The 56,693-nt window shown below is 56.4% G+C and carries 54 protein-coding genes (2 of these 54 cut by a window edge); 19 read left to right on the top strand and 35 right to left on the bottom strand.

What is annotated here, in order from left to right; all coding sequences use genetic code 11:
- From dinF to ACFQW4_RS22135, 3 genes are all read right to left on the bottom strand, one after another.
- Positions 1-891, bottom strand: the 5' portion of a protein-coding gene (gene dinF / locus ACFQW4_RS22125) for an MATE family efflux transporter DinF (protein ID WP_377727635.1). The gene continues 432 nt to the left of window position 1, outside the view; the window shows 891 of its 1,323 coding nt (coding positions 1-891); the start codon lies at positions 889-891; its stop codon lies off the left edge, out of view.
- A 136-nt stretch (positions 892-1,027) separates the two neighbouring features.
- Positions 1,028-1,642 carry a transcriptional repressor LexA gene (gene lexA, locus ACFQW4_RS22130; protein WP_008109941.1) on the bottom strand — a complete coding sequence of 205 codons (615 nt, stop codon included), beginning with the start codon at positions 1,640-1,642 and terminating at the stop codon, positions 1,028-1,030.
- A 105-nt stretch (positions 1,643-1,747) separates the two neighbouring features.
- Positions 1,748-2,116 (bottom strand): diacylglycerol kinase, encoded by a 369-nt coding sequence (locus tag ACFQW4_RS22135; protein WP_101763070.1) that lies wholly within the window; start codon positions 2,114-2,116, stop codon positions 1,748-1,750.
- A 127-nt stretch (positions 2,117-2,243) separates the two neighbouring features.
- Between ACFQW4_RS22135 and plsB the strand changes: the two genes are divergently transcribed.
- Positions 2,244-4,667: a glycerol-3-phosphate 1-O-acyltransferase PlsB gene (gene plsB / locus ACFQW4_RS22140; RefSeq protein ID WP_110868147.1), complete on the top strand. Its 2,424-nt coding sequence runs from the start codon at positions 2,244-2,246 to the stop codon at positions 4,665-4,667.
- A 48-nt stretch (positions 4,668-4,715) separates the two neighbouring features.
- Here the strand turns inward: plsB and ubiA are convergent, their stop codons facing one another.
- From ubiA to ACFQW4_RS22160, 4 genes are all read right to left on the bottom strand, one after another.
- Positions 4,716-5,600, bottom strand: coding sequence for a 4-hydroxybenzoate octaprenyltransferase (ubiA, locus tag ACFQW4_RS22145; protein WP_110868146.1), 885 nt, complete (start codon positions 5,598-5,600; stop codon positions 4,716-4,718).
- A 7-nt stretch (positions 5,601-5,607) separates the two neighbouring features.
- Positions 5,608-6,126, bottom strand: a complete 519-nt coding sequence (gene ubiC, locus ACFQW4_RS22150; protein ID WP_137384959.1) for a chorismate lyase — start codon at positions 6,124-6,126, stop codon at positions 5,608-5,610.
- Positions 6,127-6,208: 82 nt separating this feature from the next.
- Entirely contained in the window at positions 6,209-6,619 is a 411-nt protein-coding gene (gene psiE / locus ACFQW4_RS22155; RefSeq protein WP_061718383.1) for a phosphate-starvation-inducible protein PsiE, read from the bottom strand.
- Positions 6,620-6,687: 68 nt separating this feature from the next.
- Positions 6,688-7,386 carry a UTRA domain-containing protein gene (locus tag ACFQW4_RS22160; RefSeq protein WP_101763074.1) on the bottom strand — a complete coding sequence of 233 codons (699 nt, stop codon included), beginning with the start codon at positions 7,384-7,386 and terminating at the stop codon, positions 6,688-6,690.
- Between the two features lie 224 nt (positions 7,387-7,610).
- Here ACFQW4_RS22160 and ACFQW4_RS22165 point away from each other — a divergent pair, with 224 nt between their 5' ends.
- From ACFQW4_RS22165 to ACFQW4_RS22190, 6 genes are all read left to right on the top strand, one after another.
- Positions 7,611-8,672 carry an ABC transporter substrate-binding protein gene (locus tag ACFQW4_RS22165; protein ID WP_101763075.1) on the top strand — a complete coding sequence of 354 codons (1,062 nt, stop codon included), beginning with the start codon at positions 7,611-7,613 and terminating at the stop codon, positions 8,670-8,672.
- Between the two features lie 10 nt (positions 8,673-8,682).
- The gene (locus tag ACFQW4_RS22170) at positions 8,683-9,492 is read left to right on the top strand and encodes an alkaline phosphatase family protein (RefSeq protein WP_192412697.1); all 810 of its coding nucleotides are present in this window, start codon (positions 8,683-8,685) and stop codon (positions 9,490-9,492) included.
- Positions 9,492-10,337 carry an ABC transporter permease subunit gene (locus tag ACFQW4_RS22175; protein WP_101763077.1) on the top strand — a complete coding sequence of 282 codons (846 nt, stop codon included), beginning with the start codon at positions 9,492-9,494 and terminating at the stop codon, positions 10,335-10,337. The genes ACFQW4_RS22170 and ACFQW4_RS22175 overlap by 1 nt, the downstream gene beginning before the upstream one ends.
- 10 nt (positions 10,338-10,347) lie before the next feature.
- Positions 10,348-11,133 carry an ABC transporter permease gene (locus ACFQW4_RS22180; RefSeq protein ID WP_101763078.1) on the top strand — a complete coding sequence of 262 codons (786 nt, stop codon included), beginning with the start codon at positions 10,348-10,350 and terminating at the stop codon, positions 11,131-11,133.
- A 2-nt stretch (positions 11,134-11,135) separates the two neighbouring features.
- Positions 11,136-12,128, top strand: a complete 993-nt coding sequence (locus ACFQW4_RS22185; RefSeq protein WP_377727646.1) for an ABC transporter ATP-binding protein — start codon at positions 11,136-11,138, stop codon at positions 12,126-12,128.
- A 108-nt stretch (positions 12,129-12,236) separates the two neighbouring features.
- Positions 12,237-13,862, top strand: a complete 1,626-nt coding sequence (locus ACFQW4_RS22190) for a Na/Pi cotransporter family protein (RefSeq protein ID WP_101763080.1) — start codon at positions 12,237-12,239, stop codon at positions 13,860-13,862.
- 85 nt (positions 13,863-13,947) lie between these two features.
- Here ACFQW4_RS22190 and gntU read toward each other — a convergent pair whose 3' ends face one another.
- The 4 genes from gntU to ACFQW4_RS22210 form a co-directional block, all read right to left on the bottom strand.
- Complete coding sequence (gene gntU, locus ACFQW4_RS22195; protein WP_110868139.1) at positions 13,948-15,288, bottom strand: gluconate transporter; 1,341 nt, start codon at positions 15,286-15,288, stop codon at positions 13,948-13,950.
- Between the two features lie 2 nt (positions 15,289-15,290).
- Positions 15,291-15,827: a gluconokinase gene (gene gntK, locus ACFQW4_RS22200; RefSeq protein WP_036621490.1), complete on the bottom strand. Its 537-nt coding sequence runs from the start codon at positions 15,825-15,827 to the stop codon at positions 15,291-15,293.
- A 142-nt stretch (positions 15,828-15,969) separates the two neighbouring features.
- Positions 15,970-16,965, bottom strand: coding sequence for a gluconate operon transcriptional repressor GntR (gntR, locus tag ACFQW4_RS22205; RefSeq protein ID WP_101763082.1), 996 nt, complete (start codon positions 16,963-16,965; stop codon positions 15,970-15,972).
- Between the two features lie 138 nt (positions 16,966-17,103).
- Positions 17,104-17,799 (bottom strand): pirin family protein, encoded by a 696-nt coding sequence (locus ACFQW4_RS22210; RefSeq protein ID WP_110868138.1) that lies wholly within the window; start codon positions 17,797-17,799, stop codon positions 17,104-17,106.
- A gap of 217 nt (positions 17,800-18,016) precedes the next feature.
- Here ACFQW4_RS22210 and ACFQW4_RS22215 point away from each other — a divergent pair, with 217 nt between their 5' ends.
- Together ACFQW4_RS22215 and ACFQW4_RS22220 are read left to right on the top strand one after the other, a co-directional pair.
- Positions 18,017-19,588 carry an AbgT family transporter gene (locus ACFQW4_RS22215; RefSeq protein ID WP_377727653.1) on the top strand — a complete coding sequence of 524 codons (1,572 nt, stop codon included), beginning with the start codon at positions 18,017-18,019 and terminating at the stop codon, positions 19,586-19,588.
- Positions 19,589-19,815: 227 nt separating this feature from the next.
- Positions 19,816-20,307 carry a GNAT family N-acetyltransferase gene (locus ACFQW4_RS22220; RefSeq protein ID WP_137384955.1) on the top strand — a complete coding sequence of 164 codons (492 nt, stop codon included), beginning with the start codon at positions 19,816-19,818 and terminating at the stop codon, positions 20,305-20,307.
- 68 nt (positions 20,308-20,375) lie between these two features.
- On the opposite strand, the gene ggt is transcribed toward ACFQW4_RS22220, so the two are convergent.
- Positions 20,376-22,127, bottom strand: a complete 1,752-nt coding sequence (ggt, locus tag ACFQW4_RS22225) for a gamma-glutamyltransferase (protein WP_377727657.1) — start codon at positions 22,125-22,127, stop codon at positions 20,376-20,378.
- Between the two features lie 329 nt (positions 22,128-22,456).
- Between ggt and ACFQW4_RS22230 the strand changes: the two genes are divergently transcribed.
- Positions 22,457-22,735: a DUF2756 domain-containing protein gene (locus ACFQW4_RS22230; protein ID WP_101763088.1), complete on the top strand. Its 279-nt coding sequence runs from the start codon at positions 22,457-22,459 to the stop codon at positions 22,733-22,735.
- Here ACFQW4_RS22230 and ugpQ read toward each other — a convergent pair.
- From ugpQ to ACFQW4_RS22280, 10 genes are all read right to left on the bottom strand, one after another.
- Positions 22,732-23,475: a glycerophosphodiester phosphodiesterase gene (ugpQ, locus tag ACFQW4_RS22235; RefSeq protein WP_110868135.1), complete on the bottom strand. Its 744-nt coding sequence runs from the start codon at positions 23,473-23,475 to the stop codon at positions 22,732-22,734. The genes ACFQW4_RS22230 and ugpQ overlap by 4 nt on opposite strands.
- Positions 23,472-24,545 (bottom strand): sn-glycerol-3-phosphate import ATP-binding protein UgpC, encoded by a 1,074-nt coding sequence (locus tag ACFQW4_RS22240; RefSeq protein WP_222234581.1) that lies wholly within the window; start codon positions 24,543-24,545, stop codon positions 23,472-23,474. Before ACFQW4_RS22240 ends, ugpQ begins: the two co-directional genes overlap by 4 nt.
- Positions 24,546-25,391: a sn-glycerol-3-phosphate ABC transporter permease UgpE gene (ugpE, locus tag ACFQW4_RS22245; RefSeq protein WP_101763091.1), complete on the bottom strand. Its 846-nt coding sequence runs from the start codon at positions 25,389-25,391 to the stop codon at positions 24,546-24,548.
- Positions 25,388-26,275 (bottom strand): sn-glycerol-3-phosphate ABC transporter permease UgpA, encoded by an 888-nt coding sequence (gene ugpA, locus ACFQW4_RS22250; RefSeq protein WP_377727661.1) that lies wholly within the window; start codon positions 26,273-26,275, stop codon positions 25,388-25,390. Before ugpA ends, ugpE begins: the two co-directional genes overlap by 4 nt.
- Positions 26,276-26,338: 63 nt before the next feature.
- On the bottom strand, positions 26,339-27,655 hold the full coding sequence (ugpB, locus tag ACFQW4_RS22255) for a sn-glycerol-3-phosphate ABC transporter substrate-binding protein UgpB (RefSeq protein ID WP_377727664.1): 1,317 nt from the start codon (positions 27,653-27,655) through the stop codon (positions 26,339-26,341).
- Between the two features lie 291 nt (positions 27,656-27,946).
- Positions 27,947-28,660 (bottom strand): high-affinity branched-chain amino acid ABC transporter ATP-binding protein LivF, encoded by a 714-nt coding sequence (gene livF / locus ACFQW4_RS22260; protein WP_101763094.1) that lies wholly within the window; start codon positions 28,658-28,660, stop codon positions 27,947-27,949.
- A 1-nt stretch (position 28,661) separates the two neighbouring features.
- Positions 28,662-29,429, bottom strand: a complete 768-nt coding sequence (gene livG, locus ACFQW4_RS22265; RefSeq protein ID WP_110868131.1) for a high-affinity branched-chain amino acid ABC transporter ATP-binding protein LivG — start codon at positions 29,427-29,429, stop codon at positions 28,662-28,664.
- Positions 29,426-30,697 carry a high-affinity branched-chain amino acid ABC transporter permease LivM gene (locus ACFQW4_RS22270; protein WP_377727669.1) on the bottom strand — a complete coding sequence of 424 codons (1,272 nt, stop codon included), beginning with the start codon at positions 30,695-30,697 and terminating at the stop codon, positions 29,426-29,428. The genes livG and ACFQW4_RS22270 overlap by 4 nt, the downstream gene beginning before the upstream one ends.
- Positions 30,694-31,620, bottom strand: coding sequence for a high-affinity branched-chain amino acid ABC transporter permease LivH (gene livH / locus ACFQW4_RS22275; protein WP_377727672.1), 927 nt, complete (start codon positions 31,618-31,620; stop codon positions 30,694-30,696). The genes ACFQW4_RS22270 and livH overlap by 4 nt, the downstream gene beginning before the upstream one ends.
- 66 nt (positions 31,621-31,686) lie before the next feature.
- Positions 31,687-32,814, bottom strand: a complete 1,128-nt coding sequence (locus ACFQW4_RS22280; protein ID WP_061718403.1) for a branched-chain amino acid ABC transporter substrate-binding protein — start codon at positions 32,812-32,814, stop codon at positions 31,687-31,689.
- Between the two features lie 191 nt (positions 32,815-33,005).
- On the opposite strand from ACFQW4_RS22280, the gene ACFQW4_RS22285 reads away from it, so the two are divergent.
- Entirely contained in the window at positions 33,006-33,131 is a 126-nt protein-coding gene (locus ACFQW4_RS22285) for a hypothetical protein (RefSeq protein WP_377727676.1), read from the top strand.
- Positions 33,132-33,216: 85 nt separating this feature from the next.
- Complete coding sequence (gene panM / locus ACFQW4_RS22290; protein WP_192236041.1) at positions 33,217-33,603, top strand: aspartate 1-decarboxylase autocleavage activator PanM; 387 nt, start codon at positions 33,217-33,219, stop codon at positions 33,601-33,603.
- Between the two features lie 95 nt (positions 33,604-33,698).
- Here the strand turns inward: panM and rpoH are convergent, their stop codons facing one another.
- The 4 genes from rpoH to ftsY form a co-directional block, all read right to left on the bottom strand.
- The gene (rpoH, locus tag ACFQW4_RS22295; protein ID WP_064737937.1) at positions 33,699-34,556 is read right to left on the bottom strand and encodes an RNA polymerase sigma factor RpoH; all 858 of its coding nucleotides are present in this window, start codon (positions 34,554-34,556) and stop codon (positions 33,699-33,701) included.
- 239 nt (positions 34,557-34,795) lie between these two features.
- Positions 34,796-35,779 (bottom strand): permease-like cell division protein FtsX, encoded by a 984-nt coding sequence (gene ftsX / locus ACFQW4_RS22300; protein ID WP_101763100.1) that lies wholly within the window; start codon positions 35,777-35,779, stop codon positions 34,796-34,798.
- The gene (ftsE, locus tag ACFQW4_RS22305) at positions 35,769-36,437 is read right to left on the bottom strand and encodes a cell division ATP-binding protein FtsE (RefSeq protein WP_377727682.1); all 669 of its coding nucleotides are present in this window, start codon (positions 36,435-36,437) and stop codon (positions 35,769-35,771) included. Before ftsE ends, ftsX begins: the two co-directional genes overlap by 11 nt.
- 5 nt (positions 36,438-36,442) lie before the next feature.
- A complete protein-coding gene (ftsY, locus tag ACFQW4_RS22310; protein WP_377727685.1) occupies positions 36,443-37,888 on the bottom strand; it encodes a signal recognition particle-docking protein FtsY in 1,446 nt (481 codons plus the stop codon).
- Between the two features lie 232 nt (positions 37,889-38,120).
- On the opposite strand from ftsY, the gene rsmD reads away from it, so the two are divergent.
- Complete coding sequence (gene rsmD, locus ACFQW4_RS22315) at positions 38,121-38,720, top strand: 16S rRNA (guanine(966)-N(2))-methyltransferase (protein WP_377727688.1); 600 nt, start codon at positions 38,121-38,123, stop codon at positions 38,718-38,720.
- Positions 38,710-38,979 carry a DUF1145 family protein gene (locus tag ACFQW4_RS22320; protein ID WP_008109883.1) on the top strand — a complete coding sequence of 90 codons (270 nt, stop codon included), beginning with the start codon at positions 38,710-38,712 and terminating at the stop codon, positions 38,977-38,979. Before rsmD ends, ACFQW4_RS22320 begins: the two co-directional genes overlap by 11 nt.
- A gap of 40 nt (positions 38,980-39,019) precedes the next feature.
- Here the strand turns inward: ACFQW4_RS22320 and ACFQW4_RS22325 are convergent, their stop codons facing one another.
- A complete protein-coding gene (locus ACFQW4_RS22325; RefSeq protein WP_377727690.1) occupies positions 39,020-39,376 on the bottom strand; it encodes a DUF2500 domain-containing protein in 357 nt (118 codons plus the stop codon).
- Positions 39,377-39,540: 164 nt separating this feature from the next.
- Between ACFQW4_RS22325 and ACFQW4_RS22330 the strand changes: the two genes are divergently transcribed.
- Positions 39,541-40,170: a lysoplasmalogenase gene (locus ACFQW4_RS22330; RefSeq protein WP_101763104.1), complete on the top strand. Its 630-nt coding sequence runs from the start codon at positions 39,541-39,543 to the stop codon at positions 40,168-40,170.
- Between the two features lie 92 nt (positions 40,171-40,262).
- Entirely contained in the window at positions 40,263-42,539 is a 2,277-nt protein-coding gene (locus ACFQW4_RS22335; protein ID WP_377727694.1) for a zinc/cadmium/mercury/lead-transporting ATPase, read from the top strand.
- On the opposite strand, the gene tusA is transcribed toward ACFQW4_RS22335, so the two are convergent.
- Positions 42,536-42,781 (bottom strand): sulfurtransferase TusA, encoded by a 246-nt coding sequence (gene tusA / locus ACFQW4_RS22340; RefSeq protein WP_036649974.1) that lies wholly within the window; start codon positions 42,779-42,781, stop codon positions 42,536-42,538. The two genes, ACFQW4_RS22335 and tusA, sit on opposite strands and share 4 nt — an antisense overlap.
- Before the next feature lie 193 nt (positions 42,782-42,974).
- Here tusA and ACFQW4_RS22345 point away from each other — a divergent pair, with 193 nt between their 5' ends.
- Both ACFQW4_RS22345 and ACFQW4_RS22350 read left to right on the top strand, forming a co-directional pair.
- Entirely contained in the window at positions 42,975-43,640 is a 666-nt protein-coding gene (locus tag ACFQW4_RS22345) for a 7-cyano-7-deazaguanine/7-aminomethyl-7-deazaguanine transporter (protein WP_137384947.1), read from the top strand.
- Positions 43,641-43,756: 116 nt separating this feature from the next.
- Positions 43,757-44,314: a DcrB family lipoprotein gene (locus ACFQW4_RS22350; protein ID WP_137384946.1), complete on the top strand. Its 558-nt coding sequence runs from the start codon at positions 43,757-43,759 to the stop codon at positions 44,312-44,314.
- A 183-nt stretch (positions 44,315-44,497) separates the two neighbouring features.
- On the opposite strand, the gene glgP is transcribed toward ACFQW4_RS22350, so the two are convergent.
- From glgP to asd, 6 genes are all read right to left on the bottom strand, one after another.
- On the bottom strand, positions 44,498-46,945 hold the full coding sequence (glgP, locus tag ACFQW4_RS22355; protein WP_101763107.1) for a glycogen phosphorylase: 2,448 nt from the start codon (positions 46,943-46,945) through the stop codon (positions 44,498-44,500).
- 21 nt (positions 46,946-46,966) lie between these two features.
- Positions 46,967-48,400: a glycogen synthase GlgA gene (gene glgA, locus ACFQW4_RS22360; protein ID WP_101763108.1), complete on the bottom strand. Its 1,434-nt coding sequence runs from the start codon at positions 48,398-48,400 to the stop codon at positions 46,967-46,969.
- A gap of 63 nt (positions 48,401-48,463) precedes the next feature.
- Positions 48,464-49,756 carry a glucose-1-phosphate adenylyltransferase gene (glgC, locus tag ACFQW4_RS22365; RefSeq protein ID WP_377727700.1) on the bottom strand — a complete coding sequence of 431 codons (1,293 nt, stop codon included), beginning with the start codon at positions 49,754-49,756 and terminating at the stop codon, positions 48,464-48,466.
- 10 nt (positions 49,757-49,766) lie between these two features.
- Positions 49,767-51,746 (bottom strand): glycogen debranching protein GlgX, encoded by a 1,980-nt coding sequence (gene glgX, locus ACFQW4_RS22370; protein WP_377727703.1) that lies wholly within the window; start codon positions 51,744-51,746, stop codon positions 49,767-49,769.
- The gene (gene glgB / locus ACFQW4_RS22375) at positions 51,746-53,932 is read right to left on the bottom strand and encodes a 1,4-alpha-glucan branching enzyme (RefSeq protein ID WP_377727706.1); all 2,187 of its coding nucleotides are present in this window, start codon (positions 53,930-53,932) and stop codon (positions 51,746-51,748) included. Before glgB ends, glgX begins: the two co-directional genes overlap by 1 nt.
- A 356-nt stretch (positions 53,933-54,288) precedes the next feature.
- Positions 54,289-55,398: an aspartate-semialdehyde dehydrogenase gene (asd, locus tag ACFQW4_RS22380; RefSeq protein ID WP_101763112.1), complete on the bottom strand. Its 1,110-nt coding sequence runs from the start codon at positions 55,396-55,398 to the stop codon at positions 54,289-54,291.
- 195 nt (positions 55,399-55,593) lie between these two features.
- On the opposite strand from asd, the gene ACFQW4_RS22385 reads away from it, so the two are divergent.
- Positions 55,594-56,187, top strand: coding sequence for a YhgN family NAAT transporter (locus ACFQW4_RS22385; RefSeq protein WP_110868123.1), 594 nt, complete (start codon positions 55,594-55,596; stop codon positions 56,185-56,187).
- 87 nt (positions 56,188-56,274) lie between these two features.
- Here the strand turns inward: ACFQW4_RS22385 and panS are convergent, their stop codons facing one another.
- Positions 56,275-56,693, bottom strand: partial view of a ketopantoate/pantoate/pantothenate transporter PanS gene (gene panS / locus ACFQW4_RS22390; protein WP_101763113.1) — the end only. The gene runs 505 nt beyond the window's last position; 419 of the gene's 924 nt are visible here — the last part of the coding sequence; its start codon lies beyond the right edge, outside the window; its stop codon occupies positions 56,275-56,277.

Genomic DNA, 56,693 nt, shown 5'->3' on the forward strand with positions numbered 1-56,693 from the left:
TTCACCCGAACAGGCTTCAACCGCGTAGGCAAATCCATCAAGCGCGTATGCGGTGAAAGTGAGGAACATCAGCAGCACCGCATTGACTGCCACTACATCCGGCCCAATGCGTGCGCCAAGGATGGTGAGCGACGCGAAGCATATTTGCAGCATCAAAGACCGCAGCATAATGTCGCGATTGAGGCGGAATAGCCGCGCCGCATCGCCGCGCCAGCTGCTTTTGAGTAAAGCAAAATGGATACCGCGCATCTTTAGCACCCGCGCCACCATCCACAAACCCACGCCCAGCGTGACATATTCTGCCAGCGCGGTAGCCGCCGCCGCTCCGGCGACACCCCAATGCAGTTTGAGCACGAACAGCAGATCCAGCAGGATATTCACCAGGTTGCCGATGATTAGCAGCACCATCGGTGCCCGCGCATACTGCACGCCCAGCAGCCAGCCAAGAATCACCAAATTGGCCAAGGTTGCGGGCGCACTTAGCCAGCGAATCTCAATAAATATTTTCGCCTGTTGCTGCACTTCCGGGCTGCCACCCATTAACGCTGCCGCCAGGCTGCTGACCGGCGTTCGCAGCACCATAAACAGCGCACCAAAAACCAGCGCAATCAGTAGCGGCTGTGTTAAGGCGCGCGCCAGCGCCGTTTTGTCATTGGCGCCAAATGCCTGAGCGGTGAGTCCGGTGGTGCTCATGCGCAGGAAAAGCAGGAGCATAAAGATGAAGCTGGTGGCGGTTGTGCCCACGGCGACGCCACCGAGGTAGATCGGGCTATCGAGATGACCAATAACGGCGGTATCCACTACACCCAGTAATGGGACGGTGATATTTGACAGGATCATCGGCAGCGCTAGCCGCCAGAGCGTTTTATCTGAAGAGGAAAACAGCTGCATTAGCCCATTCCGTTGTGTGCGGTAATCAGCGTAATGGCGCCAGAATGAGCCGCAGAAAGAGTCACAGAGAAGTAAAACAGCAGACTGCGGTCAGCGCAAACACGCACCGCCGCAGTTAAAGTGGATCAGAAACTGATCAGAGCCACTCGCCGTTGCGCACAATCCCGACAGCTAAACCTTCAACGGTTAGCGACTGCTCACGGGTATCCACGACAATCGGCTGAAAATCGGTGTTTTCCGGCAGCAGATGGACAATCGCACCCTGCTTTTTCCAGCGTTTCACTGTGACTTCATCATCAATGCGCGCCACGACAACCTGGCCGTTACGCACTTCCTGCGTTTTGTGTACCGCTAACAGATCGCCATCCATAATGCCGATGTCTTTCATCGACATACCGCTCACGCGCAGCAGGAAATCGGCGCTCGGTTTAAAGAGGTTAGCATCCACCTGATAGTGGGCTTCGATGTGTTCTTGAGCCAGCAAAGGTTCACCGGCAGCGACGCGGCCAATCAGAGGCAGCCCTTCGCTCGGTTCTTCTTCCATCAGCAAACGAATTCCGCGCGATGCGCCGGAAACAATTTCAATTACGCCTTTACGCGCCAGCGCTTTCAGATGCTCTTCGGCAGCATTGGGCGAGCGGAAACCCAGTTGCGCAGCAATTTCCGCACGCGTTGGCGGCATGCCCGTCTGGTTAATATGGTCGCGAATCAGGTCATAGACCTGTTGCTGCCGTGCAGTTAACGCTTTCATCCCGCCCCCTGGTTGTTTATACAGTCGCTGTGAGTATATACAGGTATTCGCGAAATGAAAACCGTAACAGAGGGAAAAATCAGCGGTTTGATGAATCTGGAATCCCTATCTCAAATGCGTCCAGAGCAGCGCGATCCAGACGAACAGAGCCAGTAAGATAGTCAGCAATACGGCAGCCGATCCCATATCTTTGGCGCGGCCCGCGAGCGGATGTTGCTCCTGCCCGATGCGGTCGACCACCGCTTCGATAGCGCTATTAAGGATCTCAACGATGATAACCAGCACTACCGAGCCAATCATCAGGATGCGGGAAAGGGTATCTACATCCAGCCAGCAAGCCACGAGAATGGCCACCAGCGCGGCAATGGCTTCCTGCCGAAAAGCGGCTTCGTGCTGCCATGCGGCACGCAGGCCCTGCCAGGAATAACCGGCGGCTTTCACTATTCTTACTAAACCGGTGACGTTATTTGCCATGTCTATGGAACCCTTGAACTATTTTGACGTCAATGTGTGGGCAGTATGAGGCGGCAGAGCCACAGACCTTCGCTGCGCTTTCTGGTATGCTTGCCGCGCTTTGCTAACAAGAGGCTTAAAGTTGTCTATGTCAGGTTGGCGTAAACTCTATTACAAATTATTGAATTTACCACTCTCTATTTTGGTAAAAAGTAAGGTCATTCCGACCGATCCTATCTCTGAACATGGGATCGATCCGACACGTCCGGTGATGTATGTTTTGCCTTATGATTCAAAGGCTGACCTGCTCACACTGCGTGCTCAATGCCTGAAACATGATCTGCCCGATCCGCTAGCTCCGCTGGAGATCGATGGCACCCTGCTGCCGCGCCACGTGTTTATTCACGATGGCCCACGCGTAATTCCCTATTTCGTGGCCAATCCCGAATCGGTAAAGCTGTTCCACGATTATCTGGATTTGCACCGCAGCAACCCGCAACTCGATGTGCAAATGCTGCCGGTCGCGGTGATGTTTGGTCGTGCGCCGGGACGTGAAACCTCCGGTGAATCCACGCCGCATCTGCGCGTGCTCAATGGCGTGCAGAAGTTCTTCGCCATTTTGTGGCACGGCCGCGACAGTTTTGTACGCTTCTCGCAAACCGTTTCGTTGCGCCAGATGGCGACCGAGCACGGCACCGATAAGTCGATTGCCCAAAAGCTGGCTCGCGTGGCGCGCATTCATTTTGCCCGCCAACGTCTGGCCGCGGTCGGCCCGCGTCTGCCTGCACGTCAGGATCTCTTCAACAAGCTGTTACAATCCAAAGCGATCGAAAAAGCAGTAGAAGATGAAGCGCGCAGCAAAAAGATTTCGCATGAGAAAGCCCAGCAGAACGCCATCGAAATGATGGAAGAAGTGGCGGCGGACTTCTCTTATGAAGCGATTAAAGTCACTGACCGCGTGATGGGCTGGCTGTGGAGCCGCCTGTATCAGGGCATCAACGTGCATGGCGGTGAGCGCGTGCGTCAGCTGGCGCAGGATGGTCATGAGATTGTCTATGTGCCCTGCCACCGCAGCCACATGGATTACCTGCTGCTCTCCTACGTGCTTTATCATCAAGGCCTGGTGCCGCCGCACATTGCTGCCGGTATTAACCTGAACTTCTGGCCAGCCGGCCCGATTTTCCGTCGTCTGGGCGCCTTCTTTATTCGTCGTACCTTTAAGGGCAACAAACTCTATTCCACCGTGTTCCGTGAATATCTTGGCGAGCTGTTTAGCCGGGGTTACTCCGTTGAATACTTTGTGGAGGGCGGACGTTCACGTACCGGTCGTTTGCTGGATCCAAAAACCGGCACCCTATCAATGACGCTGCAGGCGATGCTGCGCGGCGGCAGTCGTCCAATCACCTTCGTGCCGATTTACATCGGCTACGAGCATGTGATGGAAGTGGGCACGTACGCCAAAGAGCTGCGGGGTGCGGCCAAAGAGAAAGAGAGTTTCCTGCAGATGGTGCGCGGTTTACGTAAGCTGCGCAATCTCGGCCAGGGCTACGTTAACTTCGGTGAACCCCTGCCGTTGATGAACTATCTGAACAAAAACGTGCCCGAATGGCGAGATGCGATTGATCCTATCGAACCGCAACGCCCAGCCTGGATGACGCCCGCCGTGAATGACATTGCGGCGAAGCTGATGGTGCGCATCAATGAAGCCGGTGCAGCCAACGCCATGAACCTGTGCGTCACCGCCCTACTGGCGTCACGTCAGCGTTCACTGACCCGCGAACAGCTGATTGAGCAGTTAGAGTGCTACACCCAGCTGCTGCGCAATGTGCCCTATTCGCCAGAAGCCACGGTGCCTGACATGAGCGCCGAAGCGCTGCTTGATCACGCCATGGGCATGAACAAGTTCGAGACCGAGCAAGACAGCATTGGCGACATCATCATCCTGCCGCGCGAGCAGGCGGTGCTGATGACCTACTATCGCAACAACATTCATCACATGTTGGTGATGCCATCGTTGATTGCCGCCATCGTGCAACAACATCGGGAAATCAGCGAAGCAGAGCTGCTGCGTCAGGTTAGCCTGGTATATCCGATGCTAAAGAGCGAGTTGTTCTTGCGCTGGGACAAGGCGGAGTTGCCTGCGCTACTTAACGCACTCTGTGCAGAGATGGCGCGTCAGGGCCTGATCACCTTGCAGGATGGTCAACTAAGAATGACGCCGGCACGTCACCGTTCGCTGCAACTGCTGGCGGCGGGTATTCGTGAGACGCTGCAGCGCTTCGCGATTACCTTCGCTATCCTCAGCGCGAAACCGGCCATCAACCGTGGCACGCTGGAAAAAGAGAGCCGCACGCTGGCTCAACGCCTGTCTGTGCTGCACGGTATCAACGCACCAGAGTTCTTTGATAAAGCAGTGTTTACTGCGCTGGTCCTCACGCTGCGTGATGAAGGATATATCAGTGACAAAGGCGATGCCGATGCCGAACGCAGTCATATGATGTGGCAGATGCTGGCGGAACTGGTGACCAGCGACGTGCGTCTGACGATTGAAAGCGCGGTCACCCACGATTAACGCGGCGACAAGCTAATAAAAAGGCGCACTTCAGTGCGCCTTTTTTGTTTATAACAGATCCGCGAACGGCACGGTGCTGAGCAGAATGCCGAGAAACAGCACCATGCCCACATAGTTGTTATTCAGAAACGCCTGGAAGCAGGGATCGCGCTCGCGCTGGGCAATTAGCTTCTGCTGATGCACAAACAAGCCTGCTGCCAGCAGCAGCGACCAGTAAAACGCCCCATTCAGATGAAGCATCATGCCCACCAGCGCCATCAAACCGAGCGTTGCCAGCTGCAGTAAACCGATAATCAGTTTGTCGTAACGGCCAAACAGAATCGCCGTCGATTTTACGCCAATCTTCAAATCGTCATCGCGATCGACCATCGCGTACTGCGTGTCATAGGCCACCGTCCAGCAGATGTTCGCCAGGAAAACCAGCCAGCAGACTAAAGGTAAGGACTCACTAACTGCTGCCCATCCCATCGGAATCGCCCAACCAAACGCTGCGCCGAGCACCACCTGCGGCAGATGCGTGTAGCGCTTCATAAACGGATAAACCCACGCCAGCGCCAGGCCACCAAACGACAGCAAAATGGTCATGGTGTTCATGGTCAACACCAGCATAAACGCCAGCAAACCGAGACCGGCAAACAGCAACTTCGCCTCTTTCCCGGACACCGCGCCGCTGGCCAGCGGACGTGACGCCGTGCGCTTGACGTGACCATCGATTTTGCGGTCTGCGTAATCGTTGATCACGCAGCCAGCAGCACGCATCACGATAACGCCGAGCACAAACACCAGCAGCACCGGCAGCGGTGGAATCGCCATGCCGGAGAGCCACAGTGCCCACAGAGTTGGCCACAGCAGTAACACAGTGCCGATGGGTTTATCGATACGCATCAGGCGGCAGTAAGCCTGCCATTTGGTCATGGGTAAGGTGTTTTGCACAGTGGTTTTATCCTTGATCCAGCGCGCGATAGAGCGGCGACGCCGGTAAAAACAGTTCAGTTAACAGCAGCGGCTTGCCCGACAAACGCAGGCGGGAACGGCGTCCCCATAAATCGCCAACCTGACCGGGATCGATAAAATCGCGGCTCAGGGTAGATGAAGAGAACAGATAGCGGCCAAGCGGGCGCGTACCGAGCTGTTGCAGCATCTGCTCGGGGCCGTTCAGCGTGCTTTCTGGCACCACGGTGCGGCCAATCAGCCAAGGCTCGCCATCACCGCACAGCACAATTTCACGTAACCAGAAGCGCGGGTCGGCGGGCAAAAATTCCGCTTCCTCCGAGATCTCTTCAGCGCCAATAAACGCTTCGCGGATCAGTTTTACGGTCACTTGCTGGCAATGCTGCTCGAAGCGACGCGTCATGGAGTCTTCTTCCATTAACCAGTCAAGTAGCGGGGCAGAAAGCTGCGGTGAAGAGGCTGGCAGCCAGTGCAGTGCGCGTAACTGGCGCAGCGCGTCATGCGACATCAGGACATCTCCGGGAAAAAAGTTGCCCTAGTTTAGCGCAGAGGAGAATGCGTGGCACGGCTCGTTGTGCCACGCGATATTATTACTCGCGTTTCAGGCGGTTACTGTTCGCTAGCCACAGCGTCACCACCAGAATCAAAATCGCCGCCGAGTAGTAGAGCGTATCGAACGGATTTTTATGGTCGACGATGATCAGGCGGATAATCGCCGTGATGCCAATGTAGATGAAGTAGCGCAGCGGGAAGTGATAGCCAGACTGAAAGTACTTCACAATCAACGCGATAAATTCGAAGTAGAGGAAATAGATAACGATGCCTTCAATTAGCAGATAGGAAGACGTCTGCTCACCGGTGCTCAACAGCACGTTGGCCAGATGAATGGTTTCTTTACCGAGGAACACCACCAGAATAATGGCCAGAATGATCAGACCAATATTCAGCACCCACTGCAATGCTAAAGAGATGTACTGCCCAACCCCTGTTTTTATTGTCATTTTTGCGCCTCACGCTCTCAATTACTTACTGGCGCTATCATGCTGTAGTGTGATCAAAATCACAATATTTATACTTCGACATCCACGCACAGCGCGTCATAGCGCCAGAACTCGCAGTCGCAATCAATCACGCGCTTGTGCTGATCGCGATTGATGCGGGTAATCAACAATCCGGGCGTGCCGCTCGCCACGTTGAGCGCGGGCGCAGCGCGCACCGGCAGCGGTCCCGGCAAAATGGTAAAACGCGCGCCGCCGTAGCGAATGCCATAGCGCTGGTCATACAGATCGGTGAGTGAACGCGTCAGGTCTTCATCCAGCAATCCCGGAAAGAAGGCGGGATTGAGGTAATGCTCGACATACAACACGGCGCGGCCATCAATACGGCGCAAACGGCGAATGCGGTAAACCCGATCGCCCTCCAGCAGTTGCAGATGACGCGCGATGGCTAATTGCGCTGGCACTTCGCGCGCCTCCAGCACTTCAGTGCTGGCAATACGGCCTTGCTCAGCGGCCATGGCGTGAAAATGGCTATGATGAGAGGGGTTGTAGACCAGCCGAGGCGGTGCGAGAAACCAGCCACGACGCAATTCACGATAGATGATGCCCTGCGCTTCCAGCAAACCCAGCGCCTCACGCAGCGTAATGCGCGTGGTGGAATAGTGTTCGCTTAAGCTACGTTCGGCGGGCAAACGACCACCGGCAAATTCACCGCTTTCAATGCGTTCCCGCAGCCCTGCTGCAATCACATCCGCCGTTTTCGACATCATTTTTCAGCCTCATTTTGGGGCAAATCTGCACTATGACAGTTCGATGACTACAATGTGACAGAGAACAACCCACGCTTTAGCGCGCTGTAACCGCATGTGGATCGTCGCGCCACACCCCGTTTCACCACCATGGTCATAAAACCTTCATCTATTCGGGCTACATTGGCTCGGTTCTTGCTGGACTAGACCAAGAAGTCCCACAACATATACCGGGAGCAATCGAGATGAAAGCGTTTATCGCCTCTGTAGTAGCCAGTGCCGTACTGCTTGCGCTGCCCGCCGCGCAAGCCGCAGATAATGACCTCGCCGCGTTAGAAAAAGCTGCGCGCGCCGAAGGTCAGGTCAACAGCGTCGGCATGCCAGATAGCTGGGCCAACTGGAAAGATACCTGGAGTGACCTCAACAGCAAATATGGCCTGAAGCACAGCGACACCGACATGTCTTCGGCGCAGGAACTGGCAAAATTTGCTGCAGAGAAAGAGAACGCCAGCGCCGATATCGGTGATGTGGGCGCTGCTTTCGGTCCGATTGCCGTCGCTAAAGGCGTGGCGCAACCGTATAAGCCAACGCATTGGGAGCAAATCCCGAGCTGGGCAAAAGATCAGGATGGCAACTGGATGCTGGCGTATACCGGCACCATCGCGTTCCTGGTGGATAAGCAGCAGGTCAAAGATGTGCCGCACAGCTGGGCCGATCTGAAGAAAGGTAAGTATGTGGTCACTATCGGTGACGTCGGCACTGCGGCTCAGGCAGCGAACGGCGTGTTGGCGGCCAGCTATGCATTAGGCGGTGACGAGAAGAATGTGAAACCGGCGTTGAGCTTCTTCGGCGATCTGGCGAAAGAAGGCCGTCTTGGCGTGACCGATCCGGTGATTGCCAACATTGAAAAAGGCGAAATTCAGGTGGCGGTGGTGTGGGACTTTAACGGTCTGAACTACCGCGATCAGATCGACAAAAACCGCTACGAAGTGGTGATCCCTTCCGACGGTTCCGTCACTTCTGGCTACAGCACCATCATCAATAAATACGCCAAACATCCGAACGCCGCCAAGCTGGCGCGTGAATACATCTTGTCTGATGAAGGCCAGATCAACCTGGCGAAAGGCTATGCGCGCCCGATTCGTGCCGAGCATTTAACTCTGCCCGCCGACGTGCAGGCCAAGCTGCTGCCGCAGTCTGAGTATAAGAATGCCCGTCCAATCAAAGACCAGGCCGCGTGGGATAAAACCTCGAAAATGCTGCCGCGTCTGTGGCAAGAGAACGTCATCATTAATATGAAGCAGTAAGGAGCGAGGGATGAAAACGATCCTGGTGGTGTTGGATGGGCTGAGTAATCAGGTAGCGCAGCACGCAATGGGCTATCTGTTTGCTGAATGCGCGCAGGGCAACGGCCAATATTATACGCTGACTTGCGAACTGCCTTCGCTGTCGCGCCCGCTGTACGAATGCATTCTCACCGGCATTCCACCCGTGCGCAGCGGCATTATTCATAACGGCGTCAGCCGCTTAAGTAATCAGCGCAGCATCTTCCATTACGCGCGTGCCGCCGGTCTCACCACTGCAGCGGCCGCCTACCACTGGGTGAGTGAGCTCTACAATCAATCCCCGTTCAACGCGGCGCGCGACCGCCACACGGTCGCGCCCGATCTGCCGATTCAGTATGGGCATTTTTACTGGGACGACGGTTATCCGGATTCCCACCTGTTTGAAGACGCAGAAAGCCTGCGTTTGCGGCACGATCCCGACTTCCTGCTGATCCACCCGATGAACATTGACGATGCCGGACACAAGCACAGCCTGTCATCGCCGCAGTATCGCAACCGCGCGCGCATGGCCGATGGTTATCTGTCGCAGTGGATGCCGGACTGGCTGGCGGCTGGTTATCAGGTGATTGTCACCGCCGATCACGGCATGAACGATGACCGCTCGCACGGCGGCATTTTGCCAGAGGAGACGCAGGTGCCGCTGTTCGTGTTTGGCAAAGGTTTCTCGCTGCAGCCGGATCTCCAGCCGCAGCAGACCGAACTGTGCGGCATCGTGTGCACCTTGCTCGGCGTCGAACATGACAAACCGCTATGTCGCGCGTTACTGGCGGAGCCGCAGTAATGAAAGGCAAAACGCTCGCCGCGCTATTGCTGCTGCCGTTTGCGCTGTTCTGGGTGGCATTCCAGCTCGCGCCGCTGCTGTGGATTGCCATCAACAGCTTCTGGAGCGACATCAATGAGCGTTGGGGCTTCGACAACTACAGCGATATCCTCACCTCGCCGTTCTATTTGCAGGCGTTTCGCCTGTCGCTCGACATCTCCATCTGGTCGAGCATTTACGGCCTGCTGATCTCACTGGTTGCCGGATATTCGCTGCATCAGCTCGGCAGCGGCCGCTTTCAGCGCTTTTTGATGTCATTTACCAACATGACCAGCAACTTCGCCGGTGTACCGCTGGCGTTTGCCTTTGTCATTCTGCTCGGTCTGAACGGTTGTCTGACGCTGCTGCTGCGCCATTACGGCGTGCTGGAAGGCTTCAAACTGTTCTCGCGTGACGGCATGGTGCTGGTGTACACCTGGTTCCAAATCCCGCTCGGCATTTTGCTGCTCTATCCGGCGTTTGATGGCTTGCGACAGGATTGGCAAGAGTCCGCCGCGCTGCTGGGTGCAGGCCGCTGGCGCTATTGGTGGCACATCGGTTTGCCGATTCTGTTCCCGGCGCTGCTCGGTACTTTCGTGATTTTGCTGGCGAACGCGCTCGGCGCTTACGCCACCATTTACGCGCTCACTACCGGCAACTTTAACGTGGTGCCGGTACGCATTGCCGCGCTGGTCTCTGGCGATATCTCGCTTGATCCCAACACCGGCGGCGCGCTGGCGATGTTGCTGGTGCTGATTATGGCGCTGATTACCGTGGTGCAGCAGTATCTGGTGCGCCGCAGCTATCTCAACGCCAAACCTTCCTGAGGAGCTACACGTGTCGCGCGCGGAAAAATTTTATCATCGCCTGATTGTCTGGCTGCTGCTGGCCATTTTAGCCGCGCCGCTGCTGGCGACGTTACTGTACGGCATTTCCACCAGCTGGAGCGACACCATCCTGCCGCAGGGCTTTACGCTGAAGTGGCTCAGCGCGCTGTGGAGCGATGCGCGTTTCCTGACCGCGCTCGGTCATTCGCTACTGGTTTGCTGCGGTGCGCTGCTGTTCTCGCTGGTGCTGGTACTGCCTGCCATGTTTGTGATCGCTTACTACTATCCGAAACTGGATGCGGTGATGAACGTGCTGATCCTGATGCCCTTCGCCGTACCGCCGGTGGTGTCGTCGGTCGGGCTGCTGCAACTCTATTCGTCGTCGCCGCTGATGCTGACCGGCACGCCGTGGATTTTGATCGGCTGCTACTTCACCATCGCCTTGCCGTTTATCTATCGCGCCATCTCCAACAATATGCAGGCCATCAACCTGAAAGAGCTGATTGATGCCGCGCAGCTGCTCGGTGCCAGCACCTGGCAGGCGGCGCTGTTTGTGGTGTTGCCGAACCTGCGCAAAGGGGTATTTATCGCGGTGCTGCTCTCCTTCTCCTTCCTGATTGGTGAGTTTGTCTTCGCCAATATGCTGGTCGGCACCCGTTATGAAACCTTGCAGGTTTATCTGTTTAACATGCGCAACGGCAGCGGCCACTTCACCAGCGCGCTGGTGATCTCCTATTTTGCCGTCGTCCTGCTGGTTACCTGGCTGGCGAATGCCCTCAATCCTGAACGAGGCTGACCATGAGTTATCTGAGCGTCACCCAGCTGAACAAAAGCTACGGTCCGACCACCATTTTTGAAAACATCGATTTCAGTGCCGAAGAAGGCGAGTTTGTTACGCTGCTCGGTCCCAGCGGGTGCGGCAAATCGACGCTGCTGCGCTGTATCGCCGGATTGACCGAAGTGGATAGCGGCAACGTGTTGCTGCAAGGACAGGATATCGTGCCGCTGCCGCCGCAAAAGCGCACCATCGGCATGGTGTTTCAGAGCTACGCGCTGTTCCCCAATATGACGGTGGAGAAGAACGTGGCGTTTGGCCTGAAGATGCAGAAACTGGCCAGCGGTGAGATTCAGAAACGCGTGATGGAGGTACTGGCGCTGGTGGAACTCACCGACTTCGCGCGGCGTTATCCGCATCAACTCTCTGGCGGACAGTGTCAGCGCGTGGCGCTGGCGCGTTCGCTGGTGACGCGTCCACGCTTGCTGTTGCTGGATGAACCGCTGTCGGCGCTGGATGCGCGCATTCGTCGCCATCTGCGTGAACAGATCCGCAATATTCAGCGCGAGCTGAAACTCACTACCTTGTTTGTTACCCACGATCAGGAAGAGGCGCTGACCATGTCCGATCGCATCGTGTTGATGAACCGGGGCAAGATCGTGCAGAACGGCAACGCGGAAATGCTCTATACCCAACCGGCCGATCTGTTTGCCGCCGGCTTTATCGGCAACTACAACCTGCTGAGCGCCGAACAGGCAACGCAGCTGACCGGACAGGCGTTTAGCGGTCAGGTAGCGATTCGCCCGGAGTCGATCCAGCTGTGCGCGCCGCAGGCGGGCATTCCCGCCACCATCCTCAGCCACAGCTTGCTTGGCAACGTGATTCGCTATCGGGTGCGCGCGCAAAACGTGGAGCTTTCGATTGATTTACTCAACCGCAGCGTGGCAGATTTGCATCCCGCTGGTATGCAGATTGGGCTACAGTTAGAGATGTCGACGTTGCGCCAGGTTGCTTAATTTAAACGAAAAAAGGCGACACAACGCGGCGAAGGTTTTACCGGTTGTGCTCACCGTCAGGCTGGCAATCGGTGTGGTTTGAGCCTGACGGATGAGGAGCCTCTATACGTGTTAACTCTGCTTAATCTACTCTCTGCCGTTGCGCTGCTGGTGTGGGGCACACACATTGTGCGCACCGGCATCATGCGCGTTTACGGTGCCGATCTGCGTCGCGTACTCAGCCGCAGCGTCGAAAAAAAACCGATGGCGTTTCTTGCCGGTATTGGCGTCACGGCGCTGGTGCAGAGCAGTAACGCCACCACGCTGCTGGTTACCTCCTTTGTTGCACAGAATCTGGTGAGCCTGACGCCTGCGCTGGTGGTGGTGCTGGGCGCGGATGTCGGGACCGCGATCATGGCGCGCATCCTGACTTTTGATTTGTCGTGGCTGTCGCCGCTGTTTATCTTCTTTGGCGTGGTGTTCTTTCTCAGCCGCAAGCAAACGCGCATTGGGCAGTTAGGCCGCGCCAGTATTGGACTTGGCCTGATTCTGCTGGCGCTGCAGCTGATTGTAGCGGCCGCCAAACCGATCACCCAGGCGGCGGGCGTTCAGGTGCTGTTCTCGACGCTGACCGGCGATGTGATGCTCGATGCACTGATTGGTGCGGTGTTCGCCATCATCAGTTACTCCAGCCTCGCGGCGGTCCTGATTACCGCCACGCTGACCGCTACCGGTGTCATCTCCTTCAAGGTGGCACTCTGTCTGGTGATTGGTGCCAACCTCGGCAGCGGCCTGCTGGCGATGATCAACGCCAGCGGCTCCAATGCAGCGGGCAAACGCGTCGCGCTCGGCAGCCTGCTGTTTAAGCTGATTGGCAGCATCGCCATTTTGCCGTTCGTCAATGTGGTCGCCGATGTGCTGGATAAGCTGCCGGTCAATGACGAAGAGCTGGTGATCTTCTTCCACGTCTTCTACAACCTGATTCGCTGCTTAGTCATGGTGCCGTTTGCCGATCCAATGGCGCGCCTGTGCCGCCGTATGATTGCCGATGATCCCGAAAACGAAGCCCATCTCAAACCCAAACACCTCGACAGCAGCGCGCTGGATACGCCGGCGTTAGCGCTGGCTAACGCCTCACGCGAAACACTGCGCATCGGCGATGTGGTCGAGCAGATGATTGAGTCATTCAATAAGGTGGTGCACGGCGACCTGCGCGAAGAGCGCGCGGTGCGGCGGCTGGATGATGATGTTGATGTGCTTTACACCGCGATCAAACTCTATCTGGCGCGTATGCCGAAAGAGGATTTGCCGGAGGATGATTCGCGCCGCTGGGCGGAGATCATTGAGATGGCGCTCAACCTGGAGCAGGCGGGCGACATTATCGAACGCATGTGCGCCGACGTAGCGGATAAGTCACTGACCGCGCGCCGCGCCTTCTCTGCCGAAGGGCTGGAGGAGCTGCAAACCTTGCAGGAACAGGTGCTGTATAACCTGCGTCTGAGTTTGTCGGTGTTTTTGTCGCACGATGTCACCAGCGCCAAACGCCTGCGCCGATCCAAGCACCGCTTCCGCATCCTGATTCGCCGTTTCTCCCACGCGCACGTCGAGCGCTTGCATCTGCAGAATGTGCAGAGCATTGAGACGAGCTCGCTGCACCTTGGCTTACTGGGCGATATGAAGCGTTTGAATTCGCTGTTCTGCGCCGTGGCGTACACGGTTTTGGATCAGCCGGATGATGAGCGGGAAGAGGATTAAGAAGGTCAGAATCGCGCGATAAATCGCGCCGCTACAAATCCGCGTAATGGTCCGTAGCGGCGCAATGTATTGCGCTGGTTTTACATCACGACAGCAAACTGAACGCAATCATGCCAACAATCGCGCCGGTGGTGCCCAAAATGGTTTCCATCAGCGTCCATGTCTTCAGCGTTTCGGCTTCGGTGGCGCCGGTGAAGCGGCCAAACAGCCAGAAACCCGCATCATTCACATGACTGATAATGATCGAGCCGCCGCCGATACAGATCGACAGCGCGGCCAGCTGCGCGCCGCTGTAGTGCAGCGGTTCAATCACCGGCATCACTAAACCAACGGTGGTTAAACAGGCCACGGTGGCCGAACCCTGAATCACGCGAATCGCGCCAGAAAGGATGAAACACGCCAGCGCAATCGGCATACCTGCGCCGGTCAACGCATGCCCTAAAACCGGGCCAACGCCCGAATCCACCAGCACCTGCTTAAACACGCCGCCCGCACCAATCACCAGCAGAATAATGCCCGCCGGTTGCAGCGCGCTGCCGCACACCTGCATCACCTTCTCTTTATCCATGCCCTGACGATAAGCCAGGCCATAAATCGCCACCAAACAGGCCAGCAGAATCGCGGTGAACGGATGGCCGATAAACTCCAGCCACTCATACAGATGGGAACCCGGCGTAGTGAAGCGTGCGCCAATGGTTTTCAGGCCAACCAGCAGCAGCGGGAACAGAATCAGCGCCAGACTAAAGCCAAACGACGGCAGTTTGCCCTCTTCCACTTCCGGCTGATGATCTTCCGGCGGTGCACTAAAGCTGACGTGCTGCGCAATAACGCTGCCAAACAGCGGGCCCGCAATCAGCATGCCCGGAATCGCGGCGCACAGGCCCAGCAGAATCATCCAGCCAAAATCAGCGTGCATCTGCGCGGCCAGCAGCATCGGCGCGGGTCCCGGCAGCAGAAACGCGGCGGACGCCGCAACACCGGCAAACAGCGGGATCACCAGCTTAACTAAATTGCCTTGGGTGCGACGCGCCACGGCGAACGCAATGCTGATCAGCAACACCACCGCCACTTCAAAGAACAGCGGCAACGCACAGATCAAGCCAGCGACGCCCATCGCATAGTGCGCGCGGCTTTCCCCAAAGGTTTTCAACATGCGAATGGCGATCTGATCGACGGCGCCGGTTTCATGCAGAATCTTGCCGAACATCGCGCCCAACGCCACCACAATGGCGAGAAAGCCGAGCGTTCCGCCCATGCCTTTTTCCATGGTTTGTGCGATTTTATCGAGCGGCATGCCGGAGAACAGACCGGCACCAATGGAGACTAACATCAGGGCAACAAAGGCGTGCATACGCGCTTTCATCACCAAAAACAGCAGCAGCAGGACAGAGCCTGCTGCGGTTAACACTAGCGTTGCGGTACTCATGACTAACCCTTGTTGATTGCACCCTCAATGGTCGCAACCGTGGCCGCAACTACCTCATCCAGTGAATGATTGATATCAACCACCAGTACATCGGGCTCATCCGCGCCGGGTTCCTGCAGCGTGGCGAACTGCGTCACCAGCATCTGCGGTTTGAAGAAGTGACCTTTACGCGCTTTCAGGCGGGATTCGATGGTTTCGAAATCGCCCTGCAGATAGATAAATTTCAGGTTCTCGTTGCCCTGACGCAGGATGTCGCGATAGGACTTTTTCAGTGCCGAACAGACGATGATGGAGATCTCCTGCGTGCGCTGCATGGCAAATGCCGCATCATTCAGCGCCTGCAGCCACGGCTGGCGATCGTTGTCGTCCAGCGGATGGCCATCCGCCATTTTCATGATGTTGCTGCGCGGATGGAGGAAATCTCCATCGAGGAACGCAGTGTTTAACTGATGAGAGACCTGATTGGCGACGGCAGATTTTCCGCTGCCGGAAACGCCCATCAGGATAAAGACGTGGTGCGATGGAGATGGCGTTGTCATTGTTTTGCGCTCCGGCAGTGAATTCTGCCCAATGTTACCGATAACAAATTGAGCTGCCATTGTCAGAGCCTACTGAAAGGCTGGCAACCCTTCTCAGGTGGAAAAGCACGAAAGTGTGAACTGACTCAAATAATCGCCAAAATCAGATGCTGTCACCTTCGGAGATTTCAAAGCCAACATCCAGCGGTTGCGTTAGTGTGCGATCGCCGCCAATTCGCGCCAGCAGCATCGCTGCCGATTCCCGTCCCATACGCTCGCGCGGCGTTAACACCGTGGCGAGGCGCGGATTCACCACTTGCGTAATGTCGTGGCCGTGGAAACCGGCAATCGCCATCTGCTGCGGCACGCGTAATCCCTGACGCTGGCACTCAAACATCGCGCCTACCGCGAGGTCATCGTTGGTACAAAACAGGCTGTCAGTTTCCGGATAACGCTTTTGCGCCTCGCACAGTAGTTGCGCGCCGGCGCTGAAAGAGGAGGCATCTTCCATCATCACGCTGTGTGGCGTGAGCCCCGCTTCGCGCATCGCTTTTTCGTAGCCCTGTTGCTTCTGCAAGGTACGTTCATCAAGTCGCGCGCCGAGATAAACCGTATGGCGATGCCCTTTTTTCAGAATAGCATGCGTCATCTGCCGCGCGGCTTCGACGTTATCAAAGCCCACCGCCATATCGAGGCACGGCGTGACCGAATCCATCATCTCAATCACCGGGATGCCCGCCACTTCCAGCATGCGCAGCGTGCCCGGCGTATGGGTACGCTCGGTGAGGATCACGCCGTCGATGTTCCAGCCGAGCAGCGATCGCAGCTGTAACTCCTCTTTCTGCGCGTTGTAGCCAAAATGCGCCACCAGCGTTTGGTAACCCGCTTCGTCGGTGACGGCCTCAATGCCGCGCAATACGTCGGCGAAAACCTGGTTGGTTAAGGAAGGCAGCAGCACGCCGATAGCGCGGCTGGTGGCGTTGGAGAGCATATCGGGGGCGCGATTGGGGATGTAACCGAGTTCGTCCAGCGCCACGGCGATCTTATCGCGCAGCGCCGCAGAAACCTGATCGGGATTGCGCAGGTAGCGACTGACGGTCATTTTTGTGATGCCGACGCGATCGGCAACGTCCTGTAATACCGGTCTTTTCTTCTTCATCGTATGCGCCTGAAATCAGAGATACGACGAGTTTATCATTTTTTTGTCATGCACTGCCTTTGAGGAAAACCTGCGCGATCAATCGCGCCGCTACAAATACGTGCAGATATTGCAGCGGCGCCATTCATTGCGCGACCTTTAAACCGGTGGCAAATCAAACAGCAGAATCTCTGCATCGCTGTCAGCTTTGATGCTCAGCGCGCTTTCATCCCAAATCGCCAGCGCATCGCTGCTGCCAACCTGTTCGCCATTCACGCTCACCAGCCCTTTCACCACCTGAATCCACACGCGACGACCGGCTTCAACTGTCACTTCATCGCTTTCGCCCTCCGCAAAGACCCAGCGCGACAACGTCATGTCCTGAAACACCTTGAGCGATCCGTCACGTTCATCCGGCGTCAGCACAAACTGGCGGCCTTTAACATCATCGAAACGGCGCTGCGCGTAACGCGGCTCAATGCCTTTGCGCTCTGGAATAATCCAGATCTGATACAGGTGCAGCGGATCGGTGGCGCTGGCGTTGTACTCCGAATGTCGCACGCCGGTACCGGCGCTCATGATTTGGAACTCACCGCTCGGAATCTGCTCTTTGTTGCCCATGCTGTCCTGATGTTCAACGGTGCCAGACAGCACATAGGTCAGGATTTCCATGTCTTTATGCGGATGGGTGCCGAAGCCCTGACCACCATCGATAACATCTTCGTTAATCACGCGCAGTGCCGAGAAGCCCATAAAGTTGGCATCGTGATAATCGGCGAAAGAAAAGGTGTGCCAGCTATCCAGCCAACCGTGATTAGCGTGACCGCGTTCTTCAGCTTTGCGTACATAAATCATGTTCAATTCTCCTCAATGTTTTTTACAGTTTGGTACTGCGAAGGATTGATTGATAGCTGAAAAACTTCATCCCTCTGTTCAAAAAAAGTGAATGAAAACGAAAAAACGACCCAGGTTTTACTGATGAGGAAGTGCGAACGAGATTGGTCTTGTAGATAACCCACTACATAACAATGAGCATCACGGACCCTGCAAGCAGGAATAACAAGGAAAAATTATGTCAGAACACATCACTCCACCCGCTAAGCGCCCGATTGAGCGCTTTTTGAATACCGTTGAATGGCTGGGTAATTTATTACCGCATCCGATTACTCTATTTGCCCTGTTTTCACTATTTATCATTGTTGCGTCTGCCGTTGCCGCAGCGTTTGGCGTCAACGTGATCGATCCCCGCCCAGTTGGCGCGGCAGGACGCGCACCAGACGGTGTGATTCACGTGGTTAGCCTGATGAGTGCCGAAGGTTTGCAACGCATCGTCAGCCATCTGGTCACCAACTTTACCGGCTTTGCGCCGCTCGGCACCGTGTTGGTTGCGCTGCTCGGTGTGGGGATTGCCGAACATTCAGGGCTGCTCTCGGCGGCGATGCGCGCGCTGGTGTTTAACGCACCGAAAAAGCTCATCACCTTCACCATCGTCTTCGCTGGCATTATCTCCAACACCGCTTCTGAGCTGGGCTATGTGGTGCTGATTCCGCTGGCCGCGATGATTTTCCACTCATTGGGCCGTCATCCCCTGGCGGGCCTGGCCGCGGCGTTTGCCGGGGTTTCTGGCGGCTACAGCGCCAACCTATTGCTTGGCACCATCGATCCGCTGCTCTCGGGCATTACCCAAAGCGCCGCGCAGATCATCGATCCTGACTACCATGTTGGCCAGGAAGTGAACTGGTACTTTATGTTTGTCAGTACCTTCGTGATTGCCATTCTTGGCACCTGGATCACCAACAGCATCGTCGAACCTAAACTGGGCAAATATCACGACAGCGAAGGTGATGCGGTGCGAGGCGATATGGGCGCGCTGACGACGCAAGAACGTCGGGCGTTGAAAGGCGCGGGCTGGGCGGTTCTTGGCGTTACGCTGCTGCTGATCCTGACCGTGATTCCGGGCTACGGCGTGTTACTCAACCCGAAAACCGGCACGCTGGCGGGTTCACCGTTCCTGAAGGGCATCGTGGTGTTTATCTTTGTCTTCTTCGCTATTCCCGGCATGGTATATGGCCGCCTGATCGGCAATATGCGCAACGATCGCGACGTCATTAACGCCATGTCCGCCAGTATGAGCAGCATGGGCATGTATATCGTGCTGGTGTTCTTTGCTGCGCAGTTCGTGGCGTTTTTTAACTGGAGCAATTTCGGCACCGTGGTGGCAGTGAAAGGCGCTAATCTGCTGGCATCAATCGATATGGGCGCGCCGCTGCTGTTTGTCTGCTTCATCATGATCTGCGGCTTTATCAACCTGATGATCGGCTCCGCCTCGGCGCAATGGGCGGTGACCGCACCGATCTTTGTCCCGATGCTGATGCTGGTCGGCTTTGCGCCCGAAGTGATTCAGGCGGCATATCGCATCGGTGATTCGGTGACCAACGTGATTACACCCATGATGAGTTACTTTGGCCTGATTATGGCGGTGGCGGCGCGTTATCGACGCGACATGGGCATCGGTACGCTGGTGGCGATGATGTTGCCGTATTCGGTGGTGTTTATGATTGGCTGGACGCTGCTGTTTGTGCTTTGGGTGTTTGTCTTCAATCTGCCGGTCGGGCCCGGTGCGGCAACCTGGTACACGCTGTAAAGGCAAAAAAAAAGCCAGCACCCGAGCTGGCTAAATAATACCTGGAAGCAATGTGAGCAATGTCGTGCTTACCCGGTTGTCAGGAGACGTTTCCGAGCTCGCATGGCAATAGTAATCATTATCATTCGCGTCTGTAAAGCCCTTTTGCGAATTATTTTGCATTGACGAAGAGCGAGAATTCCTTGATGTTAAAGGGGATTTTATCCATTTTGCACAAGGAGTCGCTCATGAGTCAGATCGTTGTTCGTCACGCTATTCCCGAAGATGCTGCTGCTTTAACGCGCATGTACAGTCAGCCTGAACCGCAGGCCAACACGCTGCATCTGCCGTATCAATCGCCGACGCTGTGGCAGGACCGCCTCAGTAATCTGCGTCCGGGTGTGCATATGCTAGTGGCGTGCATTGACGATCAGATTGCCGGGCAACTCACGGTGGAAGTGCTGTCGGTGGCGCGCCGTCGCCATACCGCGACCTTTGGCATGGGCGTCGATTCTGCTTTTCATCGGCGCGGCGTCGGTAAAGCGCTGATGTCAGCGATGATTGATTTGTGCGACAACTGGCTGCAGGTGACGCGCATTGAGCTGACGGTGTTCGCCGATAATCATAAAGCGCTTGGCCTGTATCAGCAGTTTGGCTTTGAGATCGAAGGCACCGCACGTCGCCACGCCATGCGCGACGGCGAAATGGTGGATACGCACTATATGGCGCGCTTGAAATAACCTTTGAAATCGCGCCGCTACAAAGACGTGCACATATCGTAGCGGCGCAATTTATTGCGCATTAGCGATCAATAACCTGCGCTTAAATCATCCACTGAACGCGGATCCGATGCGCCATAACGCGTGCCGTCCGGCCCAATCATAATGCTCTGCGTGCTGCCCATCGCGGGCATCACTTTCACATGCTGGCCTTTGGCTTCCAGCAGGCGCAACGTATCCGGGCTGAAGCCTTTTTCCACGCGCAGCTGATCGGGCAACCATTGATGATGGAAGCGCGGTGCGTTGGTCGCTTCCGCTACGTTCATGCCGAAATCGATGCTGTTCACCACCATTTGCAGCACGGTGGTGATAATACGGCTGCCGCCTGGGCTACCGGTAACCAGCCAGGTTTTACCGTCTTTTGCCACAATAGTAGGCGACATTGATGACAGCGGACGTTTAGCCGGTTGCACCGCATTCGCCTCGCCACCGACTAAGCCGTAGACGTTTGGCGTACCCGGTTTGGCCGAGAAATCATCCATTTCATTGTTCATCAAGATGCCGCTTTGTCCGGCGACAATGCCGCTGCCGAAGTAAGTATTCAGCGTGTAAGTCACCGCGACCGCGTTGCCATCTTTATCCACCACAGAGAAGTGCGTGGTTTGATTGCTTTCATACGGCGCCAGTTTACCGGGTTTGATCTCGCTGGATGGACGCGCTTTATTGACGTCAATCTGCTGCGCCAGGGTTTTGGCGTAGGCTTTGCTGGTCAGCGCCTGCTGCGGCACTTTGACGAAATCAGGATCGCCAAGGTATTCGGAACGGTCGGCGTAAGCGTATTTTTCCGCTTCCGCCATCACCTGCATCGCATCCGCGCTACCAAAGCCGAATTTTGCCAGGTCGAAGTTTTCCAGGATATTGAGGATCTGCACGATGTGAATCCCGCCGGACGATGGCGGCGGCATGGAGAACACTTCGTAGCCGCGATAGGTGCCGCTCACCGGTTTACGTTCCACCGCGCGATAGGCCGCCAGATCCGGCTTGCCGATCAATCCGCCGTGCTGCGCCATTTCACCGGCAATTTCATCGGCGATTTTGCCTTTATAGAACGCATCCGGCCCTTGCTGGGCGATCAGCTGCAGGCTGCGCGCGAGGTTTTTCTGCACCAGACGTTCGCCCTTCTGATACGGCTTACCGTCGGCTTTGTAGAAAATCGCGCGGCTGTTGTCGTGGTTGATCAGCGTCTCTTTGCCGTAGGTGGCGAGATCGTCGGCCAGCGCATCGTTCACTACGATACCGTCACGCGCCAGTTTGATAGCAGGCGCCAGTAATGTGCTCAGCGGCAAGGTGCCGTATTTCTGCGCCGCCAGCGAAAAACCGGCCACGGTGCCCGGCGTACCTGAGGCTAAATGAGAAGTGAGTGACAACTTACTATCAGCGTTGCCCTGCTTATCAAGGAACATATCGCGTGACGCGCGCGCCGGTGCCATTTCGCGGAAGTCGATGGCGGTGGTGCGTCCGGATGCAGTACGTAGCAGCATAAAGCCCCCGCCGCCGAGATTACCGGCCTGCGGATGCGTCACCGCCAGCGCGAAACCCACCGCAACCGCCGCATCCACCGCGTTACCGCCCTGCTTAAGAATATCGACGCCGACTTCTGTCGCCATCGCATCCACCGATGCCACCATGCCATGTTTGGCTTTTACCGGGTGAAAGGTATCACTATCAACGCCATACGAAACTGGCGGCGCGTTGGCGGGCGCAGCGTGTGCGCCCTGCACCACGGTAAAACTCATCAATAATGCCCAGCCGAACTGACGCACGTTGCCCTGTATCCTCATCCTGCCACCACCCTTTTAAAGTTATTTATACCCTTCATACTTCAAGGTGCAGATGCGTTGGCTGCTCTCGTTCACCCGAATCACTTACTTGTGTAAGCTCATCGGGACTCTCTCGTTTGCCGCCTTCCTGCGCCTTGAATTATTTTGGGTATCCATTTGTTATTTATTGATGCAAGTGTTTGCAAACACGGTAAAAAGCGTAGCAGTAAGCTAAATTCGGCGCACTCCTGGATCATAGGTTTGTGATATCGCATAAACTTATGACTGCAGCGCGTGTTGCCACCTTGGCAGCATCAGCACACAGCAGGCTGCATGAATGGAGGAAGACCATGAACAAATGGCTAATTGTGATCGCAGCATTGCTGCCGTTAAGCAGCATGGCAAATACGTTGAACAGCACCAACGACCCGAACAAACCCGGCTTCAACCCGAGCCAGCAGCGGATGCAGTCGCAGATGCAGAATCAGCAGCAACAGCAGAAGCTCAGGTTGCAGCAGAATCAGCAGCAGCAAAGTCAGGATGTCCAGCGCAAGGTGCAGGAACAGCGGGATAGCGCCCAGCAGCGGGTGATTCAGTCGCAGCCGGGCCAGAAACAGCAGCAGAACTAGCGGAAGTCGGGACCGATAATATCGATGCGGTCGGTGCAGATAGCATCGACGCCCCAACTCAACAGCTCGCGCGCCCGCGCGGGCTGATTCACGGTATACACCAGAATATGCAGACCGGCCGCTTTCAGCTGCGCGGTGCGTTTGGCGTCGAGTAATTTGTGGTTGAGATGGATCGACACGCAATCCAGACGCGCGGTCAGCGCCTGCCAATCGTCGTGCCACTCATCCAGCAGCAACCCGCGCGGCAGTTCAGGTGCTGCCTCCATCGCAGCCTCCAGCGCTGCGTAAGAGAAGGAGGAGAGCAGCGGTGCGGTTTGTCCTTGCCACAGTTCGCGTGCGGCCAGCGCCACATTGCGGCCAGTTTCCACCTCCTGCCCGGTGGTGGGTTTGATCTCGATGTTCGCCATCATCTGATGCTGGCGACAACGCTCGGCCACTTCGCTCAGCAGCGCCAGCGGTTCGCCTTCGTAATCGCGGCTAAACCAGCCGCCGGCATCCAGCTGTGACAACTTATGCCACGACAGCGCGCCCGCCACGCCCCAACCGTTGCTGGTGCGATCCAGCGTATCGTCGTGCAGCAGGAAAATTTGCTTATCTTGCGACAGCTTGGCATCAAACTCGATCATGGTGTGACCGTGCTGCGCGCCGACATCAATTGCCGCGAGGGTATTTTCCGGGGCCAGTTTGCCGCCGCCGCGATGCGCGACAATGTGCGGATAAGGCCAGTTGTGTTGACTCATTCCAGACGCTTTCCATAGGTTGAATCGAAGAAGTGTAACGCATCTGACGGCAGATGCAGCCACAAGGTGCTGCCCGCCAGCGGGCGCTCGCTGTGTGGCAAACGGACCACCATGCGTGCGTTACCGATGCGGCCGTGCGCCAGATTGTCCGCGCCGAGCATCTCCAGCGTTTCAACCACCAGCGGAATGCCGCCCGCATCGCGGCTGCTGAGTTTAATGTGTTCGGGACGAATGCCGAGCGTCAGCAGGCGATTGGCCCATTTGGCTCTGCTCTCGCCCAGCAGCAAGCTGTTAAGCGCATCCAGCGTGAAACGCGTGCCGTCGCTGCTGATTTGCCCTGGCAGCAAATTCATGGCGGGCGCGCCGATAAACGAGGCAACAAACTGGCTGGCCGGACGCTCGTAGACTTCCACCGGCGTGCCCACCTGCTCCACCACGCCTTTGTTCATGACCATCACGCGTTGCGCCAGCGTCATCGCTTCTACCTGGTCGTGCGTCACGTAGATGCTGGTGGTTTTCAGGCGGCGATGCAGCTGTTGCAGCTCAAGACGCATCTGCACGCGCAGGCGCGCATCCAGATTCGACAGCGGCTCATCAAACAGGAAAACCGCCGGTTCACGCACGATAGCGCGCCCCATCGCCACGCGCTGACGCTGCCCGCCCGACAGCTCACGCGGGCGGCGATGCAGCAGATGATCCAGTTCGAGGCTGCGCGCGGCTTCCATCACGCGCTGATCAATCTGCACTTTGCCCATGCCGCGAATTTTCAGGCCATACGCCATGTTTTCGCCCACCGTCATGTGCGGATAGAGCGCGTAGTTCTGGAACACCATGGCGATGCCGCGATCTTTCGGCTCCATGTGGGTGACGCGTTTGTCGTCGATGTAGATGTCGCCCGACGATACGCGCTCAAGGCCCGCCACCATGCGCAGCAGCGTCGATTTACCGCAGCCGGAAGGGCCGACCATCACCATAAATTCGCCATCGTTAATGGTGATATTCAGGGGCTGAATGATCTGATTTTTTCCGTCGTACGATTTGGTAACGGTCTGAAGGGTTACGCCTGCCATTTATTTATCACTCTCTACCAGGCCACGCACAAACGCACGTTGCATCACGAGTACCACCACCACCGGTGGAATCAGGGTTAATAACATTGCCGCCATCACTTCATTCCACTGCGTCGGCCCGCCGCTGCTGTTGATCATGCTTTTCACTCCGGCGACGGCGGTGCTGAGGCTGGCATCGTTGATGATCAGCAGCGGCCACAGATATTGGTTCCAGCCGTAGATAAAGGTGATCACGAAGAGCGCGGCGAGATTGGTTTTGGACAGCGGTAACACAATGTCCCAGAAGAAGCGCATCGGGCTGGCACCGTCGATACGCGCCGCCTCAATCAGCTCGTCCGGCAGTGACATAAAGAACTGACGGAACAGGAAAGTGGCCGTCGCCGATGCCATCAGCGGCAGCGTTAAGCCGCTGTAGCTGTCGAGCATATTCAGCGTCGAAATCACTTCCACCGTCGGAAAAATACGCACTTCCACCGGCAGCATCAGGGTGATGAAAATCAGCCAGAAAAACAGCGAACGCAGCGGGAAGCGGAACCACACCAGCGCGAAGGCGGAGAGCATCGAGACGCTGATTTTGCCAATGGTGATGCCGAGCGCCATCAGCAGGCTGTTGAGCATCATCATGCCAAATGCCGGGCCGTTGCCATTCACGCCATGCGTCCAGATGCGCGCGATGTTCTCCCACAAATGCGTACCCGGCAGCAGCGTCATCGGCACCTGATACACCGCCTCGTTATCCAGCGTCGCCGCGACAAAAGCGATGTAGAGCGGGAACAGAATGGTCAGCACGCCCAGCACCAGCAAGGTATGGCTGAAGATGTCCAGCCCGCGTCGATTCTCAATCATTGGTATTGCACCTTACGCTCGACAAAGCGGAATTGCAGTATAGTCAGGCCATTCACCAGCAGCATCAACACCACCGATTGCGCGGCGGAGGAAGAGAGATCCAGCCCGGTGAAGCCTTCGCGATAGATTTTGTAGATCAGCGTGGTGGTGGCCTGTACTGGCCCGCCGCCAGTGGCGGCATCGATCACCGGGAAGGTATCGAAGAAGGCATACACCAGATTGACCACCAGCAGGAAAAAGCTCACCGGCGTAATCAGCGGCAGGGATAAATTGAAGAAGCGACGCACCGGACCGGCGCCATCGATCGCTGCCGCTTCCACCAGCGATTTGGGAATCGACTGCAGCGCGGCGAAGAAAAACAGGAAGTTGTAGCTCATTTGCTGCCAGATCGACGCCAGCACAATCAGGAACATCGCCTGACCGCTGTTTTGCGCGTAGTTCCAGTTGTAGCCCATTTGGTTCAGCAGATGGCTGAACAAACCGAGGCCCGGATTAAACAGGAACATCCACAGCACCGCCGCTACTACCGGCGCCACCGCGTACGGCAGCAGCAGCAAGGTTTGGTAAAGCTTGCGCAGGCGAATCACGTAATCCACCAGCGCCGCCAGCAGCAGGGAAAAGGTCATGCCGCAAATCGTGACCAGCGCACTGAATTCAATGGTGGTCCAAAAGGACGCCAGATAGTACTCGTCGCTGAACAGGCGTTTAAAGTTCGCCATTCCGACGAATGTGCTGGAGATGCCAAAAGGATCAATGCTTTGCAGCGAATACCACAAGGCTTCACCGGCTGGCCACAGAAAGAAGATGGCCGTGATCACCAGTTGCGGCAGCAGCAGCAAATAGGGCAGAAAACGGGAGCGAAATACCGGGCGCGATGAGGACATAGCAGGCTCAATCCAGGAGAAAAATCGGGGCGAACGCCAGGCGTCGGCCCCGAGATAACAGCGTTACTTCACTTGCTGCTCAAAACGGCGCAGCAGTTCGTTACCGCGTTTCACAGCGTTATCCAGCGCGGCTTGCGGCGCCTGTTTGCCGGTCCACACGCTTTCCAGCTCTTCGTCCACGATGGTACGAATCTGTGGCATGTTGCCCAGACGCATACCTTTGGTGAACGGCAGCGGATCTTTGTTCAGCATCTGACGCGTAGCGATGTCTGCGCCGGGGTTCTTGTCATAGAAGCCCTGTTGCTTAGTCAGTTCGTATGCGGCGGTGGTGATAGGCAGATAACCGGTTTTCTGGTGCCATTCGGCAGCGATTTCCGGCTGTGCGAGGAACTTCATGAACTCCGCCGCGCCTTTGTAGGTGTTGGCATCTTTGCCTTTCATCACCCACAGGCTCGCGCCGCCAATGATGGCGTTTTGCGGTGCGTTCGGAACGGTTTCATCGTACGGCATCATGCCAACGCCGAAGTTAAATTTGGCGTAGTGTTTGATGTCGGCCAGCGAACCGGAAGACGCGGTGGTGATGCCGCAATCGCCGTTGTAGAACTTGGCGGTGGATTCATCTTTGCGACCGAAGTAGGTGAAATCCCCCTTCTTGTTCATCGCTTCCAGCATTTCGATGTGGCGCACCTGCACCGGCTTGTTGAATTCAAGTACAGCATCGGTACCGTCAAAGCCGTTATTTTTGGTGGCGACCGGCAGCGCATGCCAGGCGCTGAAGTTTTCAATCTGAATCCAGCCCTGCCAGCCGCTGGCGTAACCGCAGGTCAGGCCCGCTTTGCGCAGCGCTTCGGCGTCTTTCGCCAGCTCCTGCCAGGTTTTTGGTGGCTGATCCGGGTTCAGACCGGCTTTTTTGAACGCATCTTTGTTGTAGTACAGCACCGGCGTGGAGCTGTTGAACGGCTGCGAGATCAGCTGGCCTTTGCTGTCGCTGTAGTAACCGGCAACGGCTGGCACGAACTGCCTGGGATCCATTTGCACGCCGGCGTCTTTAAACACCTGGTTGACCGGCACGATAGCTTTTGACGCCATCATGGTCGCCGTACCGACTTCATACACCTGCAGCAGCGCAGGTGCTTTACCGGCGCGCACTGCCGCGATACCCGCCGCTAAGCTCTGCTCGTAGTTGCCTTTGTAAGTCGGAACGATTTTGTAATCGGGATGAGCCTGGTTAAAACGTTGTGCCAGAGAATCAACTTCTTTGCCTAACTCGCCTTCCATTGAGTGCCAGAAAGGGATCTCAGTTGCAGCCAGCGCATTACCGCTGAGCGCCAGGCCGAGCAAGACACTCATCAGGCGGGGACGAAGCGTAAAAGCGGACATAAGGTTTTTCCTGTGCTGTTAAGTACGCGCGAATACGCGCATTTTTTAGTTCGCGACGTAACATGACACGGGGAAATGACGGATTAATAACAGGTTTATGACGGGGATGTGACAGGTGGGTTAGGAGTGCTGGGTGTCCTCTCGTGCGTGCTCGCTGTCCCCCTCCTCGGTCCTCCCCCATTAATGGGGGAGGAAGATGCTGCTATATGTGAGTTGGGAGTGGCATGTGGCAGCGTCTCCTTCCCCCCGCTTGCGGGGGGAAGGCCGGGATGGGGGACAGCGAGCACCAACTTAAGCGCCTAAATAAGCACTCCGCACCGCTTCGTTGGACAGCAGCGCTTCGCCGCTGTCCTCCAGCACCACGTGGCCGTTCTCCAGCACATAGCCGCGATCTGCCAGCTTCAGCGCCTGGTTGGCGTTCTGCTCGACGAGGAAGATGGTCATGCCCTCTTTACGCAGCTGCTCAATGGTGTCGAAGATCTGCTGAATGATAATCGGCGCCAAACCCAACGACGGCTCATCCAGCAGCAGCAAACGCGGCTGGCTCATCAACGCGCGACCAATCGCCAGCATCTGCTGCTCACCGCCAGACATGGTGCCCGCGCGCTGTGCTTTACGTTCTGCCAGCCGTGAAAACAGCTGATAAACGCGATCGATACGCTCCAGATACTGCTGACGCGTGGCGAAAAAACCGCCCATCGCCAGGTTCTCTTCCACCGTCATGCGCGAAAACACCCGACGGCCTTCCGGCACGATGGCAATCGCTTCACGCATGATTTTCGCGGTTTGCCAGTCGGTGATTGTTTTACCATCAAAGGTGATGGTGCCGCTGGTGGCGCGTGGTTCGCCACACAAAGTGCCGAGCAACGTGGTTTTACCCGCGCCGTTGGCACCGATCAGCGTGACGATTTCACCCTGATTGATGTGCAGATTAATGTTGTGCAGCGCCTGAATCGGACCGTAATGGGCGCTGACATTCTGCAAAGTTAAAATCGGGTTTGCCATGTTACGCCTCACCTAAATAAGCACGGATCACATCCGGATTGTTACGCACCTGTTCCGGCGTGCCGTTAGCCAGCGGCGTTCCCTGATTCACCACGTAAATGCGGTCAGAAATGCCCATCACCAGCTTCATATCGTGTTCAATCAGCAGCACGGAAACCTTGTGCTCACCGCGCAGTTCGGCGATCAGCTCATCAAGTTCGTGCGTTTCACGCGGGTTAAGACCGGCCGCCGGTTCATCCAGCATCAGGATTTCCGGACGCGTCACCATGCAGCGCGCAATCTCCAGACGACGCTGCTGACCATAAGCAAGGTTACCCGCCTGACGGTTAGCCAGATCCAGCAAACCGATGCGTTCAAGCCAGGTTGCCGCGCGATCCAGCGCTTCGCTCTCACCGCGACGGAAAGCCGGGGTTTTGAACAAGCCGGAGAACACGCCGCTTTTCAGGTGCTGATGTTGCGCCACCAGCAGGTTCTCAATCACCGTCATTTCACGGAACAGACGCACATGCTGGAAGGTACGCACAATGCCCATGCGCGCAATCTTCTGGCCTGGCAAACCTTGCAGTTGTTGATCGCGCAGTTTGATGGTGCCGCCGGTCGGTTTGTAGAAACCGGTCAGGCAGTTGAACACCGTGGTTTTACCGGCACCGTTCGGGCCGATCAGCGAAACAATTTCCTGTGGATGCAGCTCAAGCGCCACGTTGTTGACGGCTAACAGGCCGCCGAAGCGCATCATCAGGCCTTCAACGGCTAATAAAGGCTGACTCATGCCTGCTCTCCTTGTTTACTGCTTTTCATCTTCAGATGCGGACGCTTCATCGGCAGCAGACCTTGCGGACGCCATATCATCATCAGCACCATCAAACCGCCGAGCACCAGCATGCTGTACTCGTTCAAATCACGCATCAGCTCGCGTGATACCACCAGCAGAATCGCTGCAAGGATCACTGCCAGCTGCGAACCCATGCCGCCCAACACCACAATCGCCAGCACAAAGGCCGATTCGACGAAGGTGAAGGATTCCGGGCTGACGAAGCCCTGACGTGCAGCGAACAGCGTCCCCGCGAAGCCGGCGAACACGGCGCTGATGGTGAAAGCCGTCAGCTTGATGCGCGTTGGGCTCAGGCCGAGCGAACGGCAGGCGATCTCATCTTCACGCAACGCTTCCCACGCGCGGCCCAGCGGCATACGCAGCAAACGGTTGATCACAAACAGCGTCAGCACCACCAGCAGCAGCGCCACCAGATAGAGGAAAATCACGCGGTCGCTGGGATCGTATTTCAGGCCGAAGAAATCATGGAAAGTGCTCCAGCCGCCTTCACTGACGCGGCGGCCAAACTCCAGACCAAACAGACTGGGCTTGGGAATCTGCGCGATGCCGTTCGGGCCGCCGGTGATCGCGGTATTATTCAGCAGCAGAATACGCACGATTTCACCGAAGCCGAGCGTGACGATCGCCAGATAGTCACCGCGCAGGCGCAGCACCGGGAAGCCGAGCATCAGGCCAAACGCACCGGCGACTAAACCGGCCAGCGGCAGACTTTCCCAGAAACCAAAACCGTAATAGTGATTAAGCAACGCGAAGGTGTAAGCGCCGATGGCATAAAAACCGCCGTAGCCCAGCACCAGCAAACCAGACAAACCCACCACCACGTTCAACCCGAGCCCGAGCATTACGTAGATCAGCGTCAGCGTGGCGATATCGACGCTGCCGCGCGAGACCAGAAACGGCCAGATAACGGCGGCGGCAATCACCAGCGCCATCAACAGCTTCTGCTTTGGCGTTGATCCATCAAAACCCGGCAGAACAAAACCTTTGCCGCTGCGTTTGAATTTACCCTGCACCAGCGGACGCAGCAGCTGGAAGACAAACACCACCGCACAGCCAATGAAGATCCAGTTCCAGCGTACCGCGCCCGCATTGGCGACCACCAGTTTGGTGCCGTCCAGATCGAGGCGCACGCCCATAAAGAAAGTAGCGAGAATCAGCAACATCACCGTGGAGATCACGGCGTTGACCAAACCGAGGCGTTTCATACTTTCTCCACCTCCGGACGGCCAAGAATCCCGGTTGGCATTACCAGCAGCACCACAATCAGCAGCGCGAAGGAGACCACATCTTTATATTCGGTCGACAGATACGCCGAGGTAAGCGCTTCTGCGATACCCAGCACCAGGCCGCCAATCATCGCGCCTGGAATACTGCCGATACCGCCTAATACCGCGGCGGTGAAGGCTTTCATCCCGACCATAAAGCCGATGAACGGGTTAATCGAGCCGTAGAATTGACCGAGCAATACGCCCGCCACCGCCGCCATCGCCGCACCAATGATAAAGGTGAGAGAGATAACGCGGTCGGTGTTGATGCCCAGCAGGCTGGCCATTTTCAGGTCTTCTGCACAGGCGCGGCAGGCGCGGCCCATGCGCGAATAACGGATAAACAGCGTCAGCGCCAGCATCGACAGGAAGGTCACCACCCAAATCACCAGTTGCATGGTGGAGAGCGTGGCCGCAAAGCCGTTGCTCTCGCCCAACGTCCACTGGCCGGTGATCAGGCTTGGCAGCGCAAGATCGCGCGAGCCTTGCGTCAGGCTGACGTAGTTTTGCAGGAAGATCGACATCCCGATCGCGGAGATCAGCGCGATCAGGCGCTTGGACGATCGCACCGGCCGGTACGCCACGCGCTCGATGCTCCAGCCATAGGCGCTGGAGATGATCACCGCCATCACGAAACCGGCGGCGATCATCAGCCACGAGGTATCGATGCCCATCATCATCAGGGCGGCAATCACGATAAAGGAGACATAGCTACCGATCATATACACCTCGCCGTGGGCGAAGTTGATCATGCCGATAATGCCGTAAACCATGGTGTAACCGATGGCGATCAGCGCGTAGGTGCTCCCGAGGGTCACCCCGTTGAACATCTGCTGAATAAAATAGAGAAACTGCTCGGACATAGTGAGGACCTGCTCTGGAGCTGAATAATTCCCTCTCCCGCGTGCGGGAAAGGGAATTTTGGGGGATTACTTAACTGCGGTAGAAGAGCCGTCTTTGTGCCATTTGAAGACACCAAATTCGAAGCCCTTCAGGTCACCTTTCTCATCCCAGTTCAGGTTGCCCATCACGGTTGGAACGGCAGCGCCCTCTTTCAGGTTCTTCGCAATCGCATCGGGCTCATCGCTCTTGCTGCGTTCGATTCCGGCCACCAGCGACTGAATCGCCGCGTAGGTGGTCCAGACGAACGGACCGGTTGGATCTTTGCGGTTAGACGCGGTGTTGGCTTTAATCGCATCAACAATCGCCTTGTTCTCTGGCAGCTGGTCATAACGTTTCGGCAGGGTCACGAACAGGCCTTCAGACGCATCGCCAGCGATGTTAGACAGGGAAGCGTTGCCCACGCCTTCCGGACCCATGAAACCGGCATTCAGGCCAGCGGATTTTGCTTGACGCAGAATCTGGCCCAGCTCCGGGTAATAGCCACCGTAGTAAACGAAATCGACGTTTTCTTTCTTCAGACGCGCAATCAGCGTGGAAAAGTCTTTATCACCGGCGGTGATACCTTCAAACAGCACCACGTTGCCGCCTTTGGCTTTCAGGGTTTTCTGCACCGATTCCGCCAGACCCTGACCATATTGCTGTTTGTCATGCACCACAGCGATACGTTTTGGTTTGATGTGGTCGAGGATGTAGGTCGCCGCCGTTGGGCCCTGATCGGAATCCAGACCGGTAGTACGCAGCACGTCAGCATAGCCACGCGCAGTCAGTTCAGGCGCGGTAGCGGCTGGGGTGATCATCAGCACGCCTTCATCGTTATAGATGTCTGAAGCTGGCTGAGTAGAGGAGGAGCACAGATGGCCGATAACGTATTTGATGCCGTCGTTAACCACTTTGTTGGCAACCGCAACCGCTTGTTTCGGGTCACAGGCATCGTCATATTCCACGCCAACCAGTTTGTCACCGTTAACGCCGCCTTTGGCGTTGATGTCCTTAATCGCCTGCGCGGCACCGGTAAACTGCATGTCACCGTACTGCGCGACCGGACCGGTTGATGCGCCTACGATGGCAATTTTGATGTCTTTAGCCAGCGCTGCATGGCTCATCGCCAGGGCAACGCAGCCCGCCAGTAGTGCGCGTCCTTTACTCATTTTCATGCGAACTTCCCCATCTGTTGTGTCGTGTTTGTTGTGATTGTTTATTTTCTGCCAGTCAAAGAGGAAAACTCATTCTGCAATAATGGGTTAGCACGCTTTTCTGGCATTTATAGGTAATAAGGCTTTATTTTTCAGGTTATTAAACAGGAACTTTCTTCTGTAAATCAACTGACATATTCAGAATTGACTGAGTGGATCAGCAGAATCGTCTGGTTGTTATGGCCGATTTTTCAGCAGGATACCAGCGCATTATGCTGGCTTTTTCAACTATCGTTGATGGCTTACTCCACAATCCTGGCAAACTGACCGGCATTTGACCTATTTTCATCAGAAAAAAGTGACAGCGCTCTGACTGTCTAAATTCGCTACACTATCGCCTTTGCACTAGTACAGGTATTAGGTATGAAGCTGACAATCCAGCGCTTAGCATCGTTAACCGCTCAGGATCGTATCGATTTAGCTAAAGTCTGGCCGGAAATCGATATTGTGCAACTGGAAGCACAACTCAGCGACACGCAGCGTTTGTATGCGGCGCGTTTTAACGACCGATTACTGGCGGCGCTGCAGCTGACCCTCAGCGGCACGCAGGGGAAAATCACCCACCTCAACGTTCGCGAAGTCACGCGTCGACGTGGCGTGGGGCAATACTTGCTGGAAGAGACAATCGCGCAGAATAGCGCGTTAGCAGATTGGTGGATTGCCGATGACGGCGACGCCGATCAGGGGGTGCGTGCGGCGTTTATGCAGGCTTGTGGTTTTCGTGCGCAGGCTGATGGTTGGGTACGTTGAAAGGATGTCGCGCGGAATGTCTGAGCATGTTGCGTAGCGACCAGGTAATAAAAAGGGCGACTTAAAAGTCGCCCCGTTTTTCCACCCGATCACTATCAGGCTTCAATCGCCACACGCAGTTTCTTCATGGCGTTCTTTTCCAGCTGACGCACGCGCTCCGCAGAGACGCCGTATTTGTCGGCCAACTCCTGCAGCGTGGTTTTGTTGTCATCGTCCAGCCAGCGGGCACGGATAATGTCCTGACTACGCTCGTCGAGGCTCAGCATCGCATCGCTCAGCTTATCAGCCGCATGTGCATCCCAGTTGTCCTCTTCGATGCCATCGGCAAAGTCAGAGGTTTTATCCTGCAGATACAGCACCGGCGCCATCGCTTTACCTTCGCCTGCTTCGTCATCAGATGACATGTCGAAAGTCATATCCTGCGCAGCCATGCGCGATTCCATTTCCAGCACGTCTTTACTGCTCACGCCCAGCTCGCGTGCGACCATTTCTACTTCGTCCTGGTTAAACCAACCGAGACGCTGTTTGCTTTTACGCAGGTTAAAGAACAGCTTGCGCTGCGCTTTGGTGGTCGCGACTTTCACGATACGCCAGTTACGCAGCACGTATTCGTGAATCTCTGCTTTAATCCAGTGCACGGCGAACGACACCAGACGCACGCCGACTTCAGGGTTGAAGCGACGCACCGCCTTCATCAGGCCGATGTTGCCTTCCTGAATCAGGTCCGCCTGCGGCAAGCCGTAACCGGAGTAGTTACGAGCAATATGAACAACAAAGCGCAGGTGAGACAGGATCAGCGTCTTTGCTGCATCCAGATCGCCCTGGTAATGCAGCCGCTCAGCCAATGCTTTTTCCTCTTCTGCCGTCAGCACCGGCCAGTTGTTGGCAGCCCGAACGTAAGATTCCAGGTTACCCAGAGGAGCAATCGCTAAAGTTTGCATTTCTTTGGTCATTCAAACCCTCACAAATTCAATGGACTTGCTGCACAGTTCCTTGCGCAGACGCTACATTATGTCAACGTCGCGAAAAAACCAGAAGCAATCTGTGCTACTTGGACGACAAAGTTATCCACAAGTTCAATTATAGCAGTGAATATTTTACACACAGATGACGGCGGGGGATATAGGAGAATTCCTCTGCTCCCAGGTCGTCGGCAGCAGAGGAAGAGTATAGCAAAAAACGTTGCTTTTGGTTACTGCGGCGTAAAACGGCGTAAATGTTGCACTGTTGCCAGCCATGCGGCAATCCAGCCGATGATGGCGGCGATCAGCAGTAACAGCAGCCCTTCATCCCAGGAAAAACCCTCGAGCACAAAGGTGGTACCGAATACGGTTGCTACTTGCGCCACCACCGATTGCAGGCGCAACACCAGCACTTCGGAGAGCAGCAGCGACAGCACCGCGCCGCCCAAACCTAACAGCGCACCGCCGTACAGGAATGGACGCAGGATAAAGCCGTCGGTGGCACCAATCAGCTTCTGCACGTTAATAGTATCGCGCCGCGCAAAGATGCTGAGCCGCACGCTGTTGCCGATCACCAGGAACACCGCAACCACCATCAGCAGGCCAATCATTGAGGCAATCTGTCCCACCAGCCCGGTTAGCGCCGCTAAACGCGCGAACCAGCTGTCATCCATACGCACTTCATCAACGCCCTGCACTTTAGATACGCGATCGCGTAGATTCGCCATGGTGTCCGAATTCTGGAAATTAAGTTTCGGCGTGATGATGGCCACCGCCGGCAGCGGATTCTGCTCCAGCATGTCCATCGAACCACCAAAACCAGACCAGTTGCGGAACTCATTCAACGCTTCTTCACGCGTCAGATAGTTGACGTTGTCCACGCCATCGAGCTGCTTGAGCTGCGCGGTGACATTCTCCGCTGCAGTGTCATCCAGCGCTTTATCCAGATAAACCGTTAGCTGCGGCGCGGGATACCACTGCGTCGCCGCCTGGCTGACGTTCTTCCACACCATGTAGCACACGCTCGGCAGCGTCAGGGAAATGGCGATCACCATCACCGTCAGCAGCGTCGCCAGCGGCTGACGCCACATATCCGACAGCGTGCCGCGCAGCGCATAGCGCCACTGTTCCTGCCAGCCGCCTTTCAGCGCCTTGCTTTTAGAGGGTTGTTTCGCCTTCGGCGCTGGTGCGCGCTTGTTGCGTTTATTGACCATCGTGGCCTCCGTGCAGACGTCCCTGATTAAGCGTCATCACGCGGTAATTCCGGCGTGCAATCAGCCCGACATCGTGCGTTGCCATCAACACCGTGACACCAACGCGGTTGAACTCTTCGAACAGGCGCAAGATATCTTCCGACAGCGCATTGTCGAGGTTACCGGTGGGTTCATCCGCCAGCAGCACCGCAGGCTTGTTCACCACCGCGCGGGCAATGCCGACGCGCTGCTGTTCACCGCCAGAGAGCTGAATCGGATAGCTTTTCGCTTTGTCGAGCAGGCCGACTTTATCCAGCGCGGCCGACACGCGCCGACGAATATCTTCGCCGCTGGCACCGGAAATGATCAGCGGGATCGCCACGTTGTCGTAGACCGAACGATCCATCAACAAATGGTGATCCTGGAAAATCATGCCGATTTGACGTCGCAGGAAAGGCACTTCGCCGTGACGCAGACGCGAAATATCGTGGCCGCTAAACCAGATCTGCCCGGCGCTCGGGCGCTCAATGCCACAAATCAGCTTTAGTAAGGTACTTTTCCCCGCACCGGAATGGCCGGTCAGGAACGCCATTTCGCCGGGACGCAGATGGAAATCCACTCCCTGCAGCGCCTGACGTCCTCCCAGGTAAGCTTTACTGACCTCTTCAAAGCGAATCATCCCAATCATTCCTCTCGGGCAAACAGTGCCTCAATAAAGTCTGCGGCCTTAAACGGCCGTAAATCCTCGATGCCTTCCCCAACACCGATATAACGAATCGGAATGCCGAACTGATCGGCAACCGAGAAGATCACGCCACCTTTGGCGGTTCCATCCAGTTTCGTCAGGGTGATGCCGGTCAGGCCCACCGCTTCATGGAACAGTTTGGCCTGGCTGATAGCGTTTTGCCCGGTGCTGGCGTCGAGCGTCAGCATCACTTCATGCGGCGCATCTTCGTCCAGCTTCTTCATCACGCGGGTAATTTTCTTCAGCTCTTCCATCAGGTGCGATTTGTTCTGCAGACGACCCGCGGTATCGGCGATCAGTACATCCACATTGCGCGACTTGGCCGCCTGGATGGCGTCAAAAATCACCGAGGCAGAATCTGCGCCGGTATGCTGCGCCACCACAGGAATGTTGTTGCGCTGGCCCCAGACCTGCAGCTGCTCAACGGCGGCGGCACGGAAGGTATCGCCCGCTGCCAGCATCACCGATTTGCCCTGCGCCTGATACTGACGCGCCAGCTTACCGATGGTGGTGGTTTTACCCACGCCGTTGACGCCCACCATCAGGATGACGAATGGCATTTTGCCACCCACTTCCAGCGGCTGATCCACTTTTTCCAGAATACCGGACATTTCCGCTTTCAGCAGGCCATACAGCGCTTCCGCATCGCGTAGCTGCTTGCGGTTGGCCTGTTGTGTCAGATTGGTGATGATGCGGCGGGTGGTTTCGACGCCAACGTCGGCAATCAGCAGCTGCTCTTCCAGCTCTTCAAACAGATCGTCATCGATTTTCTTGCCGCGGAACAGGCTGATAAAGCCCGAACCGAGGTTTTCGCGGGTTTTTACCAGGCTGCGTTTCAGTCGGGCGAAGAAGCCCTCTTTGGTTGGACGCTCCTGCTCCTGCGCGATGATTGGCGCAGCGGCCAGCGGCAGATCGCCCACGGTATCCTGCGTGGCTTCGGCTAGCTCAGCATCTTCCGCATAGGTTTCCGCTAACGCCAGCGCTTCCAGTTCTTCGTCAGTTAATGGCGCTTCTTCATGCAGTTCAGGCTCATCAAGCGCCAGCTCTTCCAGCTGCGGCTCTTCTTCGATAGGTGCCACATCCGGCGCTGCTATCTCTTCTGGCAGCACCTCTTCAACGATTGCGGTAACCGGCTCAGGTTCCTGCGGCTCGATGACCGGCTCTTCAATCAGTTCCGGTTCAACCTGCTGCTGTTCCGCCACCTGTTCGGTGACGGCGACGGTTTCAACAGCCTGCGCTTCGGCGCGATCGAGCGCACTCTCTTCAACGGCAGGCTCAGCGACCACCTCGGCAGTTTGCTGCTGCTCTTCAGCAGGTTGTTGCGTCTCTTCTTCTTTGCCAAAGCCTAACCAGGAAAAAAAGCCGCGTTTTTTCTCTTTTGCCATTGTGTGACCCTACTCCTCGATGGCTTATTCCCGGTAGCACGCTTGTTCCCAGGGGATAAAATATTCAATTTTAAGCGGGTGAGCGGCGTAAAAATCAGGTAATTACGCGCGCTATACCAACTCAGTAGTCTAACACTTTCCAGCCAGCGCACCACAGCACCCTTTTTTAACGTTTCTTCTGCCCGCTACGCCCGTTAAACTACGCAACAAAATATGACGAGTTGTGAGCGAAATGAGTAAATCCCCCCGCAGCAGCAGCCCTGGCCAGATCCGCATCATTGGCGGTCAGTGGCGCGGCCGTAAATTACCGGTGCCGGATAGCGCAGGTTTGCGCCCGACCACCGATCGCGTACGTGAAACCCTGTTTAACTGGCTGGCGCCGGATATTCAGGAAGCGCGCTGCCTCGATTGCTTCGCCGGCAGCGGCGCGTTAGGGCTGGAAGCGCTGTCTCGCTATGCAGCGTCGGCCACGCTGCTGGAGCTGGAGCGTTCGGTGGCGCAACAGCTGTCACAGAATCTGCAAACGCTGCGTGCTACGCAGGCAAAAGTGGTGCAAACCAACACGCTGCAGTGGTTAAGCCAGCCGGGCGAACCGTTTGACGTGGTGTTTGTTGACCCGCCTTTCCGTAAAGGGCTGTTACAGGAAACATTGTCGCTGCTGGAGCAAAATGGCTGGTTAGCGGCTGAAGCGCTGATTTATGTCGAGAGCGAAGTGGAAAATGGCACACCTGTCGCACCCGCAAATTGGGATTTGTACCGCGAGAAGATTGCCGGTCAGGTGGCGTATCGCTTATATCAACGCCAACAGCAGGAGACGCACGATGTGGCTTAATTTGGGACGTTTGCTGATGATTTGCGTCTGGGCCTTTTTATTGCTCAATCTGGTGCAACCTTTCCCAACGCCGCTGCGCTATTTCGTGCACGTGGCGCTGTTCTTTATGGTGATTATGCACGGCCTGCAGCTGGTGTTGCTGCGCGCCACCCAGCCAAAAGACGCCCCAAAACTGAGCGGCGTAACCCAGGCGAAGATCTTCTTTTTTGGCGTGTTTGAGCTGCTGGCGTGGCAGAAAAAGCATTATCCGAAGATGTAGTTTCGTGCGGTTTATAGTCAGGTCGCAATGAATGGCGGCCCTATTGGGCCGGAGTAAAACTCACAAAACGCGTGCCTTTCATCTTCAACTCGCCCTTAGCGCCCTTATCGATCTGGTGATACTGGTTCGCATTCATTGTCACTTTAATATCGCTGGCACCGTTCAACGGATGGAACCAGGCTTCATATTTCATCTCTTCCGCCACAATCTCTTCACGCTGACGTGAACGGCGATTGGGCGACGGAAATTCGCGTTTGGTTTTCACTTCCACGCTCAGCGAGCGCACCGGCGAGGCATCGTTCACCGCCGTTTCGCGGCGCTGTTTAATAAACTGACGGGTCGCCAAAACGGCAATAATGGCCAGTACGATGAAAAAGATTAGCGGTGGTTTGCTCATGATTTATCTCGTGCTTTGCGTTGATTCGGAACGGGTAAAGACGACAAAGCATACAACCAGAGTCGGCTGATTGTCACATTTGGCGCCGGTAACTTACACTGAGATCGTGATTTTGGGAAAATTCATCAAACTGGCGGACATTTCGTCCAGAAAAGGGAGAAAACATGCTTTGGTCTTTCCTTGCCGTACTTTTTTCCGGCTGGCTTTACGTCGATGCTTCATACCGCGGTCCGCAATGGCAACGCTGGCTATTTAAACCTGTCACCTTACTGTTGCTCGTTGCCTGGGCGTGGCAAGCGCCAACCTTCAACACCACCGATTATTTGATTCTGGCCGGGCTGGTCGCCACGCTGGTGGGTGACGCGTTAATGCTGTTACCGCGTCAGCAAATGCTCTATGCGCTGGGCGCATTCTTCCTGTCGCATCTGCTGTACACCATCAGTTTTGCCGCACACATGACCATGAGTTTCTTCTGGCCGATTCCCCTCACCTTCCTGATCATTGGCGTGATCGTTATCGGGATTCTGTGGAGCAAACTGGAAGATCTGCGCTGGCCTATCTGCACCTTGATCGGCATGACGCTAGTGATGAACTGGATGGCGGCGGAGAACTACTTCTTCCGTCCAACTGACTTCAGTTTCTCGCTGCTGGTGGGTGCCGCGTTGCTGCTGTTAGCCAATATTGTCTGGTTTATCTCGCATTATCGCCGCCGTTTCAGCGCCGATAGCGCCATCGTCGCCGCTTGCTACTTCGCCGGTCACTTCATGATTGTGCGTTCACTGTGGCTCTACTGAAGATAACCTTACCTTCCGCTTGACTCTGGAGTCCACTCCAGAGTGTAGCATTAGGGTGCGGGCAACAGCCCGCCCCTGATTCCGGAGGTTACATGCATCAACATGCTCACCCTTGCCGCTGTGGCAAATCACACCGTCAGCCACAGCCGCTGTGCTCGATTCGCAGCGTAAAACCCGCAACATTGAACATCTCCGCGGCGCAGCCCATCACGCCAGACAGCGATTGCGGCTGCTGTGACAGCGACAGCGGCTCGCCAGGCGGCGAAAGCGACGCCGAAAGCGATAGGCCCGCCCTCTCTTCACATCAATTCCGCTGGCAGATTGCGGGCATGGATTGCCCCAGCTGCGCGCGCAAAATCGAAACCGCCGTGCAACGTGTACCGCAGGTTCAAAAAGCACGCGTGATTTTTGCCAGTGAAAAACTGGTGGTCGATGCCGACCAGGATATCCACGCCATCATTGAACAGGTGGTGAAAAATGCCGGCTTCACGCTGAGCGCCAGTGATTCCACATTGCCGCCACAACCCGAAAGCCGCTGGCAGGAAAACGTCGGTTTGCTGCTGCTTGGCGTACTGATGCTAGCCAGTTGGCTGCTGAGCCAGCTTTCGCCGGTTTGGGGCGATCGCCTGTTTATCGCCACCACGTTGTTAGGTTTAGCGCCGATCGCGCGCAGCGCCTGGAAACTGCTGCGCAGCGGTTCGCCGTTCAGCATTGAGATGCTGATGACCATTGCCGCCGCTGGTGCGCTGGTGATTGGCGCGCACGCCGAAGCCGCGATGGTGCTGCTGCTGTTTCAACTGGGTGAACGCCTCGAAGCGTACGCCGCCACACGCGCACGCCTTGGCGTCACCGCGCTGATGGCGCTGCGTCCCGCTACCGCCACGCGCATTAACGGCACACAGCGGGAAAACGTCCGCTTAGAAGCGCTGCAGCCCGGCGATGTGATTGAAGTGGCGGCCGGCGGACGTTTACCGGCCGATGGCGAACTGCTGCACGCCAGCGCCAGCTTTGATGAAAGCGCGTTGACCGGCGAATCGCTGCCGGTAGCGCGTGAGCCAGGCGAGCAGATCATGGCCGGTGCCACCAGCCTTGATCGTCTGGTGACGCTGAAAGTCATTTCCCAGCCGGGCCAAAGTGCCATTGACCGCATCCTGCAACTGATTGAGGAAGCCGAAACCCATCGTGCGCCGGTTGAGCGCTTTATCGATCGCTTCAGCCGCATCTATACGCCCGCCATTATGCTGCTGGCGCTGCTGGTGATGGTGCTGCCGCCGCTGCTGGGTTTTGATGCGTGGTTGCCGTGGATTTATAAAGGGCTGACGCTGTTGCTGATTGGTTGCCCTTGTGCGCTGGTGATCTCCACGCCCGCGGCCATCACTTCCGGCCTGGCTGCTGCCGCGCGTCAGGGCGCACTGATCAAAGGCGGCGCGGCGCTGGAGCGCCTCAGTCGCGTGAGTATGATGGCGTTCGACAAAACCGGCACACTGACCGCCGGTAAACCGCAGATCAGCCACATCCAGCCATTTGCCGCGATGGCGGAAAACAACTTGCTCACCATCGCCGCCGCCGTTGAACAGGGTTCCACCCATCCGCTGGCGCGGGCGATTGTTAGCGAGGCCGAGCGGCGCGCGCTCAGGCTTCCGCAAGCTGCACAGCAGCAAACGCTGGCCGGCAGTGGCATTCGCGCTGCGATAGATGGCGTGACCTATCAACTGCTGACGCCGCGCGAAGTCAGCCATCTTGATAATGCACAACAGCAGCAGATTGCTCAGCTGGAAGCGCAAGGCCAAACCGTGGTGCTGCTGTTGCAGGAGCAGCAGGTTCTCGGCGCGTTAGCCTTGCAGGACCAGTTGCGCCCTGAAGCCCTCAGTGCGCTGTCTGAACTGAAGAAGCTTGGCGTTAACAGCGTGATGCTGACTGGTGACAACCCACGCGCGGCTGCGGCCATTGCCGCTACGCTCAACATCGATTACCGCGCAGGTTTACTGCCCGCCGATAAAGTTGCGGCGGTGAGGACGTTAGGCACACAGCACGCATTGGCAATGGTCGGCGATGGCATTAACGATGCGCCCGCCATGAAAGCCGCCACCATCGGCATTGCGATGGGCAGCGGCACTGATGTGGCGCTGGAAGCCGCAGATGCGGCATTAACGCAAAATCAGCTGGCGATTCTGCCGCGCACCATTGTGCTGGCACGGCGCACGCGCGCCATCATTCGTCAGAACGTGGCACTGGCGTTGGGATTAAAGGCGATTTTTCTGGTCACCACGCTGCTCGGCTTCACCGGTTTGTGGCTGGCGGTCTTAGCGGATTCCGGTGCCACCGCACTGGTGACAGCCAACGCGCTGCGCTTGCTGCGCCAGCGTTAGGCGCCTTTTTTAATTAGAAACTGGTACGGCAGGCTTTCGGTCTGCTGTGCCAGCAACTCATGCTCCATAAAGCGGCAGAAACCGGGGATATCGCGCGTGGTGGCGGGATCGTCAGCAATGATCAGCAAGGTTTCACCGGCCTGCATGCTGCGCACGGTTTTACGCACCATCATTACCGGCTCCGGGCAGCGCAGGCCAAGGGCATCAAGCTGATGGTCAGGCGCAGAAAAGGGATCGCTCATGATTCTCTGTCAGTTGTTAGGGATGGGCGCTCATTCTAGCGCGCGAATAAGCCAACGCAAGGCGATAACGATTGCGTTAAAATTAACCATTGCATAAATTGCGCAACGCGTTAAGATGCCGCCGATTTTTTATTTACCACCGTGCCAATGCACGAACCTGGGTTCCCTCACCCCATCACTAAAAAGGCTTACAATGATTAACTTCTCTGCTCGTCAGCGCATGCATGCGCTGTTTTGGCTATCGCTATTTCATCTGCTGGTGATCACCTCCAGTAACTATCTGGTCCAGCTGCCGGTTTCCATCTTCGGCTTCCACACCACATGGGGCGCGTTTAGCTTTCCGTTTATTTTCCTCGCCACCGATCTGACCGTGCGCATCTTTGGCGCGCCGCTGGCACGTCGCATTATTCTGGCGGTGATGATTCCCGCGCTAGTGATCTCCTACATTGTTTCCTGCGTGTTCTATCAGGGCGAATGGCAAGGTTGGGCGTCACTGGAAGAGGTGAATCTGTTTGTTGCCCGTATCGCCTGCGCCAGCTTTATGGCTTATGCGCTGGGACAAATCCTCGACGTGCACGTTTTTAACCGTTTGCGCCGTTTATCGCAGTGGTGGATTGCGCCAGCGGCAGCGATGTTCCTCGGTAATATCAGCGATACGCTGGCCTTCTTTTTCATCGCCTTCTACAAGAGCCCAGATCCGTTTATGGCCACGCATTGGGTCGAAATCGCACTGGTGGATTACAGCTTCAAAGTGCTGATCTGCATGATCTTCTTCCTGCCCGCTTACGGCGTGCTGCTAAATGCCATGCTGAAGCGCTTAGCCGAACGTTCCGCACAGCAGCAGATCAATTTCGGCTAATTGCACATACACTAAATGCCGCATTACGCTAAGATTTCCTGACACTCCGGCGGTTGCTTTTGCTAACTAAATCCGCTTGTATAACGGCTGACTGGAATCATGTAAAAGGGAAAAGAATGCGTAACGTAGTGAAATATGTGGGTATTGGCCTGTTGGTTATCGGCCTGGCGGCATGTGACCAGAAGAAAGATGATGCGGCAGCGAACAGTAACGGTGCGAGCGCCAGCCAGTCGGCCCAGACGGTTAACCTGATGGACGGCAAACTGAGTTTCTCTTTGCCGGCGGGCATGTCTGACAAGAGCGGCAAGCTCGGCTCTGAATCCACCAACATGCACGTCTATGCCGACGAAACCGGTCAGCGCGCGATTATTGTGATTGCCGGCGATCCCACCAACGAAGCGCTTGATGCGCTGGCACAGCGTCTGGAACAGCAGCAGCGCGGTCGCGACCCACAGCTGCAGGTGGTGTCTAATAAAGCGGTGACGCTGAAAGACCAGCCGGCACAGCAGCTGGATACGGTGATTTCTGCCAACAATCAGACCTCATGGTCTTCGGTGATTCTGGCGAAAGTGGATGGCAAACTGCTGACGCTGCAAATTACCTTGCCAGCCGACAACCAGCAGCAAGCGCAAAGCGATGCAGATAGCATCGTCAAAAGCATCACGTTGAAATAATACCCTTCATCCTTCGAACGGCAGGTGCGTTGGCTGCATTCGTTCACCCCGGTCACTTACTAAAGTAAGCTCCCGGGGATTCGCTCATTTGCCGCCTTCCTGCCGTCCAAATGATTTTGGGTATCGATTTGGGTGTTCACGTAGGGTCGCCATTCATGGCGACTTGGTTCTGCAATCCTCGCCTTACAATCTCACTGGCGAAATGTGCCAGATCTCATCCGCATATTCCTGAATGGTGCGGTCCGACGAGAAATAACCCATATTGGCGATATTCAGCGCCGCGCTGCGCTGCCACTTATCCGGCTGGCGATACAGCTTGTCCACCTTGTCCTGCGTGTCCACATAGCTGCGGTAATCCGCCAGCAGCTGATAGTGATCGCCGAAGTTCACCAGCGCATCAAACAGATTGCGATAGCGCCCTGGCTCCTGCGGGCTGAACACCCCGCTGGCGATTTGCGTCAGCGCCTGATGCAGCTCAGGATCATCCTCATAATACTTACGCGGGTTGTAACCGTCGGTGCGCAGCTTCTCAACCTGCGGCGTAGTGTTGCCGAAGATAAAGATATTCTCCTTGCCGACATGCTCCAGCATCTCAACGTTGGCACCATCCAGCGTACCGATGGTTAACGCGCCGTTCAGCGCAAACTTCATGTTACTGGTACCAGAGGCTTCGGTACCGGCAGTGGAGATCTGTTCGGAGAGATCCGCCGCCGGAATGATGATCTGCGCCAGGCTCACACCATAGTTTGGAATGAACACCACCTTCAGCTTGTTCTTCACCTGCGGATCGTTGTTGATCACATTGGCGACATCGTTGATCAAGTGAATGATGTGTTTCGCCACGTAATAGGCCGACGCCGCTTTGCCGGCGAAGAGATTAACGCGCGGCACCCATTCGGCGCTGGGATCGGCCTTGATGCGGTTGTAGCGCGTAATCACGTGCAGCACGTTCAGCAGCTGGCGTTTGTATTCGTGGATGCGCTTGATCTGCACATCAAACAGCGCATGCGGATCGAGCACGATATCCATGTTCTTCGCCACCCAATCCGCCAGGCGTTTTTTGTTGGCAAACTTGGCGTCGGCGATCTGCTGGATAAAGGCCGGATAATCGATCTGCGTGGTCAATTCGTTGAGCTGGCCAAGATCGGTGCGCCAGTTGCGGCCAATCGCCTCGTCCAGCACCTCGGAGAGCGCCGGATTCGCCAGCGCCAGCCAGCGACGTGGCGTCACGCCGTTAGTTTTATTGCAGAAACGGCCCGGGAACAGACGCGCGAAGTCAGCGAACAGCGATTGCACCATCAAGTTGGAGTGCAACTCTGACACACCGTTAACTTTGTGGCTCACCACCACCGCCAGCCACGCCATGCGAATGCGGCGGCCGTCGTTCTCATCGATGATCGAGATGCGCGCTAACAGCTCCCAATCATCCGGGTAATATTCCTGAATGGTTTTCAGGAAGTAGTCGTTAATTTCAAAAATAATGCTGAGATGACGCGGCAGGATCTTGCCAATCATATCCACTGGCCAGGTTTCCAGCGCTTCCGTCATCAGCGTGTGGTTGGTGTAGGAGAACACCTGACAGGTCACTTCAAAGGCATCGTCCCAGCTGAATTTCTGCTCGTCGATCAGTATGCGCATCAGTTCCGGGATCGCCAGCACCGGATGCGTATCGTTGAGGTGGATGGCAATTTTGTCCGGCAAATTGTCCCAGGTTTCATGCATCTGCCAGTGACGATTGAGAATATCCTGCACCGTCGAGGAGACGAGGAAATACTCCTGACGCAGGCGCAGCTCGCGCCCCGAATAGGTGGAATCATCGGGATAGAGCACGCGCGACACGTTTTCCGAGTGGTTTTTATCTTCTACCGCGGCGAAGTAATCACCCTGGTTGAACTTACCGAGGTTGATTTCGTTACTGGCCTGCGCGCCCCACAAGCGCAGCGTGTTGGTGGCATCGGTATCAAAACCGGGAATGATTTGATCGTAAGCCATCGCCACGATCTCCTCGGTTTCCACCCAGCGCACCCGCGCGCCTTCATGTTGCAGACGGCCGCCGAAGCGCACTTTGTAGCGCGTGTTAAAGCGCTGGAATTCCCACGGATTGCCGTACTCCAGCCAGTAATCCGGCGATTCGCGCTGCTGGCCGTCAACGATATTCTGCTTAAACATGCCGTAGTCATAACGAATGCCGTAGCCGCGCCCCGGTAAACCGAGCGTGGCGAGCGAATCCAGGAAGCAGGCCGCCAAACGTCCCAAACCGCCGTTACCGAGGCCGGGATCGTTCTCCTCTTCCATCAGTTCGCTGAGGTCGAGGCCCATCTCTTCCAGCGCCTGATTGAGATCCTCATAAATGCCCATCGCCAGCAACGCGTTGCCGAGCGTGCGCCCCATCAGGAACTCCATCGACAGGTAATAAACCTGCCGCACATCCTGTGAGAGCTGCGCGCGACTGGAGCGCAGCCAGCGTTCCACCATGCGATCACGCACCGCCAGCAGCGCGGCGTTGAGCCACTCATGCTTATTCGCGATCGATGGATCTTTACCAATAGTAAACATCAGCTTATAGGCGATTGAGTGCTTCAGTGCATCAACCGTCAGGGTGGGTGAGGCATAGGTGAAAGGTGCATTCATATCAAGTATCCCAATCTCTCATTACAGCAAACGTTGATAAAGATCGCGGTAGGCTTGTGCTGCCACCTGCCAACTAAAATCCATCCCCATCGCCTGCCGCTGAACGTAACGCCAGAGTGCAGGACGAGACCACAGAACAAATGCGCGCCGAATCGCCCGCAGCAGCGACCAGGCATTACTGTCTTCAAAGGTGAAACCGCTGGCGACGCCATCCGCCAGATTCTCAAGCGAGCTGTCTTGCACCGTATCCGCCAGTCCGCCAGTGCGACGCACCAGCGGCAGCGTACCGTATTTCAAACCATACAGCTGGGTTAAGCCGCACGGCTCAAAACGGCTCGGCACCATAATCACATCCGCGCCGCCAACAATGCGGTGCGAGAAGGCTTCGTGATAACCAATCTGCACGCCAACGCGGCCCGGATGCTCCGCCGCCGCCGCAAGGAAACCTTGCTGCAGCTCCGCATCGCCCTGGCCGAGCAGCACCAACTGTCCGCCCTGCGCCAGTAAGCCCGGTAGCGCTTCCAGCACCAGATCCAGCCCTTTCTGTTTGGTCAGACGGCTGATGACGCAGAACACCGGTGCTTTATCATCCACCTTCAGGCCCATGGCAATTTGCAGCTGGCGCTTGTTCTCCGCTTTGCTCTCCAGCGTTTCGCTGTCGTATCGCGCGGTGAGCAGGAGGTCGTGCGCCGGGTCCCAGATGCCCGGATCGACGCCGTTCAGAATCCCGCTCAGGCGCCCTTCACGCAGTCGCTGTTCGAGCAGTGATTCCATGCCGTAACCAAATTCCGGTCGGGTAATCTCCAGCGCGTAAGTCGGGCTGACCGCCGTAATGTGATCGGCAAAGAACAGCCCCGCCTTGAGGTAGGAAATTTGCCCGAAGAACTCCAGTCCATGCATGTCGAAGAACGCGCGCGGGATCTGGATCTCATCCAGATGACGCGCCGAAAACAGCCCTTGATACGCTAGATTATGCACGGTGAACACCGTTTTCGCCGGACGCCCGCGCGCCGCAATATAGGCGCAGGTTAAGCCAGCATGCCAGTCGTGCGCATGCACAATATCTGGCTGCCAGTCGGTATCCAGCCCGCTGGCAATCTCGGCGCCCATCCAGCCCAGCAGCGCAAAACGCAGATAGTTATCGACGTAAGCAAACTGCGACGTATCGTGATACGGGCTGCCGGGACGTTCATACAATCCCGGCGCATCGATTAAATAAATACCAACGCCGTTAAATTGTCCAAAAAGTAAGCGTACCGGTCCCGCAAAAGTTTGCAACTCCGCCAGGACCTCTGTATCAGGAATCCCTTTACGCAGATCCGGAAAGGCGGGAATCAACACCCGCGCATCCGTACCATCGGCTATTTGCGCCTGTGGTAATGCACCGACGACATCAGCCAGTCCGCCGGTTTTCAACAGCGGGAAAAGCTCTGAACAGACATGTAAAACCTGCATCCTGAACCCCTATTGTTATCGCACACGTTCCACGCGGCAATTTTCTCTATATTCTTTCGTCACTTACTGACCGCCTCCGGCCAATTTGGCCAGCATGGCGCGCGTCACCAGTACGATGCCCTCTTTAGAACGGTAAAAACGACGGCTGTCTTCGTCGGGGTTTTCGCCAATGACCATGCCTTCTGGCAGTTCGCAGGCGCGATCGATCACGCAGCGACGCAGACGACACGATCGGCCAACCACCACATCAGGCAGCAGCACTGCGGAATCAATATTGCAAAACGAGTTGATGCGAATACGCGGGAACAGCACCGAGTTCACCACCACCGAACCGGAGATGATGCAGCCGCCCGAGACCAGCGAATTCATTGTCATGCCGTGGCTACCGGATCGATCCTGAACAAATTTCGCCGGCGGCAGCGGCTCCATGTGGGTACGAATCGGCCAGCTATGATCGTACATATCCAGCTCAGGCGTGACCGACGCTAAATCGAGATTGGCGCGCCAGTAAGCTTCCAGCGTTCCGACGTCGCGCCAGTACGGCTCAGCGTTTTCATCAACCTGCACGCAGGAGAGCGTGAAGGAGTGCGCATACGCCTCGCCGCTGGCGACAATTTTCGGCAGCAGATCTTTGCCAAAATCATGGCTGGAATCGGCTACATGCAGATCCTCTTCCAGCAGCTGGTAAAGGTAATCGGCGTTGAACACATAAATGCCCATGCTGGCCAGCGCGCGGGTATCGTCACCCGGCATTGACGGCGGCTTCGGCGGTTTTTCGACAAAATCGATCACGTTGTTTTCGGCATCCACCGCCATCACTCCAAACGCCGTGGCTTCAGCTAACGGCACCGGCAAGCAGGCGATGGTGCATTTGGCACCGCGATCGACGTGGTCGAGCAGCATGCGCGAGTAATCCATTTTGTAGATGTGATCCCCGGCGAGGATCACGATGTACTGCGCGTTATAGCGGCGAATAATGTCGAGGTTTTGCGTCACCGCATCGGCAGTCCCGCGATACCAATGTTCGGTAGCGGCACGCTGCTGCGCCGGCAGCAGATCGACAAACTCGTTCATCTCTTCGTTGAACAGCGACCAGCCACGCTGGATGTGTTGCACCAGCGTATGCGACTGATATTGGGTGATCACGCCGATGCGCCGAATGCCCGAGTTGATGCAGTTGGACAGCGCAAAGTCGATGATGCGGAACTTGCCACCGAAGTGCACGGCAGGTTTGGCGCGTTTCGCGGTGAGATCTTTCAGGCGCGTACCGCGCCCGCCAGCAAGGATCAGGGCGACCGTTTGTGTAGGGAGCTGGCGCGCCAGCATCAGATGATCTGTTCTATCTAATTTCACCATGTCTGACTCCTTATGATTGCTTTAGGAACACACACACACCGTGTGCGGGACCGTGCCAGACAGTTGTCAGGATGGGGTTATCTTCCCCGGCGAAAGGAGGAATGGCACGCCACTCTCCGTCTGGTAAGGCGATATCACTCACCGATTCCGTGGCGTTTATTGTTATTAACCAGCGGCCGGAGAGCAGGATCTGCATTCGGTGCGTCCCCTGTTCCCACTGCTCGGTTTCCAGTGGTGTGCCGCTGGCATTGCACCACTGCACGCTGCCATCGCCCTCCTGCCACCAGCGATCCTGCGTCAACGCGGGAATGCGCTGGCGTAGACGGATTAACGCAGCAGTGAAGTCGACCAGGCCAAAATCATCCTGTTGCCAGTTCAACCAGGTCAGCGGGTTGTCCTGACAATAGGCGTTGTTGTTGCCATGCTGGCTGTGACCGCGTTCGTCACCCGCCAGCAGCATCGGCGTGCCCTGCGCCAGCAGCAGCGTGGTCAGTAAGCCATGCACGCTGCGCCGCCGCCGTTCGACAATATCGAAATTGACCTGCAGTCCCTCTTTGCCGTGGTTATGGCTGAAGTTACTGCTGCTGCCGTCGCGATTGTCTTCGCCGTTAGCCTGATTGTGTTTGTTGTTAAAACTCACCACATCGCGCAGCGTGAAGCCGTCGTGAGCGGTAATGAGATTGATGCTGGCGTGCGGCAGCCGCGCCTCACGCTGGAAAACGTCGCTGGATGCGGCAAAACGGCGGGCGAAATCGCCATTATTCAGTTGACCATGCAGCCAGTAACGGCGCGCCGCATCGCGAAAATGGTCGTTCCACTCGGCGAAGTCCGGCGGAAAGTTGCCGACCTGATAACCACCGGGGCCGATGTCCCACGGCTCAGCAATCAGCTTCACCTGCGACAGCAGCGGACAGGCTTTGATGGCGGCAAACAGCGGCGCATCCTGATGAAACTCCGGTGTGCGTCCCAACACGCTGGCGAGGTCAAAACGGAACCCATCAACATGGCAAACCCGCACCCAGTAGCGCAGCGCTTCCAGCGCCCACGTCATCACCTGCGGATGACTGAGATTCAGCGTGTTGCCGCAGCCGGTCCAGTTTTGATAGTCGCCGTTGCCATCCAGCCAGTAATAGCTGGCGTTATCCACGCCGCGCAGGGAAATCGTTGGCCCGATCTCTTCCAGCTCGGCGGTATGGTTGAACACCACATCCAGAATCACTTCGATGCCCGCGGCATGCAGTGCTTTAACCGCCTGCTGAAACTCCTGCAGCGGCGTTAAACCGTTTTCGCCCGAGGCGTAACGCGCATCCACCGCCCACGAGGCAAAGGGGTTGTAGCCCCAGTAATTACTCAATCCCAAACGGCGCAGGCGCGGCTCGCTGGTGAATTGGGCAATCGGCAGCAGTTCCAGCGCGGTGATGCCGAGGTGGCGCAGGTACTTCACCATAGCAGGATGACCCAGCGCCGCATAAGTGCCACGCAATCTTTCCGGAATTTCCGGATGCTGCTGGGTTAAGCCGCGTACGTGCGCTTCATAGATCACCGTGTTGCCCCACGGCGTGCGCGGCGCGTGATCGTCCTCCCAGTCAAAATCTTCGGCAGTCACCAACGATTTCGGCGCGATGGCGGCGTTATCCAAACCATTTAGCTCACGTTCGCCGCCGTTGAAACGCGCGTCGTCCGCCACTTCACCCGCCACCGCTTTGGCGCAGGGATCGACCAACAGCTTAGCCGGATTGAAGCGATGTCCCTGCTGCGGCGCCCACGGACCGTGTACGCGATAGCCGTAGCGCTGGCCGGGCTTCAGCGCGGGAAAATAGCCGTGCCAGATATCACCGCTGCGCGCGGGCAGTGCGAAACGGCGCTCAGCACCGTGCGCGTCGAACAGGCAGAGTTCAACGCGTTCGGCATGCTGGGAGAACAGCGTAAAATTAACGCCGTGCCCATCATAGTGCGCACCTAACGGTTCCGGCTGCCCCTGCTCCAGCATCAGTCGCTCTCCCGCACCAGCCAAAGCGTTGCCAGCGGCGGTAAGGTCAAACTCAGCGACTGCGGCCGACCGTGACTCTCTATCTCATCGGTGTGTACCACGCCGTGATTGCGCGTGTCGCTACCGTGATAATCGTGCTGGTCGGTGTTCATGATCTCGCGCCAGCCGCCACGCTGGTTGACGCCAAAGCGATAGTTGTGACGCGCCACTGGCGTAAAGTTGCTGGCTACGATGATTTCATTGCCGTCGCGATCGCGGCGCACAAATACAAACACGGAGTTTTCGTAGTCATTGACCACCAGCCACTCAAAACCTTGCCCATCGAAGTCGAGTTGATGCAGCGGCGCGTAATGGCGATAGGTGTGATTGAGATCGCGCACCAGACGATGCACGCCGTTGTGCCAGTTATCCTCACCTTCCAGCAGATGCCAGTCGAGGCTGGTGTCGTGGTTCCATTCGCGACCCTGCGCAAATTCATTGCCCATAAATTGCAGCTTCTTACCGGGGAAACCCCACATCCAGCCGTAATAGGCGCGCAGGTTAGCGAACTTCTGCCAGGCATCGCCCGGCATGCGATCGAGAATCGAACGTTTGCCGTGCACCACTTCGTCATGCGACAGCGGTAGCACGAAGTTTTCGGTGTAGTTGTAGATCATGCCAAAGGTCATCAGCTGATGATGATAACGGCGATGCACCGGGTCGAGCTTCATATAGTCCAGTGTGTCGTGCATCCAACCGAGGTTCCATTTGAACCAGAAGCCGAGGCCTCCATCTTCTGAAGGGCGCGTAACGCCGGGATAATCGGTGGACTCTTCCGCCACCGTGACGCTGCCCGGTGCGGCGCGACCCAAAACGCGGTTGGTGTGACGCAGGAACGAAATCGCTTCGAGGTTCTCGCGTCCACCAAACTGGTTCGGCACCCATTCGCCTTCGGCGCGGCTGTAATCACGGTAGATCATTGATGCCACCGCATCGACGCGCAGCCCATCAATGCCGAAACGCTCCATCCAGTACAAGGCGTTGCCGGAGAGATAATTGCTCACTTCACGGCGACCAAAGTTGTAGATCAGCGTGTTCCAGTCCTGATGAAAACCTTCGCGCGGATCGCTGTGTTCGTAGAGTTCGGTGCCATCGAACTTCGCCAGGCCGAAATCATCGCTTGGGAAATGGCCAGGCACCCAATCGAGCAGCACGTTAATGCCAGCATCATGCGCGGCGGCCACGAAGTGGCGGAACTCATCGCGCGTACCGAAACGGCGCGTCGGCGCATACATGCCGAGCGGCTGATAGCCCCAGCTGCCATCAAAGGGGTGTTCGTTAATCGGCATCAGTTCGATGTGCGTGAAGCCCATCTCTTTAACGTAAGGAATGAGCTGTTCCGCCAGCTCTTTGTAGCTGAGCCAGAAGTTGTTATCGGTGTGACGTCGCCATGAACCGAGGTGCACTTCATAAATCGAAATCGGCTGGTCAAAAGCATTGGCGGCCTTACGCTGCGGCTGCATCTCGGTTTTCGGCGGCAGCCCGCAGATCATCGAGGCGGTTTGCGGACGCATCTGCGCTTCAAAGGCGAAGGGATCGGCTTTGATGCGCATCTGGCCGGAATTATCCACGATTTCAAATTTATACAGCTGGCCGTTTACCGCGCCCGGCACAAACAGTTCCCAGACGCCAAGTTCACGGCGAAAACGCATGGGATGACGTCGGCCATCCCAGAAGTTGAACTCGCCTACCACCGATACGCGACGCGCATTAGGTGCCCAAACGGCGAACCGCGTGCCGTGCACGCCATCAATGGTGGTGCCGTGCGCGCCTAGGGTTTCGTAGGGACGCAGATGCGTGCCTTCACCCAATAACCATGCATCCATCTCCTCCAGCAGCGGGCCGAAGCGATAGGCATCATCAATCAGGTTTTGCTGGCCGTGCCAGTTCACTGCCAGCTGATAACCAAAGCGGTTTTTACGACGCGGAATCACGCCACTGAAGAAACCGCGTGAGTCGAGGCAGGTAAGCTGGGCGCATTTGCGTCCGGTGTTGGTTTCAATGACCCAAACATCGGAGGCATCGGGCAGCAACGCACGCACTTCAAGGCCTGCAGCCGTTTGGTGCATGCCCAGTAGTGAAAAGGGATCGGCATAATTCCCGGCAAAAAGGGCATTGATCGCCTGGCGATCGGGAAGCTCTGACATGACTTTCTTCCTATGATTTTGCGCAGGCGACCAGAGTCGGCAGGATTATCGCCTCGGGTGCGCTGCTTTTCATTGAGCCATAGGTACACCGTGAGGACACAACCGTCCGTGGGAAAGATCTTCACCGTGTACAACAACCATTCAGTTCGAAAAAACAAAAACAGTTAACAACCGGCACATCTCTGTTAAATCATAGCTTGGGGATAGCAGAAGCCAGGGAGGATCGTGAAAAATACTTATCGGGCAAGCAAAAAAGGGAAGCGGATCACTTGTCAGGCGCAATTTGCATGAATTTTTGCAGCCTGGATAATAAAAAAAGGCCGGGAAACCCCGGCCTTTCTGGTTTGCCGCTGCGCTTAGTCGATCAGCAGACGCAGCATGCGGCGCAGCGGTTCAGCCGCGCCCCACAGTAACTGATCGCCCACCGTGAAGGCAGAAAGGTATTCCGGCCCCATGTTCAGTTTGCGCAGGCGGCCTACTGGCGTGGTCAGGGTGCCGGTGACGGCGGCTGGCGTCAGTTCGCGCATGGTGATGTCGCGGTCGTTTGGCACCACTTTCACCCATTCGTTATGCGAGGCCAGCAGCTGTTCGATTTCGCTCAGCGGCAGGTCTTTTTTCAGCTTCAGAGTGAATGCCTGGCTGTGGCAGCGCAGCGCACCAACGCGCACGCACAGGCCATCAACCGGAATCACACTGCTGGTACGCAGGATTTTGTTGGTCTCCGCCTGGCCTTTCCACTCTTCGCGGCTCTGGCCGTTATCCAGCTGCTTGTCGATCCACGGAATCAGGCTGCCCGCCAGCGGTACGCCGAAATTGTCGGTTGGCAAAGTGCCAGAACGGGTGAAATCGGTCACGCTGCGTTCGATATCCAGAATTGCCGAAGCCGGATCCTGGAGCGATTTCGCCACGTGGTCATGCAGCATGCCCATCTGCGTCAGCAGTTCACGCATATGACGCGCGCCGCCGCCTGATGCCGCCTGATAAGTCGCCACCGAGGCCCATTCAACCAGATCGTTAGCAAACAGACCGCCCAGCGACATCAGCATCAGGCTGACGGTGCAGTTACCGCCGACAAAGGTTTTGATGCCGTTGTCGAGGCCCTGACGAATCACGTTATGGTTAACCGGATCGAGAATGATGATGGCGTCATCTTTCATGCGCAGCGTGGAAGCTGCATCAATCCAGTAACCCTGCCAGCCGCTTTCACGCAGCTTTGGATAGACTTCACTGGTGTAATCACCGCCCTGGCAGGTGATAATAATATCCAGCGCCTTCAGCGCCTCGATATCAAAAGCATCCTGCAGCGCACCGGTCGACTTACCGCCGAATGTGGGTGCCGCCTGACCAAGCTGTGACGTGGAGAAGAAGACCGGATTGATGACATCAAAATCGCGTTCTTCGCTCATGCGTGACATCAGCACTGAGCCGACCATGCCACGCCAACCAATAAAACCTACATTCTTCATTTTCTGTCCGTCTCGGGTGCTCTCGAAAGAGGCCGTGTGGTGCGAGGAAAAGACTGGCCGGATAATCGTGCCGGTCTGCGTAATAATCAGGTTTACCTATGACCGTCAACTCTACAAAATGCAGCACTTCTGGCAAGTGAATTAATTCGATTGCGCCAACTTTTTCAGCAGTACAACTAATAATGGCTAACCAACATGACTGAAATGATATCCGCGACCATATTGCTGCTGTTGATTATGGATCCGCTGGGCAACCTGCCGATTTTTATGTCGGTATTGAAGCATCTGGAACCCAAACGCCGCCGCGTGGTACTGATGCGCGAAATGCTGATTGCGCTGATTCTGATGCTGCTGTTTTTATTCGCCGGTGAACGCATCCTGGCGTTTCTCAATCTGCGCACCGAAACCGTGTCGATCTCCGGCGGCATCATTCTTTTCCTGATCGCCATCCGCATGATTTTCCCGTCAGAGGAGAGCAGCTCGAGTGGCTTGCCGGCCGGTGAAGAACCGTTCCTCGTGCCGCTGGCGATTCCGCTGGTGGCCGGTCCGTCGCTGCTGGCGACGCTGATGCTGTTGTCGCATCAATATCCCAACCAAATGACGCATCTGGTCGGCGCGCTGCTGATCGCGTGGGGTTTGACGGTGGTGATTCTGCTGATGTCGGGTCTGTTTTTACGCCTGCTGGGTGACAAAGGCGTTAACGCGCTGGAGCGCCTGATGGGATTGATTTTGATTATGCTGGCGACGCAGATGTTCCTGGATGGGATTCGTACCTATCTGAAGCTGTAATACATTCAGAGCGCAGGCAGCGTAGCGGCGCAATTTATTGCGCCGCTACGCTATGTGCATGAATTGAATGTGATGCTTTTTTGAATATTACTTCTGCTTCTTATCGATCGGTTTACCCGACCAGTAACCGGCCAGCAGCGAACCTGACAGGTTGTGCCACACCGAGAACAGCGCGCCCGGCAAGGCCGCTAACGGCGAGAAGTAAAGTTTGCCCAGCGTCGCCGCCAGACCTGAGTTCTGCATGCCCACTTCCAGCGCCAGCGTGCGGCAGGTCGATTCATCGAAGCCAAACAGCTTACCGCCCCAATAACCGCCCAACAGACCGATCGCGTTGTGCAGGATCACCGCCACAATCACCATCAAGCCGACAGAACCGATAAAGCCCTGGCTGCCAGCCACCACCGCGCTAATGATCAGCAGAATGCACACCATCGAAAACGCCGGCAGATAAGGCTCAACGCGGCGCACCACGCTATTCATGGAGTGATGGATAATCAGACCCAGGC

It is taken from the genome of Pantoea sp. GCM10028869, from assembly GCF_042666835.1.
In the GTDB taxonomy this organism is placed as follows: domain Bacteria; phylum Pseudomonadota; class Gammaproteobacteria; order Enterobacterales; family Enterobacteriaceae; genus Pantoea; species Pantoea leporis.

What these genes read in the sequence shown, in the direction of transcription:
- ubiC (WP_137384959.1), bottom strand. Translation starts at nt 6,126, where the DNA reads ATGTCGCATGACGCGCTGCGCCAGTTACGCGCACTGCACTGGCTGCCA.
- ggt (WP_377727657.1), bottom strand. Translation starts at nt 22,127, where the DNA reads ATGAGGATACAGGGCAACGTGCGTCAGTTCGGCTGGGCATTATTGATG.
- glgC (WP_377727700.1), bottom strand. Translation starts at nt 49,756, where the DNA reads ATGGTGAAATTAGATAGAACAGATCATCTGATGCTGGCGCGCCAGCTC.
- plsB (WP_110868147.1), top strand. Translation starts at nt 2,244, where the DNA reads ATGTCAGGTTGGCGTAAACTCTATTACAAATTATTGAATTTACCACTC.
- ACFQW4_RS22280 (WP_061718403.1), bottom strand. Translation starts at nt 32,814, where the DNA reads ATGAAAATGAGTAAAGGACGCGCACTACTGGCGGGCTGCGTTGCCCTG.
- ACFQW4_RS22270 (WP_377727669.1), bottom strand. Translation starts at nt 30,697, where the DNA reads ATGAAACGCCTCGGTTTGGTCAACGCCGTGATCTCCACGGTGATGTTG.
- ACFQW4_RS22385 (WP_110868123.1), top strand. Translation starts at nt 55,594, where the DNA reads ATGACTGAAATGATATCCGCGACCATATTGCTGCTGTTGATTATGGAT.
- panM (WP_192236041.1), top strand. Translation starts at nt 33,217, where the DNA reads ATGAAGCTGACAATCCAGCGCTTAGCATCGTTAACCGCTCAGGATCGT.
- lexA (WP_008109941.1), bottom strand. Translation starts at nt 1,642, where the DNA reads ATGAAAGCGTTAACTGCACGGCAGCAACAGGTCTATGACCTGATTCGC.
- ACFQW4_RS22135 (WP_101763070.1), bottom strand. Translation starts at nt 2,116, where the DNA reads ATGGCAAATAACGTCACCGGTTTAGTAAGAATAGTGAAAGCCGCCGGT.
- rpoH (WP_064737937.1), bottom strand. Translation starts at nt 34,556, where the DNA reads ATGACCAAAGAAATGCAAACTTTAGCGATTGCTCCTCTGGGTAACCTG.
- ACFQW4_RS22175 (WP_101763077.1), top strand. Translation starts at nt 9,492, where the DNA reads ATGAAAGGCAAAACGCTCGCCGCGCTATTGCTGCTGCCGTTTGCGCTG.
- ftsX (WP_101763100.1), bottom strand. Translation starts at nt 35,779, where the DNA reads ATGGTCAATAAACGCAACAAGCGCGCACCAGCGCCGAAGGCGAAACAA.
- livF (WP_101763094.1), bottom strand. Translation starts at nt 28,660, where the DNA reads ATGGCAAACCCGATTTTAACTTTGCAGAATGTCAGCGCCCATTACGGT.
- ugpB (WP_377727664.1), bottom strand. Translation starts at nt 27,655, where the DNA reads ATGTCCGCTTTTACGCTTCGTCCCCGCCTGATGAGTGTCTTGCTCGGC.
- glgB (WP_377727706.1), bottom strand. Translation starts at nt 53,932, where the DNA reads ATGTCAGAGCTTCCCGATCGCCAGGCGATCAATGCCCTTTTTGCCGGG.
- ACFQW4_RS22170 (WP_192412697.1), top strand. Translation starts at nt 8,683, where the DNA reads ATGAAAACGATCCTGGTGGTGTTGGATGGGCTGAGTAATCAGGTAGCG.
- ugpA (WP_377727661.1), bottom strand. Translation starts at nt 26,275, where the DNA reads ATGTCCTCATCGCGCCCGGTATTTCGCTCCCGTTTTCTGCCCTATTTG.
- ACFQW4_RS22350 (WP_137384946.1), top strand. Translation starts at nt 43,757, where the DNA reads ATGCGTAACGTAGTGAAATATGTGGGTATTGGCCTGTTGGTTATCGGC.
- tusA (WP_036649974.1), bottom strand. Translation starts at nt 42,781, where the DNA reads ATGAGCGATCCCTTTTCTGCGCCTGACCATCAGCTTGATGCCCTTGGC.
- ftsY (WP_377727685.1), bottom strand. Translation starts at nt 37,888, where the DNA reads ATGGCAAAAGAGAAAAAACGCGGCTTTTTTTCCTGGTTAGGCTTTGGC.
- ACFQW4_RS22210 (WP_110868138.1), bottom strand. Translation starts at nt 17,799, where the DNA reads ATGATTTATGTACGCAAAGCTGAAGAACGCGGTCACGCTAATCACGGT.
- ugpQ (WP_110868135.1), bottom strand. Translation starts at nt 23,475, where the DNA reads ATGAGTCAACACAACTGGCCTTATCCGCACATTGTCGCGCATCGCGGC.
- livG (WP_110868131.1), bottom strand. Translation starts at nt 29,429, where the DNA reads ATGAGTCAGCCTTTATTAGCCGTTGAAGGCCTGATGATGCGCTTCGGC.
- ACFQW4_RS22165 (WP_101763075.1), top strand. Translation starts at nt 7,611, where the DNA reads ATGAAAGCGTTTATCGCCTCTGTAGTAGCCAGTGCCGTACTGCTTGCG.
- ACFQW4_RS22320 (WP_008109883.1), top strand. Translation starts at nt 38,710, where the DNA reads ATGTGGCTTAATTTGGGACGTTTGCTGATGATTTGCGTCTGGGCCTTT.
- ftsE (WP_377727682.1), bottom strand. Translation starts at nt 36,437, where the DNA reads ATGATTCGCTTTGAAGAGGTCAGTAAAGCTTACCTGGGAGGACGTCAG.
- ACFQW4_RS22185 (WP_377727646.1), top strand. Translation starts at nt 11,136, where the DNA reads ATGAGTTATCTGAGCGTCACCCAGCTGAACAAAAGCTACGGTCCGACC.
- asd (WP_101763112.1), bottom strand. Translation starts at nt 55,398, where the DNA reads ATGAAGAATGTAGGTTTTATTGGTTGGCGTGGCATGGTCGGCTCAGTG.
- glgX (WP_377727703.1), bottom strand. Translation starts at nt 51,746, where the DNA reads ATGCTGGAGCAGGGGCAGCCGGAACCGTTAGGTGCGCACTATGATGGG.
- ACFQW4_RS22220 (WP_137384955.1), top strand. Translation starts at nt 19,816, where the DNA reads ATGAGTCAGATCGTTGTTCGTCACGCTATTCCCGAAGATGCTGCTGCT.
- ACFQW4_RS22230 (WP_101763088.1), top strand. Translation starts at nt 22,457, where the DNA reads ATGAACAAATGGCTAATTGTGATCGCAGCATTGCTGCCGTTAAGCAGC.
- rsmD (WP_377727688.1), top strand. Translation starts at nt 38,121, where the DNA reads ATGAGTAAATCCCCCCGCAGCAGCAGCCCTGGCCAGATCCGCATCATT.
- ACFQW4_RS22160 (WP_101763074.1), bottom strand. Translation starts at nt 7,386, where the DNA reads ATGATGTCGAAAACGGCGGATGTGATTGCAGCAGGGCTGCGGGAACGC.
- ACFQW4_RS22240 (WP_222234581.1), bottom strand. Translation starts at nt 24,545, where the DNA reads ATGGCAGGCGTAACCCTTCAGACCGTTACCAAATCGTACGACGGAAAA.
- ACFQW4_RS22330 (WP_101763104.1), top strand. Translation starts at nt 39,541, where the DNA reads ATGCTTTGGTCTTTCCTTGCCGTACTTTTTTCCGGCTGGCTTTACGTC.
- gntU (WP_110868139.1), bottom strand. Translation starts at nt 15,288, where the DNA reads ATGAGTACCGCAACGCTAGTGTTAACCGCAGCAGGCTCTGTCCTGCTG.
- ACFQW4_RS22215 (WP_377727653.1), top strand. Translation starts at nt 18,017, where the DNA reads ATGTCAGAACACATCACTCCACCCGCTAAGCGCCCGATTGAGCGCTTT.
- glgA (WP_101763108.1), bottom strand. Translation starts at nt 48,400, where the DNA reads ATGCAGGTTTTACATGTCTGTTCAGAGCTTTTCCCGCTGTTGAAAACC.
- gntR (WP_101763082.1), bottom strand. Translation starts at nt 16,965, where the DNA reads ATGAAGAAGAAAAGACCGGTATTACAGGACGTTGCCGATCGCGTCGGC.
- glgP (WP_101763107.1), bottom strand. Translation starts at nt 46,945, where the DNA reads ATGAATGCACCTTTCACCTATGCCTCACCCACCCTGACGGTTGATGCA.
- ugpE (WP_101763091.1), bottom strand. Translation starts at nt 25,391, where the DNA reads ATGATTGAGAATCGACGCGGGCTGGACATCTTCAGCCATACCTTGCTG.
- gntK (WP_036621490.1), bottom strand. Translation starts at nt 15,827, where the DNA reads ATGACAACGCCATCTCCATCGCACCACGTCTTTATCCTGATGGGCGTT.
- ACFQW4_RS22325 (WP_377727690.1), bottom strand. Translation starts at nt 39,376, where the DNA reads ATGAGCAAACCACCGCTAATCTTTTTCATCGTACTGGCCATTATTGCC.
- ACFQW4_RS22335 (WP_377727694.1), top strand. Translation starts at nt 40,263, where the DNA reads ATGCATCAACATGCTCACCCTTGCCGCTGTGGCAAATCACACCGTCAG.
- psiE (WP_061718383.1), bottom strand. Translation starts at nt 6,619, where the DNA reads ATGACAATAAAAACAGGGGTTGGGCAGTACATCTCTTTAGCATTGCAG.
- livH (WP_377727672.1), bottom strand. Translation starts at nt 31,620, where the DNA reads ATGTCCGAGCAGTTTCTCTATTTTATTCAGCAGATGTTCAACGGGGTG.
- ACFQW4_RS22345 (WP_137384947.1), top strand. Translation starts at nt 42,975, where the DNA reads ATGATTAACTTCTCTGCTCGTCAGCGCATGCATGCGCTGTTTTGGCTA.